At 39.3% G+C, this 50,435-nt stretch carries 41 protein-coding genes and 2 pseudogenes; 26 read left to right on the plus strand and 17 right to left on the minus strand.

Annotated elements, in window-relative coordinates; all coding sequences use genetic code 11:
* Positions 1–245: 245 nt before the first annotated feature.
* The 9 genes from rapA to pntB all read left to right on the plus strand — a co-directional run bounded on the left by rapA (position 246) and on the right by pntB (position 14,248).
* Positions 246–3,164: an RNA polymerase-associated protein RapA gene (rapA, locus tag CXF74_RS10555; protein WP_101082412.1), complete on the plus strand. Its 2,919-nt coding sequence runs from the start codon at positions 246–248 to the stop codon at positions 3,162–3,164.
* Between the two features lie 78 nt (positions 3,165–3,242).
* Positions 3,243–3,920, plus strand: coding sequence for an RluA family pseudouridine synthase (locus CXF74_RS10560; protein ID WP_101082413.1), 678 nt, complete (start codon positions 3,243–3,245; stop codon positions 3,918–3,920).
* A 305-nt stretch (positions 3,921–4,225) separates the two neighbouring features.
* On the plus strand, positions 4,226–6,319 hold the full coding sequence (locus tag CXF74_RS10565) for a TonB-dependent siderophore receptor (RefSeq protein ID WP_101082414.1): 2,094 nt from the start codon (positions 4,226–4,228) through the stop codon (positions 6,317–6,319).
* Between the two features lie 63 nt (positions 6,320–6,382).
* A complete protein-coding gene (locus CXF74_RS10570; RefSeq protein WP_157822379.1) occupies positions 6,383–7,174 on the plus strand; it encodes a siderophore ferric iron reductase in 792 nt (263 codons plus the stop codon).
* The gene (locus CXF74_RS10575; RefSeq protein WP_101082416.1) at positions 7,167–7,931 is read left to right on the plus strand and encodes an ABC transporter ATP-binding protein; all 765 of its coding nucleotides are present in this window, start codon (positions 7,167–7,169) and stop codon (positions 7,929–7,931) included. Before CXF74_RS10570 ends, CXF74_RS10575 begins: the two co-directional genes overlap by 8 nt.
* Positions 7,932–7,943: 12 nt before the next feature.
* Positions 7,944–8,930, plus strand: coding sequence for an iron-siderophore ABC transporter substrate-binding protein (locus CXF74_RS10580; RefSeq protein WP_101082417.1), 987 nt, complete (start codon positions 7,944–7,946; stop codon positions 8,928–8,930).
* Positions 8,923–10,899 (plus strand): Fe(3+)-hydroxamate ABC transporter permease FhuB, encoded by a 1,977-nt coding sequence (gene fhuB / locus CXF74_RS10585; RefSeq protein WP_101082418.1) that lies wholly within the window; start codon positions 8,923–8,925, stop codon positions 10,897–10,899. The genes CXF74_RS10580 and fhuB overlap by 8 nt, the downstream gene beginning before the upstream one ends.
* A 434-nt stretch (positions 10,900–11,333) precedes the next feature.
* Complete coding sequence (locus CXF74_RS10590) at positions 11,334–12,869, plus strand: Re/Si-specific NAD(P)(+) transhydrogenase subunit alpha (protein ID WP_101082419.1); 1,536 nt, start codon at positions 11,334–11,336, stop codon at positions 12,867–12,869.
* Positions 12,870–12,874: 5 nt separating this feature from the next.
* Positions 12,875–14,248: a Re/Si-specific NAD(P)(+) transhydrogenase subunit beta gene (pntB, locus tag CXF74_RS10595; protein WP_101082420.1), complete on the plus strand. Its 1,374-nt coding sequence runs from the start codon at positions 12,875–12,877 to the stop codon at positions 14,246–14,248.
* Positions 14,249–15,093: 845 nt separating this feature from the next.
* Here the strand turns inward: pntB and CXF74_RS10600 are convergent.
* Positions 15,094–15,939 (minus strand): class I SAM-dependent methyltransferase, encoded by an 846-nt coding sequence (locus CXF74_RS10600; protein ID WP_101082421.1) that lies wholly within the window; start codon positions 15,937–15,939, stop codon positions 15,094–15,096.
* A 245-nt stretch (positions 15,940–16,184) separates the two neighbouring features.
* On the opposite strand from CXF74_RS10600, the gene CXF74_RS10605 reads away from it, so the two are divergent.
* Positions 16,185–17,174, plus strand: a complete 990-nt coding sequence (locus CXF74_RS10605; protein ID WP_101082422.1) for a carbohydrate kinase family protein — start codon at positions 16,185–16,187, stop codon at positions 17,172–17,174.
* A gap of 2 nt (positions 17,175–17,176) precedes the next feature.
* Positions 17,177–18,378, plus strand: a pseudogene (locus tag CXF74_RS22505) (AGE family epimerase/isomerase).
* Between the two features lie 133 nt (positions 18,379–18,511).
* Here the strand turns inward: CXF74_RS22505 and chrA are convergent.
* Complete coding sequence (gene chrA / locus CXF74_RS10615) at positions 18,512–19,702, minus strand: chromate efflux transporter (RefSeq protein WP_101082423.1); 1,191 nt, start codon at positions 19,700–19,702, stop codon at positions 18,512–18,514.
* A gap of 561 nt (positions 19,703–20,263) precedes the next feature.
* Between chrA and CXF74_RS21945 the strand changes: the two genes are divergently transcribed.
* Positions 20,264–20,434, plus strand: coding sequence for a hypothetical protein (locus CXF74_RS21945; RefSeq protein ID WP_157822380.1), 171 nt, complete (start codon positions 20,264–20,266; stop codon positions 20,432–20,434).
* A 91-nt stretch (positions 20,435–20,525) separates the two neighbouring features.
* Here CXF74_RS21945 and CXF74_RS10625 read toward each other — a convergent pair whose 3' ends face one another.
* Positions 20,526–21,686, minus strand: coding sequence for an FAD-dependent monooxygenase (locus tag CXF74_RS10625; RefSeq protein ID WP_232772498.1), 1,161 nt, complete (start codon positions 21,684–21,686; stop codon positions 20,526–20,528).
* A 160-nt stretch (positions 21,687–21,846) separates the two neighbouring features.
* Here CXF74_RS10625 and miaB point away from each other — a divergent pair, with 160 nt between their 5' ends.
* The 9 genes from miaB (at position 21,847) to CXF74_RS10670 (ending at position 31,974) form a co-directional block, all read left to right on the plus strand.
* The gene (miaB, locus tag CXF74_RS10630; RefSeq protein WP_101082425.1) at positions 21,847–23,268 is read left to right on the plus strand and encodes a tRNA (N6-isopentenyl adenosine(37)-C2)-methylthiotransferase MiaB; all 1,422 of its coding nucleotides are present in this window, start codon (positions 21,847–21,849) and stop codon (positions 23,266–23,268) included.
* A gap of 18 nt (positions 23,269–23,286) precedes the next feature.
* The gene (locus tag CXF74_RS10635) at positions 23,287–24,309 is read left to right on the plus strand and encodes a PhoH family protein (RefSeq protein ID WP_101082426.1); all 1,023 of its coding nucleotides are present in this window, start codon (positions 23,287–23,289) and stop codon (positions 24,307–24,309) included.
* Positions 24,309–24,782, plus strand: a complete 474-nt coding sequence (ybeY, locus tag CXF74_RS10640; protein WP_101082427.1) for an rRNA maturation RNase YbeY — start codon at positions 24,309–24,311, stop codon at positions 24,780–24,782. The genes CXF74_RS10635 and ybeY overlap by 1 nt, the downstream gene beginning before the upstream one ends.
* A gap of 9 nt (positions 24,783–24,791) precedes the next feature.
* Positions 24,792–25,655: a CNNM family magnesium/cobalt transport protein CorC gene (gene corC, locus CXF74_RS10645; protein WP_101082428.1), complete on the plus strand. Its 864-nt coding sequence runs from the start codon at positions 24,792–24,794 to the stop codon at positions 25,653–25,655.
* Positions 25,645–27,210 carry an apolipoprotein N-acyltransferase gene (gene lnt / locus CXF74_RS10650; RefSeq protein ID WP_101082429.1) on the plus strand — a complete coding sequence of 522 codons (1,566 nt, stop codon included), beginning with the start codon at positions 25,645–25,647 and terminating at the stop codon, positions 27,208–27,210. Before corC ends, lnt begins: the two co-directional genes overlap by 11 nt.
* Before the next feature lie 6 nt (positions 27,211–27,216).
* Positions 27,217–28,587: an MATE family efflux transporter gene (locus CXF74_RS10655; RefSeq protein ID WP_101082430.1), complete on the plus strand. Its 1,371-nt coding sequence runs from the start codon at positions 27,217–27,219 to the stop codon at positions 28,585–28,587.
* A gap of 110 nt (positions 28,588–28,697) precedes the next feature.
* A complete protein-coding gene (locus CXF74_RS10660; protein ID WP_101082431.1) occupies positions 28,698–29,459 on the plus strand; it encodes an ATP-dependent zinc protease family protein in 762 nt (253 codons plus the stop codon).
* 16 nt (positions 29,460–29,475) lie between these two features.
* On the plus strand, positions 29,476–31,002 hold the full coding sequence (locus CXF74_RS10665) for an inactive transglutaminase family protein (RefSeq protein WP_101082432.1): 1,527 nt from the start codon (positions 29,476–29,478) through the stop codon (positions 31,000–31,002).
* A gap of 3 nt (positions 31,003–31,005) precedes the next feature.
* Positions 31,006–31,974 (plus strand): alpha-L-glutamate ligase-like protein, encoded by a 969-nt coding sequence (locus CXF74_RS10670; RefSeq protein WP_101082433.1) that lies wholly within the window; start codon positions 31,006–31,008, stop codon positions 31,972–31,974.
* Between the two features lie 151 nt (positions 31,975–32,125).
* Here the strand turns inward: CXF74_RS10670 and CXF74_RS10675 are convergent, their stop codons facing one another.
* The 10 genes from CXF74_RS10675 to zapE all read right to left on the minus strand — a co-directional run bounded on the left by CXF74_RS10675 (position 32,126) and on the right by zapE (position 39,528).
* Complete coding sequence (locus tag CXF74_RS10675; RefSeq protein WP_101082434.1) at positions 32,126–32,551, minus strand: ClpXP protease specificity-enhancing factor; 426 nt, start codon at positions 32,549–32,551, stop codon at positions 32,126–32,128.
* A gap of 11 nt (positions 32,552–32,562) precedes the next feature.
* The gene (sspA, locus tag CXF74_RS10680; RefSeq protein ID WP_101082435.1) at positions 32,563–33,195 is read right to left on the minus strand and encodes a stringent starvation protein SspA; all 633 of its coding nucleotides are present in this window, start codon (positions 33,193–33,195) and stop codon (positions 32,563–32,565) included.
* A 131-nt stretch (positions 33,196–33,326) separates the two neighbouring features.
* Positions 33,327–34,073, minus strand: coding sequence for a cytochrome c1 (locus CXF74_RS10685; protein ID WP_101082436.1), 747 nt, complete (start codon positions 34,071–34,073; stop codon positions 33,327–33,329).
* Entirely contained in the window at positions 34,073–35,350 is a 1,278-nt protein-coding gene (locus CXF74_RS10690) for a cytochrome b (RefSeq protein WP_101082437.1), read from the minus strand. Before CXF74_RS10690 ends, CXF74_RS10685 begins: the two co-directional genes overlap by 1 nt.
* On the minus strand, positions 35,350–35,940 hold the full coding sequence (gene petA / locus CXF74_RS10695) for a ubiquinol-cytochrome c reductase iron-sulfur subunit (protein ID WP_101082438.1): 591 nt from the start codon (positions 35,938–35,940) through the stop codon (positions 35,350–35,352). Before petA ends, CXF74_RS10690 begins: the two co-directional genes overlap by 1 nt.
* A 233-nt stretch (positions 35,941–36,173) precedes the next feature.
* Entirely contained in the window at positions 36,174–36,698 is a 525-nt protein-coding gene (ftnA, locus tag CXF74_RS10700; RefSeq protein WP_101082439.1) for a non-heme ferritin, read from the minus strand.
* 90 nt (positions 36,699–36,788) lie between these two features.
* Positions 36,789–36,995, minus strand: coding sequence for a DUF3565 domain-containing protein (locus CXF74_RS10705; RefSeq protein WP_101082440.1), 207 nt, complete (start codon positions 36,993–36,995; stop codon positions 36,789–36,791).
* Positions 36,996–37,342: 347 nt separating this feature from the next.
* On the minus strand, positions 37,343–37,732 hold the full coding sequence (rpsI, locus tag CXF74_RS10710) for a 30S ribosomal protein S9 (RefSeq protein ID WP_101082441.1): 390 nt from the start codon (positions 37,730–37,732) through the stop codon (positions 37,343–37,345).
* A 15-nt stretch (positions 37,733–37,747) separates the two neighbouring features.
* Positions 37,748–38,176 carry a 50S ribosomal protein L13 gene (gene rplM / locus CXF74_RS10715; RefSeq protein WP_101082442.1) on the minus strand — a complete coding sequence of 143 codons (429 nt, stop codon included), beginning with the start codon at positions 38,174–38,176 and terminating at the stop codon, positions 37,748–37,750.
* 242 nt (positions 38,177–38,418) lie between these two features.
* Positions 38,419–39,528 (minus strand): cell division protein ZapE, encoded by a 1,110-nt coding sequence (gene zapE / locus CXF74_RS10720; RefSeq protein ID WP_101082443.1) that lies wholly within the window; start codon positions 39,526–39,528, stop codon positions 38,419–38,421.
* A gap of 169 nt (positions 39,529–39,697) precedes the next feature.
* Here zapE and CXF74_RS10725 point away from each other — a divergent pair, with 169 nt between their 5' ends.
* The 5 genes from CXF74_RS10725 to rraB all read left to right on the plus strand — a co-directional run bounded on the left by CXF74_RS10725 (position 39,698) and on the right by rraB (position 46,286).
* Positions 39,698–41,056, plus strand: coding sequence for a DegQ family serine endoprotease (locus CXF74_RS10725; RefSeq protein WP_101082444.1), 1,359 nt, complete (start codon positions 39,698–39,700; stop codon positions 41,054–41,056).
* Positions 41,057–41,257: 201 nt separating this feature from the next.
* Positions 41,258–42,667, plus strand: a complete 1,410-nt coding sequence (gene pykF / locus CXF74_RS10730; protein ID WP_101082445.1) for a pyruvate kinase PykF — start codon at positions 41,258–41,260, stop codon at positions 42,665–42,667.
* Between the two features lie 178 nt (positions 42,668–42,845).
* The gene (gene parC, locus CXF74_RS10735; protein WP_101082446.1) at positions 42,846–45,116 is read left to right on the plus strand and encodes a DNA topoisomerase IV subunit A; all 2,271 of its coding nucleotides are present in this window, start codon (positions 42,846–42,848) and stop codon (positions 45,114–45,116) included.
* Positions 45,117–45,118: 2 nt separating this feature from the next.
* Positions 45,119–45,862 (plus strand): 1-acylglycerol-3-phosphate O-acyltransferase, encoded by a 744-nt coding sequence (locus CXF74_RS10740; RefSeq protein WP_101082447.1) that lies wholly within the window; start codon positions 45,119–45,121, stop codon positions 45,860–45,862.
* Positions 45,863–45,872: 10 nt separating this feature from the next.
* Positions 45,873–46,286, plus strand: a complete 414-nt coding sequence (gene rraB / locus CXF74_RS10745; protein WP_101082448.1) for a ribonuclease E inhibitor RraB — start codon at positions 45,873–45,875, stop codon at positions 46,284–46,286.
* Between the two features lie 233 nt (positions 46,287–46,519).
* Here the strand turns inward: rraB and CXF74_RS10755 are convergent, their stop codons facing one another.
* The 4 genes and pseudogenes from CXF74_RS10755 to CXF74_RS23085 form a co-directional block, all read right to left on the minus strand.
* A complete protein-coding gene (locus CXF74_RS10755; protein WP_101082449.1) occupies positions 46,520–46,912 on the minus strand; it encodes a DUF2750 domain-containing protein in 393 nt (130 codons plus the stop codon).
* 1 nt (position 46,913) lies between these two features.
* Entirely contained in the window at positions 46,914–47,195 is a 282-nt protein-coding gene (ubiK, locus tag CXF74_RS10760; protein ID WP_101082450.1) for a ubiquinone biosynthesis accessory factor UbiK, read from the minus strand.
* 105 nt (positions 47,196–47,300) lie between these two features.
* Positions 47,301–49,412 (minus strand): bifunctional diguanylate cyclase/phosphodiesterase, encoded by a 2,112-nt coding sequence (locus CXF74_RS10765; RefSeq protein ID WP_198552833.1) that lies wholly within the window; start codon positions 49,410–49,412, stop codon positions 47,301–47,303.
* A 64-nt stretch (positions 49,413–49,476) separates the two neighbouring features.
* Positions 49,477–50,282, minus strand: a pseudogene (locus tag CXF74_RS23085) (phosphate/phosphite/phosphonate ABC transporter substrate-binding protein).
* Positions 50,283–50,435 lie beyond the last annotated feature (153 nt).

Here is a 50,435-nt window from a genome sequence, read left to right on the forward strand (position 1 = left end):
TAATTAACTTTCGTTAGTTGCCTTGTCTATGGGGTCGCATTATAGGGATCTGAATCACGTTGGCAACACTTTATTTACATATAAAGTCTGTTCGCTCACTTTATGAACAAACGTTATTTTCCTTCATTTATATGCTAGTTTTATTGAAACTTAAATATATAGTTTTATGATTAGCATAGTGTGCATAGATTTAGGTAATATATGCGCCTTTATTATTTTCCCGTTTTATTTTTGAGTGGTATTTTATGACATTTTCGTTAGGTCAACGTTGGATTAGTGATGCAGAGTCTGAATTAGGGCTAGGCACAATCGTCGCAATTGATGGACGCATGTTGACACTATTGTTTGCAGCCTCTGGTGAGCAACGCCTTTATTCTATTACAGACACCCCTATTACTCGTGTACGCTTTAATACCGGTGATGAAATCATCAGTCACGATGATTCGAAGATACTAGTCACAGAGGTTGATGAAGATGAAGATACTGAGCTTCTTACCTATATAGGTACTTCTGTTGCTACAGGTGAAGCCGTTAGGTTAAAAGAAACGTTTCTTAACAACTTTATTAAATTCAATAAACCACAAGATAAGCTGTTCGCTGGCCAAATCGATAAATTTGATCGTTTTGTTTTACGTTATAAAGCGTTGCTTAACCAACATACACAACAAAAATCTAACCTACGTGGATTATTAGGTCCACGTGTTGATCTTATTCCTCACCAATTTTATATTGCAGAGGAAGTCGGTAAGCGTCATGCGCCACGTATTTTATTAGCCGATGAAGTGGGTCTAGGTAAAACCATTGAAGCAGGATTGATTATCCACCAGCAGATCATTACCGGTCGTGCTAAACGTGTATTGATTGTATTACCAGAAAATCTACAGCATCAATGGTTAGTTGAAATGATGCGTCGCTTTAATCTGCATTTCAGTATTTTCGATGATAGTCGTTGTAGCGAAGCTTACGCTGATGAAGTTAATCCTTTTGAAACAGAGCAGTTAGTATTATGTAGCATTAATCTACTGCGTAAGAAAATCCATTTCGAACATGCTTTAGAAGCTGAATGGGATCTATTAATTGTTGATGAAGCACACCACCTTATCTGGGATAAAGAAAAACCTAGCCGTGAATACCAAGTCATTGAAGCACTTTCTAAAGAAACACCAGGAGTGTTGTTACTGACTGCAACACCAGACCAATTAGGTCATGAAAGTCATTTTGCACGTTTACGCCTATTAGACCCAGATCGTTTCTACGATTACCAAAAGTTTGTTGAAGAGGAAGCTGGTTACAAACCCGTTGTTGATGCGGTAAACCTGTTACTTGATAACCAACCATTATCCGATGACGCACAAAACAGTATTACTGATTTATTGAGCGAGCAAGATGTTCAACCATTACTAAAAGTGATTAACGATCTTCCTCCTGCTGACGAAGAACGTACACAAGCGGAACGTGAATTAATTAGTAACTTATTAGATAGACATGGCACAGGTCGTTTATTATTCCGTAATACACGTTCTGCTATTAAAGGTTTTCCAAAACGACTATTAAAATCAGTGGGTTTGCCTTTACCTGAGCAATACAAAACAGCGATGAAAGTTTCTAAAATGCTACCTTCTGGTACGTTACAAGAGCAAGCATTCAGCGCGTTATACCCTGAGCAGATGTATCAAAAATTTGAAGGTAGTACGACTAATTCATGGTGTGCTTTTGACCCACGTATTAGTTGGTTAATCGAGCTTGTTCAGCAGTTTAAAAATGAAAAAATCTTAATTATCGCTGCACAAGCAGAAACGGCATTAGCACTTGAAGAAGCGCTACGTACTCGCGAAGCAATTAAAGCAGCAGTTTTCCATGAAGGTTTATCACTGATTGAACGTGATAAAGCAGCGGCTTACTTTGCACAAGTTGAAGATGGCGCACAAGTGATGATCTGTTCTGAAATCGGTTCAGAAGGTCGTAACTTCCAATTTGCACATCACTTAGTATTATTTGATCTGCCAATTAACCCAGATTTATTAGAGCAACGTATTGGTCGTTTGGATCGCATCGGACAACGCTGTGATATTCAAATTTACACGCCTTACCTAAAAGATACTGCACAAGAGCATCTACAACAGTGGTATGAAAAGGGCTTAACTGCCTTTACGCAAACAACACCAACGGGTCACACTATTTACGAACAGGTTAAAGATCAATTAATTGAACTGCTCGCAACCGGTGAAAATAGTAACGGTGAGTTTGATAAACTGATTAGCATCACACGTAATGAAAACGAGAAGCTAAAAGCACAGCTTGAGCAGGGACGAGATCGTCTACTTGAGATTAACTCTAGTGGTATCTTGCACCCAAGTGATTTATTAGACGATATTACTGAAGTGGATCAACTGCCTGATTTCACAACGTTTGCACTACAGCTTTTTGATGTAGTTGGTGTACAGCAGGAAGATCAAAACGAGCATTGTTTAGTATTACGTCCAACAAATCATATGTTAACCAGTGACTTCCCAGGTTTACCTGAAGAGGGAGCAACCGTTACCTTTAATCGTCAAACTGCATTAAGCCGTGATGATGTGCATTATTTAAGTTGGGAACATCCAATGATCTTGGGTGGTATGGAAATGATATTAACCAGTGATACCGGAACAACGGCTGTCGCGATCCTTAAAAATAGCTCATTACCACCCGCCTCTACTTTCTTAGAGTTAATCTATGTCGTTGAAGCAATTAATACCGATAACGCACAGTTAAGCCGTTTCTTACCTACCACTCCAATTCGTTTATTATTGGATAAAAACGGTAAAAACTTAGGTGGAAGCGTAACGTTTGATAGTTTTGATCGTCAGTTAACACCTATTAATCGTCATATCAGCCGTAAAATAGCCAATACGTCACAGCCGTTAATTCATCAGTTAATTAAAGGTTCAGTACCAACAGCACAACTGCTAATGGCTGATATTTTATTGGACGCAAAAACTGATATGCAGCAAACATTGCAAGGCGAGCGTGACAGATTGCAAGCACTGCAAGCGGTTAACCCTAATATCCGTGAAGATGAGATCCAGTTTATTCGCGATCAACAAACAAACTTCGAACAGATATTAGATCAGACTCAATTAAAACTAGATGCGATTCGTTTTATTGTTTCTACGCCATCTTAAAATAAAGCTGTAAGCTGACAGCTATCTGCTGTCAGCTTTTATAACCTCTCAGTCTTCTAGCCTAAAGCGATAATTATCATGCCTCATTTTGTTTATAACCCACCGATGAAACCTTACTTAGATATTCTTTATCAAGACGACGATATCGTGGTATTAAATAAACCAGCGGGATTATTAAGTGTGCCGGGTCGAGAGAAAAAACATTCAGATAGTTTAGCACTGCGTATTTTACGTATTTGGCCAAACGCTTGTGTGGTACACCGATTAGATTTAGCAACCTCGGGTATTATTGTATTAGCGATGCGTAAATCAGCGCAAAGTCATATGGGTCGTCAATTTCAACAAAAAGTGATCGATAAAACCTACTACGCACGTGTTGAAGGCATTATTGAAAAAGACAGCGGATTAGTCGATTTGCCTATTCGATGTGATTGGGAAAATCGTCCCCGTCAGATTGTTGATTTTGAGCAAGGCAAAAGCTCGCAGACCGAGTGGAAAGTATTAAAGCGTGAGCAGCATACGACCTTAGTGGAACTCACACCTTTAACCGGCCGTACTCATCAATTACGTGTACATATGCAACAAATTGGTCATGCCATTGTGGGTGATGAATTTTATGCGACAACATTTGGTAAAAAATCATCTCCGCAACGCCTCGCATTACACGCAGGCAGTATTACATTAACCCATCCTACGACAGAAGAACGTATCAGTTTTAGCTGCTCACCAGATTTTGCTGATATTGCTAATAGTTAATTAATCATCAATATTGCTTTAACCGTTAGTGCACAAACTTAATGATGAATAATCCATATAACCACTCTATGGATTATTCCCCAGCCCTACTCGTTCGATAAAATCTCACCTTTAAAATCTCACTTTTAAAATCTCACCTTTAAAATCGATATCTAAGAATTCGCCTTAATCCCTGTTTCACTCTTCATTTTACTCTTCTGTTAAATGCAAAAAATTGATTTGTAAATAACATTTAAAAACAACTTGCCAATGATAATATATATCATTAACATCCTTTCTGTTGATACTTATTATAAATGGACTAGATGATGAAACGAACTTACCTCTCTCTTTTTGTTGGCGCCACATTAGCGGCTCAGACTTTTGTCGCGTTTGCTGAAGAAGTCATAAAAGAAAGCAATGAATCGGTTGAGAACATAACCGTATCCGGTAAAAGTCAGCATATTAATACGCTCGCTTCAGCCAGTAAAATGAATGTTGAGACAACAGAGTTACCTTTCGCTGTTTCCATTATCGATAAAGAGTTCATTCGTGATACAGGTTCAAAAAACATACAAGACGCATTACTTTACACATCTGGTGTACACAGTGGCGCGTTCGGTTTAGATGCACGTGCAGATTGGTCTTTAATCCGCGCTGTAGAGCCCACCAATTATTTAGATGGCATGAAGTATAACTTCGCGAATTATAATAATACCCGCACCGACCCTTACACATTAGAGCAAATCGAAGTATTAAAAGGTCCCTCTTCAGTGTTGTTTGGTCAAGGCTCTACGGGTGGCATTATTAATATGGTCACCAAAAAACCTCAGCAACAAGCTGCTCATGAAATTTGGGTACAAGGGGGATCTAATAATCGTAAACAAATTGCAGTGGATTCAACGGGTCAAATTGCTGAAAGTGCCTTTTTATATCGTGTTGTTGCCCTTGCTAAAGATGCTGAAACACAAGTAGACCACACGGTTGATAAACGCATTCTTATAAATCCTTCTTTAACCTGGATGATTCAGCCAGAAACCAATTTAACGCTGATGGCAAATTACCAACAAGATACAAGCAACAGTAACTTACAGTTCTTCCCTGCGGAAGGCACACTTGAAGATGGCCCTAATGGCCAAGGTAAAATTCCAACTAATCGTTTCTTCAGCGAACAAGATTGGGATAAACACGATACAGAGCAGTTCGCTTTCAGTGGTTTCTTTGATCACCGTGTAAATTCAATCTGGAGCATTGATGCTAATGCACGTTACACCAGTAGTAACGCGCAAACTAATTCTATGTATTCAAAACCGATTGGCAAGGATGCCGACGGTAAACCGATCATGTATAACCCAGATGGCACCGTTAACCGTGTTGCAAGTGCAGCTGAGCGTTACAGTAAAATTTGGGCTGGTGACATTCGTAATAACTTTATTTTTGATACCGGTGCAGTGGACCATCAAGCTTTATTAGGTTTCGATGTACAAAAAGCCATCACACGTGATGATACATGGTACGGAGATGGTGGTTCGCTTGATCCTTACAACCCAGTTTATAAAGGTGCGCCAACAGGTTATGAACTATCTGAAGGTAAAGAGGTTACCTCTTCACAGTTTGGACTTTACTTAAATGATCAAATTGATATTAACCAAGTCACCATTACAGCCGGCCTTCGCTACGATATTTCTGAAATTAAAACCGAAGGTGTCGATGAAAAACGTGAAGACGATGCTGTAACAGGACGAATTGGTGGTATGTATCATTTTGATAACGGACTATCGCCTTATTTAAGTTACTCACAATCCTTTGAACCACAAAGTCCTGTTACCGATTCGCTAAGTGGCGAACTCATTGACCGCTCACCATTACGTGGTGAGCAGTATGAGTTAGGCCTTAAGTATCAAAGTGATGAACATAATATTTTAGCAACGGCCTCTGTTTATCAAATAGCACAAAAGAACCGTACTCAGCAAAGCCCAGTCAGTGGCCTGGAAAAATTAGGCGATGTTGAAATTGAAGGTTTCGAACTTGAAGTGATCAAAAAATGGGATCAAATAGATTTGATTGCGAATTTAACATTACAAAGAACGGAAGATACTGAAACAGGAAAACAACTTGATTACACACCAGAAACGATGGCGTCAGTATGGTCTAAATATAACTTTGAGGGCACTCTTTCTGGATTAAATATTGGACTGGGTGGTCGATTTACTGGCGAAACAGTCGCAGGCGATATTTACGAAACGCCTTCAACCACACTGTTTGATGCCATGGTGAGTTATGACCTAGGCAATTGGCGTTTAAGCGCCGATGCTAAGAACTTATTTGATAAAACCACTGTTTCCTACTGCTCAACATATGGAACCTGTGGTTATGGCGAACGTTTAAATGTAACAGCTAACGCTAGTTACGCGTTCTAATTTGTTAATAAAGCGGTGCAGTGTTTTCTACTGCACCACTTTAACCAGATGAATCATTCCACCATGCAACCATTTGAACATGTGTTAACTCACTTGCAAACCACGCAGTCTTTAGCCAGTTTGTCAGCCCAATTCCATGCAAATTTAGCCTCAAGTCCGAGCACATTATCGACATGTTCGATAAATGCCAACTCACTCGATAACATCAGCCTTCTTTATGATTTTTGGAAAACTAACTCCCCCGAAGCAGGCTCGCAATATTGGGCCGTTCGCACTTGGACCATGCTTACTTGGCAACCCGTTTGTCTGGCACTTATTGGCGCTTATGCGAGTAACGAACATATTAATTTTGATGGTTTTCAACAACATCAAAATGCAGGCATTACTAGCGGTTACCAATTTTTACAGAGTCACGTTATTAGACCTAAAAATAGTGCCAATGAGGTATGTAAAAGTTTAAATCGATTATTAGCCGGTTATCTTAATAGCTTACAAAAAATAGTCCCTTTGCAGGAGAGCATTGCGCATCGCTTAGTGCGCGATCAATTGGCAAAATTTATTTTACAGATGAGTGAACTGATGCCTGTTGATCATATTGGACTTGCTCGATATGTATTTCAGAAATGGAGCGAGCAACTTTCCTTTAACGATAAAGATCCTTATTTAGCGATTGATATTAATACAGAAACGACTAAATGGTTATTAAAACGCAGTGCTTGTTGCCAACACTTTAAACGTCATGATGGCGGTTATTGTGTTACTTGCCCCAAACAAAATAAACAACAAAAAAACGCCGCTCTTGAACGTTATAAACAAAAACAACTGCAACAAATTATTGGATCTAAACATGCTTGAACTCACTGATATTAAAGTCTACCACCAGCAAAAATGTACCTTAGATATTGAACACTTAACCATTCAAGAAAATCAGCTAACGGTGATTCTTGGTCATAATGGTTCGGGAAAATCTACCTTAATGAAACTACTCGCAAGGGAGATCGTAGCGAAGCAAGGCGATGTAAAACTTAACAATAAAAATGTGAATAATTATTCGCATCGAGACTTTGCAAAACAGGTCGCTTATTTACCACAACGTTTACCACAAGTCGCCGGATTGACGGTTTCTGAATTAGTCCGTTTAGGGCGGTTTCCTTGGCGAGGCATATTAGGCCGTTGGCAAGCAGAAGATAAACACATCATCGAACAAGCGATGCAACAAACCGACGTATTACATTACGCCAGCCACTTTGCCGATAGTTTATCTGGCGGTGAACGCCAACGTGCTTGGATTGCCATGTTATTAGCACAACAATCACCGATATTTTTATTAGATGAACCGACTTCAGCACTGGATTTAGCACATCAATACGAGTTAATGCAGTTACTTACCGAGTTAAATGAAAACGGCAAAGGCATTGTTATTATCTTGCATGATATCAATCTAGCTTGCCGATTTGCACAGCGTATTATCGCCTTAAAAGAGGGCCAAATATGTTTCGATGGTCCGCCAAAAAACCTATTAAACACTCAGACTTTAACGGCTTTATATGGGTTACCAATTGAGTTATTAAACAGTCCAAATCAACCTCACCCTATTGCAAGCATCGCATAATTGGAGCCCTCTATGTCATTGAAAAAAGAGCTATTTAAAAAAGTGCCATTTAAAAAACACGCATTATTAACGCAATTCTCGTTAACCTTAACCTTGCTCATGTTGTTAGTTAACCAAAGCGTATTAGCAAGTACTACCATTAGCGATGACTTACAAACACACCATTTTGAGACCCCCCCTACGCGTATTATTGCCATTAATTGGTCAATGGCAGAAAACTTGCTGGAGTTAGGTATTACACCCATTGCGATCACTGATATCAAAGGTTATAGACAGTGGGTTGTTAATCCCCCAATACCCGATAGTGTGCTCGATATTGGCACCCGTTCGGAGCCAAATTTAGAACGTATTAAAGAGTTAAATCCTGATTTAATTTTATCGTCAGCATTGCAAAAAGGCTTAGTGCCTCAATTGCAAAAAATAGCCCCGACACTTTATTACGATAGTTTTCGAGAAGATCATAATAACGCAGAAAAAGCACAACAGATTTTTACTCAAATAGCCTTAGTTACCGGTAAACAAAAACAAGCACAACAGCGTTTACAGCAACAGCAGGACCAGATAAAAAAACTAAAAGAACAGCTCATAACACATTTTAATGGGCAATTACCCAAGGTCTCTTTGATTCGGTTTGCAAATCCTACAGCCGTTATTATTTATGGCGATAATTCACTTTCATCAGCAGCGTTAGACAAACTAGGTATACAAAGTGCGTTGACGATGCCAAAAACTAAATGGGGATTTAAGCAGTTCCCTACCAGTGAGCTTGCGAAAATAAAAGAAGGCGTTGTATTGCATATAGAGCCCTTTGAACATCAACCACTATTAGATAAATCGCCACTATGGAATATTTTACCCTTTGTGAAAAACAAACAGTTTTCTACTATTGATTCCACTTGGAGTTATGGCGGTATTAATGCAGTGGGTTATACAGCCCAAGCAGTGACTAAAAGCTTATTAGCCTTTCCAATTCCAGCGCCCTCTTTAAATAATGAATAATTACTTATTTTATCGTTATAGCATCAGTTTATTGTTGTTAGTCGCCGTGGCGATTTGTTTATTACAAATCGCCAGCCCCTTGTCTTTATCTGCACAATGGCAATTAGTGACCGAGATGCAAATACAAGATGTTGATCAGGTGCTTTACCTTTACGGGTATTTGCCACGTATTGTGATGGCGTTCATGGTCGGTGGCGCATTAGCGTTGGTAGGTAGTTTGTTGCAACAACTCACCCAAAACTACTTACTCTCTCCGATGACATTAGGCCTTTCTTCGGGTGCTTGGTTGGCATTAGTGAGTTTAAGTATCTGGGCGCCAAGTTTAGTGGCAACACATGGTCACTGGTTTGCCATGTTAGGCGCGACACTGTCTACCTTGTTAGTGATGTTAATCGCCGGCCGACAAGGATTAGGCGGATTGCCCGTTGTATTAGCGGGTATGGCGATCAATATATTACTCGCCTCTATCGCGAATGCGCTGTTATTAACACACGACCAATATGCGAAGAACCTGTTCATTTGGGGGGCAGGCGATCTCAGTCAAAACGATTGGAGTAATGTTTTAAATTTAGCGCCTGCGATGCTGATTGTGCCAATTTTACTGTTGTTATCTCCACGTATCTTAACGCTTCTAAAAATAGGAGAAGGTATTGCTTCTGGCAGAGGTTTGAACCTGCTTCCGGTTATGATTGGTTTATTATCTCTGTCGATATATTTGGTCGCACATGCAGTTACACTGGTTGGCGTATTAGGCTTTGTAGGATTAATCGCACCAAACATCGCACGTTACTTAGGCGCGAGAAAAGCATTAGACCAACTCTGTTATAGCTTTTTAATGGGAGCGTTAGTCTTAATGGGAGCAGACATGATTGCGCTTTATGCGGGGCAATTGATGCAGGTTTTAGTACCCACAGGTACCACAGTGGCAATTCTAGGCGCACCGCTATTAATCTATTTAAGTCGTAAAAAATTCACCGCGAACGATCAACAAAGTCTTAGTATTCCATTAGGCATTAAACAGTTATCCCCTTTTATCTGGCTAAGCTTATTACTGTTAACGGGACTATTACTGTTAATATCCCTGACATTATCGCCCTCTTTACAAGGTTGGCAGTTTACTATTCCCGATGCGCTCACTTGGAGCTTTCGCTGGCCTCGCGTTTTTACGTCTTTGTTTGCCGGCGCCGCGATGGCGTTATCAGGGATGATTTTACAACGCTTAATTGCGAATCCACTCGCCAGCCCAGATATTTTAGGAATTTCAGCCGGTGCTACGTTTGCGTTAGTTAGCGTAACCCTCATTACCGGTATTTCAATATTTGAAGTTGGCGCACTGACCGCGTTTATTGGCAGTATGATCACCTTAGCTATCTTAATTCTATTATCAAAAAAGCAACGTTTTGCGCCGTCTGTGGTCATTATGATTGGTATTTCTCTGGGCGCGTTGATAGATGCACTCGTCGCTTTTAGCTTAATAAGTGGCAGTGATGATATCTACCCCGTACTTGGATGGTTATCAGGTTCAACTTACCGCGTATCGAGCGAGAAAACCTGGTTATTGATAATTCTATTTTGTGTACTGTTTACAGCCTGCTTAGCACTGCAACGTAGCTTAACGTTATTATCGGCAGGGGATGATATTGCTCAAGCGCGTGGCTTAGCAACCAATAAAGCACGACTTATTTTACTCTCTTTAGCAGCTCTTTTATGCGCCTCCGTCACTGCGGTATTAGGGCCATTAGCCTTTATTGGTTTATTAGCGCCACATATGGCAGTAATGTTAGGCGCGCGCAAAGTCGTTAATCAGTTAGTTTTATGTTGTTTGATTGGCGGCGCACTGATGGTGTTGGCTGATTGGTTAGGTCGTGTCACTTTTTATCCGATGCAATTACCCGCAGGTACTGTTGCCTCTGTATTAGGGGGGAGCTACTTTGTGTTTTTGTTGTTAAAAGGACGTTTAAGCAATTAAATAAACCTAGCGGCTTTAATAATAAAGAGGCAATAAAGCACAAGAATTTTGCCTGATATAAATGTTAATAGAAAATAGCTATCAAGCACATCGAAACAAACAGCGGTAATTACTGTAAATTTATTACCAAACAGGTGCAATTTTACATATGATTAACACGATATAGCGTTTTCTTATATAAAGTAACGTTATCGTTGTTAAAACAAGCACTTTTAAAATTTAAAAAGCTAGCCTAAATCACATTTTTTAACTAATATTTAACGCTTGAATAAATGTTGTAATAAAACAACGAAATCGAGCAAAAGGTATTCAGAATTTACGTAATGGTTATAAATACAAGATGAAAATGATCCAGATCTATTCCATCTTGTAAATTGTACGTAAAATCAACCAACCATCATGAATTATAATTATAAGCGATCACGGACCTTACTATGCAAATAGGTATACCTAGAGAGATCCAAGATAATGAAAACCGCGTAGCAGCGACACCGAATACGGTTGAGTTGTTAATCAAGCAAGGTTTTGAGTTTCTTGTAGAAAATAACGCCGGAGCAGCAGCTAGCTTTTCCGATCAAGCTTACACAGATGCGGGCGCAGTTATTGGCACCGATACTGTAGCGATATGGCAGTCTGACATTATCTTCAAAGTTAATGCTCCAACAGATGCTGAAATTGAATTAATTAAAGAGGGTGCAACCCTCGTTAGTTTTATCTGGCCTGCACAAAATCCAGAATTACTTAAAAAGCTTGAAGCGAAGAACGTTAGTGTAATCGCAATGGACAGTGTACCTCGTACATCTCGTGCACAAGCATTAGACGCATTAAGCTCTATGGCAAACATTGCAGGTTATCGTGCAGTGATTGAAGCCGCTAACCAGTTTGGTCGTTTCTTTACCGGTCAAATTACAGCTGCAGGTAAAGTTCCACCTGCTAAAGTATTAATCGTTGGTGCTGGTGTTGCTGGTCTTGCTGCATTAGGCGCAGCCGGTAGCTTAGGCGCAATCGTGCGTGCATTCGATACTCGCCCTGAAGTAAAAGAGCAAATCGAAAGTATGGGCGCTGAATTCCTTGAAGTAAATTACGTTGAGGAAACAGAAGTAAGCACCACAGGTTACGCAAAAACAATGAGTGCGGGTTACCAACAAGCACAAGCAGACATGATGGCTGAACAAGCTAAAGATGTTGATATCATCATCACTACTGCGCTTATTCCTGGTAAACCTGCTCCAAAAATCATTACAGAAGCAATGATTGCCTCAATGAAATCAGGCAGTGTCATTGTCGATTTAGCAGCCGCGGCTGGCGGTAATGCGGCATTAACAGTTAAAGACGAAGTCTTTACCACTGACAATGGCGTTAAGATCATTGGTTACACTGACTTACCAAGTCGTTTACCAACACAATCAAGCCAACTGTATTCAACAAACTTAGTTAACTTAATGAAGCTACTTTGTAAAAACAAAGATGGCCAAATTGATATCGACTTTGAAGATGAAGTGATTCGTGGTGCAACTGTTGTTAAAGAAGGTGAAATTTCTTGGCCTGCACCTGCAATCAATGTAAGTGCAGCACCAGCGCCTAAAGCTGAAGAGAAAGTTGCAGTTGTTGAAGAAAAAGCACCCAACAAATGGATAAAACCTGTTTCAGCACTTGTTGCTGTCGGTCTATTCGGTTGGCTTGCAAGTGTTGCTCCTGCTGATTTCCTAGCACATTTCACAGTATTTATGCTGGCTTGTGTTGTAGGTTACGGTGTTGTTTGGAATGTTGCACATTCACTGCACACACCATTGATGAGTGTAACAAATGCAATCAGTGGCATCATTATTATCGGGGCTCTACTACAAGTAGGCAGTGATAGTACCGTGGTAACTGTGTTATCAACAATCGCAATATTGATTGCAACTATCAACATAGTGGGTGGTTTCACCGTAACACACCGTATGTTGAAAATGTTCCAGAAGGATTAAGAAATATGTCTCAAGGATTAATTACTGCTGCATACATTATTGCTGCGATATTATTTATCGCCAGCCTTAATGGTTTAAGCAGCCAAGAAAGTGCTCGAAAAGGTAACCTCTTCGGCATACTGGGTATGATCATTGCTGTTATAGCAACAATCGCAAGCTCGCAAGTATCAGGTCTAGGTTACATCACTGTAGCAATGGCTATTGGTGCAGGTATCGGTGTTCGTTTAGCATTAAAAGTTGAAATGACTTCAATGCCAGAACTTATCGCTATCTTACATAGCTTTGTAGGTCTAGCGGCTGCCTTTATCGGTTTCAACTCATACTTAGATCACGGTATCTTATTAGGTGCTGCAAAAACAATTCATGATGTTGAAGTGTTCCTAGGTATCTTTATCGGTGCGGTAACCTTTACCGGTTCAATCGTTGCCTTTGGTAAACTAAGCGGAAAAGTAAACAGTTCTGCACTTAGCTTACCGGGTAAAAACTGGATCAACTTAGCGGTTGTTGCTTCAACGGCTTTCTTACTCGTTGGTTTTGTAAGTGGCGATATGGGCATAACAGCACTTATCATCATGACAGTGATTGCATTAGCATTCGGTTGGCATTTAGTTGCATCAATCGGTGGTGCAGATATGCCAGTTGTTGTTTCAATGCTGAACTCATACTCAGGTTGGGCAGCTGCAGCAACAGGTTTCATGCTAGCAAATGACTTACTTATCATTACTGGTGCGTTAGTAGGTTCAAGTGGTGCGATTCTTTCTTACATTATGTGTAAAGCAATGAACCGCTCATTTGTCAGCGTTATTCTTGGTGGTTTTGGTAACGAAGCAGTAACACAAACTGGCGACCAAGATTACGGTTCACATTACGAAACAAATGCTAAAGAAGTAGCAGACGCATTAAACGCGGCAAAAAACGTAGTGATTGTACCGGGTTACGGTATGGCAGTAGCACAAGCACAGTATCCTGTTGCTGAAATTACTAAACGTCTACGTGCTAAAGGTAAAAACGTACGTTTTGGTATTCACCCAGTTGCGGGTCGTCTACCAGGTCACATGAACGTTTTACTTGCAGAAGCTAAAGTACCTTACGACATCGTATTAGAGATGGACGAGATCAACGATGATCTTAAAGATACTGATGTTGTATTAGTAATTGGCGCAAATGATACGGTTAATCCTGCAGCTAACGAACCAGGTACGCCGATCTCAGGCATGCCAGTATTAAGTGTTTGGGAAGCTGAAAAAGTTGTTGTATTTAAACGCTCAATGGGCGCTGGTTATGCTGGTGTACAAAACCCACTGTTCTTTAACGACAACTCTGAAATGTTATTAGGTGACGCAAAAGCATCGGTTGATGCGATTTTACAAAACATGTAATTACGCTTTAACTTAGATAACTATTTAGATAATAAAAGGCCCTAATCATGTAATGTGATTAGGGCCTTTTTAGTTTAGAACATAAAACTGGAACACTTAAAACGCTAACGCTTATTGATGTAAGCTCTAATCCTAAATTACAGTGGTTTCGCCTGAGGCGAGTTACTCTTTTCTGACGAGCAGAAAAGAGCTCTCTCGATTATTGCCTTATCTTGACTGAAAGATTGTTTGATACGCACCTATAACTATAACAAGGCTTACGGAACATCCATGTTATGTAAGCACTTAACACTGACCTCCTGTCAGCGTTTGCTAAAACAATATTTCAATCAAGGGCAATACAACGGGAGTCGTGAAGCCTGCATTATGCTCAGACTCCAATTTTATTTTTATCAATGTGGTTGCCTTCTATTTCTACTTTCGGAGTGAAATCAATGCGTACACGACAAGCTTCCGTTTCATTTTTCTGCTGGAAAGTATTACTTTAGCAAAGGAAATCAGGATGATTTCATTAGTAGTTGCATGCACAGGGATGTGCATTCAACTGCGGTGCGTTAAGAAGTAATGCTTTTTAGCAGATTAAAAAATACTTCGGAACGGCACTTTTTGGTTACTTTTTCTTGCTGTTGAGAAAAAGTGACTCGCCAGAGTGCGAAACTACTGTATCGATAGTTAAAATACAGACTGGATGAGCTTGACGAACTGACATCAAAACAAAAATCAGAAACACCTAAAGTGCGTGATCGAACTTCAACTGAGATAACAAAAAACCCGAATCATATTATCTGATTCGGGCTTTTTTGATTAGGGAATTAGTTACATAATTAAGTCATATTTGTTTATTATTACTTAACTTCTGCTAACACAGTATGTTCTGTCACTAAGCAACTCAAGGCACGCTCGCTAGGCTCGATATAACGTTTTTTGAACGCTTGTGCATCTAAGTCTTCAACAAGTTGTAGTGCATTAGCCGATAAAAAGCTTTTTACTTTTTTAGGCTCAAGGCCAAACTGCCATTTAACCAAATCACCATCAATCTCTTCTTGTGAATAAGCTGGAATCACATCCTTTAAAAGATAAGAAAAAACAACCTGACTGCCTTTAGCAAACGTAGCGATAGTGGCTAATATAGACTCGACTTGTTTCTTAGCAAAATACTGTGTTTGCCCTTCCCAAATAAACAGCGTCGCTAAAGTATTATCACATCCAGCATCCGCTAAGTTTTGTTGCAGAGATTCTGTTTTTAAATTAGAGACGAGATAAGTCACGTGCTGATTTTCACCAATCAATGGCTTGATGTTGGTTTGCTTGTAGTCACTCATGGTTGCACTATCGAGCTCAAAGACATTAAGGCTATCAATACCTTCAATGCGAAAAGCACGCATATCCATACCGGCACCAATAATCACAACATTTTTGAATCCGTTGTTGATCGCTTCTTTGAGTTTTTCATCAATATAACGCGTTCGGCAGATCAGATTGCCATAAACACCGGGAATGGATTTTTCATAACGTTTAACGATTTTATTTCTAAAATAACGAAATTTAGTGAGGCCAGAAACAAGTTTAAATGCCGTACCGGGGATCAGTTTTAATGCATAGTTATCTTCAAAAAACTGCACATCCTGATGGAATGATGACTCTACGCCACGTAAAAAAGCTAACCCCATCGCATTTCTGTCTAATTTCATCTTCTACCTATATATATCACGCTTAATTTTCATCATCATACGTACCTAAAATATTATTACGATAGAAGTCTTTAAACAATGCAAACTAGCACATAGAATTTTTTACACTTCATTACAAAATTCAAATATGGCTTTTAATCCAGTGTTGCTACTATCGCTAAAGTACCAATAATAATTTTCTCTTAGTTATCTGATTTTGATGGACCAGATTCATTGTTAACACTTATCTTAATTAAAGGTGAATAATGCAAAAAATCCTCTGTTTTGGTGAATTATTAATTGATTGGATCCCACACGGCTTTCAAAGTGTTGGTGAATTACAAATTCCACTTTATGCACAATTCCCCGGTGGCGCTCCCGCCAATGTTGCTGTTGCATGTCGACGTTTAGGTGCACAAAGTGCCTTTGCGGGACAAATAGGCAGCGATGCAATCGGACGTTATTTAAAAGATTGTTTAAGTAAATACCATGTTGATACGCAATATCTACTGCAATCTGACCACCCTACCGCTATGGCCTTTGTACATTTAGATACCAAGGGTGATCGATCATTCACATTTCAGCGCAACAATACCGCCGACTTAAACTACCTATCGGAAAATATTAATAGCGCGATGTTTAAAGACGTGGGCATTTTCCATATCTGCTCAAATACGTTAACCGACCAAGCAATTAACGACTGTACCCTACACGCAATGAAAATGGCGCAGTCCGAAGAAGTACTCACTAGCTTCGATGTAAACCTACGTTTGATGCTCTGGGATGACTTAAAATTAGTTAAACCGCGTGTTATGCAAATAATGCAGTTTACTGATCTCGCCAAACTCAGTATTGAAGAGGTAGATTATTTACGTGGTGCACAGAGTGAAACTGAATTCTTAACGGAGTTATTTAACTATGGTGTGAAGGTTATTTTGATCACCGATGGTAAAGAGCCCGTACGATTGTATAACCAAGAGCATCATCAATCATTTATGACACCGAGTGTTGAAATGGTGGATAGCACTGGTGCGGGTGATGCATTTAGCGGCGGTTGGATTTTTGCTTTAGTTGAGCAAGGTATTCATAACCCAAGCCAATTAAAAAATGCCTGTAAAAAAATAACGCCATTGATCGATGCCGTTAATATCGCTATGTGCTGTGGCGCTTATGCCGTGACGCAAAAGGGAGCCTGGAGCGCCCTACCGACTCGTAGTGATATCAGCACACTCTTAGCGACTATCGAAAAGGTATAATGATGACAATATTGATTAACAATCCTGATTTTAAAAATCCTGACTTTATTCGCGCTCATATTAAAACACTCACAGAGTTTTATGCACAACACGCCATTGATACAGAACACGGCGGTTATTATCAGACACTTACTGCTAATGGTGAGCACACTCAAGCGTCAATTAAACAGCTTGTCAGCTCAACACGCCTGACTTATGTCTTTGCCTCTGTTGGTAAACTACTCGGCCGAGACGACCTTTTAAACCATGCAAAACATGGTTACGATTATGTTTGCACAAAACACCATGATGTAACACGCAACGCATACAATTGGGTGATGGATGGTGATAAAGGTATTGACCAAGATAACTACTGCTATGGATTAGCCTTTGTTTTGTTAATGTATTCTGCGAGTAAAAAGCAGGCCTTGAAGGCGCAAGAGAAGGCATCGAAGATACCTTTCAATTAATGGAGAATCGTTTTTGGCAACCTGAGTTTGGCTTATACGTAGATCAAATTAATGCCGATTGGTCGATCATTGATAGTTACCGTGGCCAGAATGCCAATATGCATAGCTGTGAAGCGATGATTGCAGCCTTTGAAGCCACACAAGATAAGAAGTACTTACAGCGTGCATTACTGATTGCTGAGAATATCTGTTTACATCAAACCAAAGATACCGACGGATTGATTTGGGAACATTATCATCAGGATTGGTCCATTGATTGGGATTATAATAAAGATGATCCACGCAATTTATACAAACCTTGGGGTTATCAACCAGGGCACTTAATTGAGTGGACTAAATTATTATTAATGATTAACCGTCATCAACAAGTGGATTGGTTAGTCCCACAAGCAGAAAAGCTATTTAATGCCGGTATGAAACATGCTTGGGATAAAACACATGGAGGTTTACTCTATGGCTTTGCACCTGACGGGTCGATTTGTGATGATGAAAAATACTTTTGGGTACATGCAGAAGCATTAGCTGCAGCTGCGTTACTTGCTAAAGCCACTAATAACCAACGCTATTGGGATGATTACCAGCGTTTATGGCAATACAGCTGGCCTGCTTTTTGTGAAAATGAACACAAACCTTGGTGGCGTTTATTGAGCAGAGAAGGCGAGGTATTAGATAAGCACATTGCCAGCCCTGGCGCTAAAATTGATTATCATACAATTGGTGCCTGTTTAGAGATTTTAAACATACTCTCTGAGTAATTTGAAAACTCAACCAGGTTAATTAGAAGAACAGCCACAGTAATTAACCACGAAGATACAGAGTAAAAGCAAGATCGAAAGATCTTGCTAACTCGACAGTCAAAGACGGTCTTCATGGCCTCTGCATCCCTCTTTAAAGCAATATAATTCCCATCGCGATATACAAGAAAACAATCGCCACAATCGGCAGTTTAATTCCTTTTAATAAATAGATGCCTAATACAACCAGCCCCATGTCTAGTGCATTATGCACGGCACTTTGAAAAATGGGCTGATATAAAGCAGCTAATAACAAACCAACCACAGCAGCATTCACACCTTTTAATGCAGCTGAAATACTAGGGTTCATTGCTAAACGAGTCCAGTTTTTAAGTACCACAATGATTAATAAAAACCCCGGTAAAAACACGGCGATCGTGGCAATAAGAGCGCCCAATACAGGTGAGTTTGCATGAAGCTCAAAACCCAAAAAAGTGGCTAACGTAAACATGGGTCCAGGTACAGCTTGGGCCGTTGCATAACCAGTTAAAAAAGCATCTTGGCTAATCTGTTCACCCAATATATTTTGCAATAAAGGTAAAACAACATGCCCGCCGCCAAAGACTAAACTACCCGCTTGGAAGAAATCACTAAACAAGTTTAGCTCTGATGATAAAACAGAAGAGAACTCAGCTAAAAAGGGTAATAACAATAATAACGCGAGATAAATGACTAAAAAAGGCCAATTAAACAGTTTTGATAAAGGTAATTTATCCTGTTCCAATGGTGGATTATCACCTAATGCTTTTTCTGTTAAGCTATTTTCTGTTAAATAAAGCTTCCCTAATAAGGCAGCAAACGACAGTGCGAATATTTGTGTCCAAATAGACGGGAAAATCAATAACAGTAATGCGGTAAATACGGCTAAGAATAGGGTTAATCTACCTTTACAAAAGCTGTTAAACATTCCCCAAGTGGCATCAGCAACAACAATCACCGCTAATATTTTTAACCCTGCGACAGCGCCCTGCCAAAAAGTATGTTCCGTTAATGCACTGCTCATGCTTGCAATCACTAACATTAAAATAATAGAAGGTAAGGTAAATCCTAAAAATGCAGCAATACCACCACCTAATCCCGCGCGTTGATAACCAATCGAAAAACCCACTTGGCTTGAACCCGGCCCAGGCAAAAATTGGCTTAATGCAACAAATTGTGTGTATTGTTGATCACTTAACCAATTCTCTTTTTCAACAAAAGCCTTACGGAAATAACCAATGTGAGCCGCTGGTCCACCAAAACTAACCCAACCTAAAGCAAAGAATTTCATAAAAATTAATAGCATAAATAACTCTTAAAACAAAAAACAGCACCATAACAAACAAATGCGGCAAATTTATGACAAGCCATGCAATAAATTAAGGTAACAAAAGAAAGAGATAAAAGCAGGTAATTTGTGTGGCGCGATTAGTCCATAGAAATTATTTTAGAAGCACTTTGAATCACCCACTAACCACTTTAATAAGTTTCATGTAATTAAAGTCAAAGTGACTACCTGAAAGAGTGCATGACTGAGTGCATAAAACCGACTTGGGTAGCTAACTTTCGACTTGAAAAACCTTTATTTGACTTTAAAAGGCAATATCTATGCTAAAAAAAGGATCCGTTCGTGATTTTTGTGACTTTTTTTATACGTATGCTTTTATGCTTACAAAAAATAGTAAAACATACAAATCAACTACTTAAGACACACAAACAAAAAACTTACATCAAATACATATATTCAATGGTAAATAAAGGTATCAATTCAAGCAACAACCAGTGCAGAACTACCCTGGCGGGTAGTTCTTTTTTCTTTAAAGCTAGCCTATCATTCACTTCATCAACATACATGAGGTTACAAAAAATGAAATTATTTATCTTAGCGCAATACTTCACGGTCACTATGGTACTAACAATCACCATTGGTTTATTTGCTTTAAAACCTGTTGTAAATCACGGCCTAGTGACAACAGCACAAGTTGCAACTGCCACTACAAATAAACAGGAGATGTTTGTTAATGAAAAATTTAAATAGTGAACTCACTCTGTAGCAAATGGATTTGCTCCACTATTTAACTGCCCGCTTAACTTACCCGCTAAATACAATTTAAAAACAACAACCTTCGTTATAATCCCATTGCATACTTCATCACTTTATTCTTTAATTGCCCGCTATGTTCAGCACCAAACAAAACCGCTTTACGCAACATACGCACGACACCCAATTTACTTTTACTACTCTTATAAAAAATGTCCATTGCACTTTGCATCAATAGATTATGTGGCTTACGTGACATTTCATAGCGCTTTAATAACTTATTCATTGGTAAATCACTGCTATGTACAAGCAGATCAAGCAAACATTGCACGTCTTTAAAGCCAAGATTAACCCCCTGACCCGCTAATGGGTTAATGGTATGTGCAGCATCCCCTAATAAAACCGCACGGCCTTTGAAATACTGTTGCGCATGACGGCGAGTTAACGGGAAAGCGCCTTTGTCAATAACGTCAAAATTAAAGGATAACTTAGGGAATTCAAGTAGTAACTGATTTTTCAATTGAATATTATTCAATGACTGTAACTGTTTTATTTTTTCCGGGCTGTGGTACCACACTAAACTGGCATTATTATCCGCGAGCGGTAAAAAGGCACAAGGACCCGTTTCACGAAATTCTTGCCAAGTAATATTCTGCTCAGCGCAATCTGTTTTTATGTTAATCAGCATGCACTGTTGGCGGTAATCCCACGCCGTGATACCGATATCTAATAACTGTCGCGTTGCTGAATTTGCACCATCACAGGCAATTAATAACTCAGCCTCAATCACTTGTTGGTTATCTAACTGCACCGTCACTGCATTATCGCTTTGTTCGATACTCAGTAATTCTCTATTTTCATGCAGCGTTACATTATCTTGACGCTCAAGCGCTTGCCATAAAACCGCTTGTATCCAACGATTTTCAGCAATATAACCTAATGTTTCCATACCTAATTCAGTGCTGTCAAATATCAGCTTATTACTGCCGACTTCCCAGGTTTGTAAACCTTGGTATGCACAGAGTCTATTTTCAGGGATATCTTTCCACACGCCAGCTTGCTCAAGCAGATTTTTACTTTGCACGCTAAAGGCAGAAACTCTCAGATCAAAAGGGGAATCAATCAGTGGTGATTTTGCAGGATTTTTTTCAATGACATGAATTACAAAACCTTGTTTTGCCAGTAGCAAAGCAGTCAGTGCCCCGACCATGCCACCTCCGACTACAATAATCTCTCTGTTTTTCATCATATTATCTCCAGTTATCAATCATTCGCATTGTACTGAATTCAACTACAAACAAACAGTAGCAAGTTAGCGATGATGTGCGTAAAATGTGCGCTCTTTTATTTATATACACATGTTGCTTCGTTCGATATGTGTATTTAGCACTACAGATGAGTTGCAGATTATGAGTTTAAAATTACACGTCAAAACTTGGGGTTGTCAGATGAATGAGTATGATTCATCGAAGATGGCTGACCTATTAAATTCGACTAATGGTTATATTGCCATTGATAACGCAGAAAATGCCGACGTAATTTTACTAAATACCTGCTCAATTCGAGAAAAAGCACAAGAGAAAGTATTTCACCAATTAGGCCGTTGGAAACAACTTAAACAAATTAATCCTAATCTTATTATCGGTGTTGGTGGCTGTGTTGCTTCTCAAGAAGGTGATGCGATTCGTAAACGCGCACCTTACGTGGATATCGTATTTGGACCACAAACATTACACCGTTTACCTGAAATGATTAAACAGGTTAAATCGAATGAAGGCTCAGTGGTTGATGTTAGTTTCCCTGAAATTGAAAAATTTGATTCATTACCAGAGCCTAAAGCAGACGGCGCAACAGCGTTTGTTTCTATCATGGAAGGCTGTTCTAAATATTGTACATTCTGTGTTGTACCTTACACACGTGGTGAAGAAGTAAGTCGACCACTTGATGATATCTTATTAGAAGTTGCGCAACTTGCAGAGCAAGGCGTACGTGAAATCAACTTGTTAGGCCAAAACGTTAACTCGTATATTGGTGATACTTTTGATGGTGAGAAATGTAGCTTCCCAGAATTGTTACGTTATGTGGCTTCAATCGATGGTATTGACCGTCTACGTTACACCACCAGTAACCCTATCGATTTTGATGAAGATATTATTGATGTTTACCGTGATACGCCTGAACTTGTCGATTTTTTACATCTTCCAGTACAAGCCGGTGCAGATAGAATATTAAACCTGATGAAACGTGGTCATAATATTGCACAATATAAACAAAAAATTGCAGCGCTGAAGGAAGTACGTCCTGAATTAACCATCAGCTCTGACTTTATTGTTGGTTTTCCTAATGAAACAGATGAAGATTTCCAACAAACAATGGATCTAATCAACTATATTGGTTTTGATACAAGTTATAGTTTTGTTTATAGCCAGCGACCAGGTACACCTGCTGCCGATATGCCAGATGATGTGACCTTAGAAACGAAGAAGCAACGCTTAGCGATTCTGCAAGATCGTATTACTCAGAATGCACAGTTAATTGGTCGCCGTATGGTTGGCTCAGTACAACGTATTCTTGTTGAAGGTCCATCACGTAAAAACATCATGGAACTTTGTGGCCGTACTGAAAATAACCGTATTGTAAACTTTGAAGGTGATCACCGTTCAATTGGTGGATTCGTTGATGTTGAGATAACTGAAGTACATAAAAACTCGATTCGTGGTAAATTTATTCGAGGCGAAAGTGAGATGAACCTGCGTGAATCCATTCGTCCTAGCGATATCGTAAACAAAAAGGCAGAAAACTTAGGTGTACAATCGTACACACCAGCATAACAATAAGGCTTAACGACGTTGACAAAACAAGTAAACACAGTGCATCTCGATTTAGTGCCTCAAGATAACGACCGCTTAGCTATTTTATGTGGTCCTTTTGATGACAATATTAAACAGATAGAGCGTCGTTTAGGCCTTCAAATTGCTTATAAAGACACACATTTCCAAATTACCGGTGAGCATCGTTATGCACAAGCTTGTAATGACCTTTTAAAAGAGTTGTATATCGAAACACAACCGATAAAAGGCAAAACAGCGACATTAACGGATGCTGATGTACACCTTGCTTTGCAAGACCTGATTTTGAACCACAGGTTACTTGAAGTGCGTGCAGAAGAAGCTAAAAAAGGCACACAAAGCCTGACCATTAAAACCAAACGTGGTGTTATTAAGCCACGTGGTGAAAATCAAACACAATACGTTAGTAATATCTTAAGCAATGATATTAGCTTTGGTGTTGGCCCAGCCGGAACCGGTAAAACGTATTTAGCCGTTGCCTGTGCTGTTGAAGCATTAGAGCGTCAAGAAGTGCGTCGAATCTTATTAACTCGTCCAGCGGTTGAAGCAGGTGAAAAACTGGGTTTCTTACCGGGTGACCTTTCACAAAAAGTCGATCCTTACTTACGTCCTTTATATGACGCTTTATTTGAAATGTTAGGTTTTGAGAAAGTAGAAAAGCTCATTGAAAAAAATATCATTGAAATTGCACCACTAGCGTACATGCGTGGACGTACCTTAAATGATGCGTTTATCATCTTAGATGAAAGCCAAAATACCACTGTTGAACAAATGAAGATGTTTCTGACACGTATTGGTTTTAACTCTACCGCGGTTATCACCGGTGATATCACCCAAATTGATTTACCTCGTCATCAAAAATCAGGCCTTCGCCATGTTATCGAAGTACTTGAAGACGTTGAAGAGATAAGCTTTAGCTTCTTTGATGCCGATGATATCGTGCGTCACCCTGTTGTTGCGCGCATCGTAAAAGCTTATGAAGCGTTTGATCGTAAAATGGACAATGAGTCGGGTAAATCATAATGGAATTATTTGTAGATTTACAAATCGCAACGCACGATGAAACATCATTACCGCAGTTAGATGATATTGAAAAATGGATATCATCTGCTATTAAAGCGGGCTCAGAAACGCAACGTGATGAAGCAGAGTTAACGGTACGTATTGTTGAAAGTGATGAAAGTCAGCAACTCAATAATGATTACCGGGGCAAAGAAAAACCAACCAACGTGTTGTCATTTCCTTTTCAAAATCCGCCAGGGATCACATTACCGTTACTCGGTGATCTGGTAATCTGCAAACAGGTGGTTGAACAAGAAGCGGCAGAGCAAAATAAAAGTTTAAATGCGCATTGGGCACATATGTTAATTCATGGTACCTTGCACCTTCTTGGTTACGACCATATTATTGAAACCGAAGCCGTTGAGATGGAAAGTTTAGAGACGAAGTTAGTCGTCGAACTCGGTTTCCCCGCGCCTTATAACGAACAAGAGTAAAAAACAGTAATGTCAGAAGCACATTCTACCAACGAGCAAACAAAACCTGGTTTGCTCGATAAAATCGGCAACCTATTTCAAGCTGAACCGAAAAACCAAGGCGAATTATTAGAACTTATCAATGGGGCTAAAGATCGCGAATTAATCGATCAAAAAACCAAAGAGATGATCAAAGGCGTATTAGATGTATCGAAACTACGTGTTCGTGACATCATGATCCCGCGCTCACAAATGGTCACGCTCGGATTGCAACAAAGTGTGCAAGAATTTCTGCCTATTCTCATAGACTCTGCTCACTCACGATTCCCAGTGATCACAGAAGATAAAGACCATATCGTCGGGCTACTCTTAGCAAAAGATCTGATTAAATATGGCTTTAGTAGCCAAGCAAACGGATTTAAAATTGAAGACGTTTTACGTGAAGCCGTGGTTGTTCCGGAAAGTAAACGCTTAGACACACTACTTAAAGAATTTCGTAGCCAACGCTATCATATGGCGATTGTTGTTGATGAATACGGTGGTGTTTCAGGCTTAGTGACCATTGAAGATATCTTAGAAGTGATCGTCGGTGAGATTGAAGATGAATTCGATGATGTTGATGTCGCAGAGATTCGTAAGATTGGTAAACGTACCTATGCCGTTAATGCATTAACTACGCTTGCTGATTTTAACGATTATTTTGGCACTACCTATAATCTTGAAGAGCAAGATACTATTGGTGGTTTAATGATTCATGGTTTAGGTCATTTGCCAGGCCGAGGCGAAAGTCTCAGCATTGCAGATTATAAATACAAAGTAATCAATGCCGATAACCGTCGTTTAATTCAACTACAAGTACGTATCCCTAAAGAGCTAAAAGATATTGAAGAATAGTCTTTTCTCCTTTTTTGATCGATTAACCCAAAATTTAACAGGGCAACTTTTTGTTGCTCTGCTATTGGGCGCTATTCAAGTCTTTTCATTTGCTCCCTTTTCACATTGGTGGACGCTTTACCCCTCTTTTATCGGTTTATTTTTACTGCTTCAACAGGTAAATAAAACCAATAAAAAATTCTTCATCGTCGGTTATGCCTTCAATCTTGCGATGTTCCTTGCCACCGTGCATTGGATTTATGTCAGCATGGATCTTTTTGGTGGTATGCCAACCATTGTTAGCATATTCCTGATCGGTTTATTTTGTGCTTACCTGGCTATTTTCCCAACGCTAGCAATATGGGCAAGTGCTCGGCTTCCGTTGATATCAACCACGCAGCGTTATTTGCTTGTTTTTCCGGTATTTTGGTTATTGATGGATTGGGTTCGAGGTTGGTTCTTAACTGGCTTCCCTTGGGCATATCTCGGTTATAGCCATGCCGATACTCCCTTAGTCGGTTTTGCTCCAATCTTAGGTGTGCAAGGGTTAACCCTGGCCATTTTACTCATTTGTGCCTCTTTAACATTAATCCTTCAAAAACAGAAAATAGTGGCCAATGTTGCACTCATTTCCCTTTTACTAGTCAGTGGTTACTTTTTACAGAAAGTCCGTTACACAGAACTGCAACCCGCGATTAAAGTCGCATTGGTGCAGGGTAATATTGACCAAAATGACAAATGGGAAACAACGCAGTTATACCCTTCTTTGTTCAAATATTTAGACTTAAGTGAAGCGGGTGATAATAACGACCGTGAAAATGAACTTATAATTTGGCCTGAGTCAGCCATTGCGGCACTTGAAATAGATATGCAAAACTTTTTACAGCCCCTCTCTCAAGAACTTGAGAAGCAAGGTAAAACGTTAATGACAGGCATTATAGAATACGATATCAACAAAGATGAATATCGCAATGCAATCATCATGTTAGGAAAGCTTCCTTTAGGCCAAGGTTATGCGCAAACAAGCACTAACCGCTACCAAAAACATCATTTATTACCGATTGGTGAATTTGTTCCTTTTGAAGATTTATTACGTCCAATCGCGCCCTATTTTAACCTGCCTATGTCTAGTTTTCAGCGTGGCACTGAAATCCAAAATAATTTACAAACAGGTTTAACAACGTTAGCCCCCGCCTTATGTTACGAGGTCGCGTTTCCAGAACTATTAAGAAAAAATGTATCCGCAGAAACAGGTATGTTGTTAACGCTGAGTAACGATGCGTGGTTTGGTAACTCTATTGGCCCTGACCAACACCTTGAAATTGCCCGTATGCGTGCCATCGAATTTGCAAGACCCATATTACGTAGTACCAATAATGGCATTACCGCTATTATTGATGATCAAGGGCATGAGATAGGACGCTTAGCCTCAAATACAGAAGGTGTTTTACGCAAAGAGGTACAACCTGCATTTGGTTTAACTCCTTACCAGCGTATGGGTTCATTACCACTTTATTTGTATTGTTTACTCATTTTAATAGGGACATTCTTTTTCCATTTAAAACGATATAAATAGGCTTTAATGAAAAACAAAATTGCGACTTTTCGTGCCCCTGATTTCCAAAATAAACTCTGGCAACTTGCCCTACCTATCACCTTCCAATCATTACTTTATTCATTTCTTGGTTTAGTTGACATATTAATGGTCAGCCAGCTAGGCGAAAGTGAAATTGCAGCCGTCGGTTTAGGTAATAAAATTTTCTTTTTTAACTTACTGATCATGGTGGGTATAAGCCACGCGGGTGGAGTATTAGCAGCACAGTATTTTGGTGCCAACGATCTTTCCGGGCTGCGTAGAAGTTTAGTGCTCTCATTACTGTTTAGTATTGTTAGTGTTATCCCTTTTATTGCTTTATATGTATTGATGCCCGAAACCATTACAGGCCTCGCTACTGATGATTTAAATTTGTTAGCACTCGCTAACGATTACCTTATTATCACCGCTTATAGTTTCATTTTCACCGCCGTCGTTTTACCTTTGGAAACAGCACTGCGTTCAGCTGGTGATACCAAAACAGCAATGAATATCAGCATTTTAGTGTTACCAATTAATGCGTTACTTAATTATATCTTCATTTTTGGCCACTTGGGATTCCCTGAAATGGGTGTTGCCGGAAGCGCATGGGGCACATTAATCGCACGTTTCATTCAAATGTTATTAATGATTGTTTTTGTTATCAAAAAGCGCCCCTTTATTATTGCCAAGCTAGCAGAAGCAAAACAAGCCCTTAGCTATTTTGAGATAAAACGTTATACCAAACTGGCGTTGCCAATGGTATTGCACGATGGAGGCTGGGCGTTAGGCGTTTTAGTCTACACACTTATTTTTGCCATGATAGGTATGCAAGAACTTGCGGTTATGAGTATGGTTTCAACCATAGAACAAACTATTTTTGCGCTATTTATTGGTATTGCGATAGCCAGTGGCACGATGATCGGCCATCAGTTAGGTGCAAAAGCCTTTGATGAAGCATGGCAACAAGCCTGGACCTTTATCCTCTTTGTACCGATATTAGCTTTTATCTTTACACCCATCATTATCATTTTACGCGAGCCCATTTTATCGCTCTTTCCAAGTCTTTCGCTTGAAGCCATGAGTAGCGCATCACAGGTATTATTAGTACTCGCATTAGTCCTGTTTGTTCGCGTGATTAATTTCATTGGCATTATTGGTGTTTTACGCAGTGGTGGTGATGTTAATTACAGTACTTTTATCGATATTTTTTGTATGTGGTGTGTCGGCATACCGTTGACCTTTATTGCTGTCAAATATTACCATTTCACGCTTGTTGAAGCTTATATTGTCATGCTCTCGGAAGAGTTGATCAAAGTATTATTAGTCATTCATCGGGTGCACAAAAAACACTGGTTGCGTAACATGCTAAATAACTGATCAAAATAACAAAGATCAAATAAAACCGTGAGGTTTTTCCTGATATTTGACTAACAAACTGCTAACATTCTTTCAATTCATATTTATTTTTATCTCATTAAGGGAAATTCATGTTGTTAAACAAGAAAACACTACTCACGGCATTTACTTTGTTTGCTATTACAGGTTGTGTGAGCACTGATAACACAGAGCAACAGGCTAAAATCACTAATCTACAAGACTCGCTAAGCACTTCACAAGCAGAAGCAAAAATCATATTATCAGAGTTAAATAGTGTTAATAGCGCATTAAAAACAAGCGAAGACGAAGTAAAATCACTCACAGTTGCACTTGAAAAAAGTAAAAATAAAGCAGAAAAAACAAAACCTGCGAAACAAGTTAAAGCACAATCGACTAAACAAGTAAAACCACAGCCAGTGACACACGTAGACGATAAATCGATTCTTGGTCAATCTGAGTGGGTTTATGTTTCAACAGTAAAAGAAAACTTTAAAGGTCGTATTGATACCGGCGCAGCAACCTCTTCTCTAAATGCGGTTGATGTCGAACGCTTTGAGCGTGATGGTAAAAAGTGGGTACGTTTTAATATTACTCATGAAAAAGGCGCCAAAGCAAAGATGATTGAAGCTAAAATTGTGCGTATTGCTAAAATACTACAATCAAGCAAATCAGGTGTTGGAACAGAACGTCCTGTTGTTCAACTACATGTACGTATCGGTGATGTGGTTCATCTAACAGAGTTTACGTTAACCAACCGTTTACACATGGAATACCCTGTGTTAATCGGTCGTACGTTTATGCAAGATGTTATCTTAGTAGATGTAAGCAAAGAGTACATCTTTCCAAAATACCAAGCACCAACTAAAAAATAAAGAGTAGGGATTACTTATGAACGCACGTACATTTTTCTTTGTTCTAGTGGCCGGTTTACTGACCCTAGGCATATTCCAGACAGTGCAACGACACGTTGCTTTTGACATTCCATGGCTTCCAGGCGAAACACGTACGATTTGGAATATTGATGCAAAAATAGATTTTGACGCTAATAATGGTGCCGTTTCTGCTTCATTAACCACACCTGAGCGCCAAGCAGGTTATACAAAAATCAGCCAAAATGCAGCATCACCGGGTTATGGGTTATCGTTTTTAGATGACGGTAAAACACAAAAAGCTGAATGGACTATCCGCGAAGCAACGGGTAAACAAACGCTTTATTACAACATTCAAGTGCTTGAAGATCCTAAAAGTTTAGATCAACAAATCCTTGAAATGCCAGCCTTGTTTGAAGAACAGTATGAAGCAGCAGGTCTTGCCGCTGGTACTGTCATTATTAAAGATGCAATGAAAACCAGTGCTGATGCCTTTAGTTTTACACGTGAAGTGTTAAAACAACTTAATGCTGAGTCGCCAAATCAAAATGTAGCACTCATTTTAACCGGTAAAACGAACAAAACAGATGTGTTAATCGCGTTATTAAACGGCGCTAAAATTTCAACTAAAAAAGTAGGTGCTTTATTATTAGAAGATGGCCGTCGTCGCCAACATCTAACACCGTTAGTTGAAGTTTTCCAAGAAAAAGATGGCGTTATCAGCTCTCAATTATTTGATGCAACATCAATTAATTCAGTAGATCGCAATAACTTATTGTTATGGGATCAAAGTGGTAAATCATTACTTGAATTAACCGGCGGTAGCGACTCTAAAGTTAGCTTCTCAATGATTCAGCAAGAACAACCAGCTCTTTCAGCCTTGTTACAAAAAAATGAAAATGAGCATCTGTTTAACTTTTCAATCCATAGTTTACCGATTGAAGATCAATCATTGTTTAAAGGTATCTTAATGATTCCATTAGGCGTAATGATTGTAGTGATGATGCGCGTGTTGATCGGCCTTAAAACATCGGGTACGTTTATGCCGGTATTGATTGCCATGGCATTTATTCAAACAAGTCTAGTTACTGGTTTAGTGGGTTTTGTATTACTGGTTGCTATCGGCCTATTCATTCGTTCGTATTTATCACATCTTAACCTGCTCTTAGTCTCGCGAATATCCACGGTTATTATCATGGTTATTCTACTGATTGCCTTATTCGGTGTACTTTCTTACAAACTAGGTTTGACTGAAGGTCTGAAAATCACTTTCTTCCCTATGATCATCCTTTCTTGGACGATTGAACGTATGTCTGTGTTATGGGAAGAAGAAGGCGCAAAAGAAGTATTTTCACAGGGTGGCGGTAGTTTATTAGTTGCTGTATTAGCTTACTTTGTAATGAGCAACGATGTAACACGTCACTTAATGTTTAACTTCATTGGTTTGCAGTTTGTTGTAATGGCATTAGTGTTATTGCTAGGAAGCTACACAGGTTACCGTTTATTAGAATTACGCCGCTTTAAGCCTTTGGCAGATAAGGAATAAACTATGTTTTTTTCGAGTCCTTTTAAATTAAGAGACAAAGGTATAATGGGCATGAACCAACGTAACAGTGGTTACATTGGTCGTTATAACCCACGTAAACTCTACCCTTTGGTAGATAATAAGCTAAAAACTAAAATCATCGCCCGTGAAGCGAATGTGACGACGCCTGCCCTGCTTGGTGTTATCACTATTCAAGCAGAGGTCGAAGGCGTTGAGCAATACATAAAAGAAACACCGGGGTTTGTAATCAAACCCGCAAAAGGCAGTGGTGGTAAAGGTATTTTAGTGATCACTAAAGTCGAAAATGGGCGTTATTACAAACCCAACGGCAGTGAAGAAAGCCTTTCTGAAATTAAACGTCATGTGACCGATATTTTAGCTGGCCTATTTAGTTTAGGTGGCAGTGCAGATGTTGCCGTGGTTGAAGGTTTGATTCAGTTTGATAATGCTTTTGATGGATTCAGCTTTGAAGGTGTGCCAGATGTGCGTGTTATCGTCTTTAAAGGTTTCCCTGTGATGGCTATGATGCGCCTTTCAACAGCGGCATCAGACGGTAAAGCTAATTTGCACCAAGGTGCGGTTGGGGTCGGCGTTGATATCACCACAGGGGCGGCTATTAACGCGGTACAGTTTGATAAACCCGTTAAGTACCATCCTGATACCAATAAAGAACTTGCGCTGTTACAAGTGCCTAAATGGGAGCGTTTAATCTATTTAGCATCAAGCTGTTACGAGATGTCTGGAATGGGTTACTTAGGCACTGATATGGTACTTGACCGTGATTTAGGGCCGATGTTATTGGAACTCAATGCACGCCCAGGTTTGGCGATTCAAATAGCCAATGGCCAAGGTATTTTACCGCGCCTTAAACTGATTGAAAGCTTAGGTGACGATCATGGTATGACCGTTGAACAGCGTATCGACTTTTGTAAGAAACATTTCTCACAAAATAGTCCCAAGCTAAAAATCTAAAGGCTTGAGGCTGATAGCTGATAGCTGATAGCTGATAGCTGATAGCTGATAGCTGATAGCTGAAATACAGACATAAAAAAACCTAGCTTAGCTAGGTTTTTTTATGTCTGTTAAAGCCTTTAGCTTTCTAGCCTTTGTGCCTTACAGATTTTTACTTAACGATCTTTAAACCCGCTCTATTGGGTTTAACTTGCTTCTCTGCCACAGCGGGCTTAACGTCCAGCTCAGGCTTAGTCGCTTTATCTAACGCTTTATATGCTGGCTCTTCAGCAAACATAGTACCCGCACCATTTTCGCGCGCATAGATGCCTTCAATAGCATATAGCGGTACGTAAATCTGTGTGGGTACGCCAGAGAATCGCGCATTAAATGCAACAGCGTCATCATCCATTGAAAACTGCACAACTGATTGCGGTGCAATATTCAAGACTATTTTACCATCTTCAACAAACTGATGAGGTACTTCAACACAAGCTTGCGTTGCATCTACGATAATGTGTGGCGTGCACTCACTATCTACAATCCAATTATAAAATGCTTTAAGAAGATAAGGGCGTTGCACTAACATGCTATTCATAAATGGCTCCGTTATAGACCGACGCGAATTTCACGTTCAGTTTCAGTCATTGATGCTTGGAACGATTCACGTTCAAACACTTTAACCATGTAACTCTTAATACCAAGAAGATCCATATCAAGCTCAATTTTAAGCTCAGGTAGACGCCATAATAGCGGTGCCATGTAGCAATCTACTAATGTGAACTCTTCAGACATAAAGTAACCAAAATGATCAAAGATTGGTGCAACTTCGATGATTTTATTACGTAGAATTCTACGTGCAATGGCTGCTTTCTCAGTGTCTTTAGACATAATAACGCCAACAAGTGGGTACCATTCTGTTTCAATGCGTTGCATTAATAAACGGCTTTTAGCACGTTCTACAGGGTAAACAGGCATTAATGGCGGATGAGGGAAACGCTCATCTAAATATTCCATAATAATACGTGAGTTATAAAGGACTAGTTCACGATCAACTAATGTTGGTAATTCGCTTTTAGGTGTTAACTCTGCAAGCTCAACAGAAGGGTTATCATCATCAACAAAAGTGATTTCAACGTTAACGCCTTTTTCTGCTAATACGATACGTGTTTGATGGCTATATAGATCCGATGCGCCTGAAAAAAGCGTCATCACAGATCGTTTATTTGCTGCTACTGCCATTGGTTATCCCCTAGTTAATAGATAATATATTAAATATAAAATTATAATTCTTTAATAAGCACAAAAGGCAATGGTGATTATTCACCATTGCCTATGTAGTCAAATTGAATTAAGTTGTTAAATAAGTGCGATTAATGAATATCGCGCCAGTACTCTTTCTTCAATAAGTAGCTAACAATAAACAGAACAAATAAGAAAGCTAAAACCCAAACTCCCATACCCTGACGTTCTAATTTATTTGGTTCACCTGCATATACCAGGAAGTTTACCAGATTTAGTACCGCTTCGTCATACTCATCCGATGACATCTCACCAGACTCATCACTTGTTAACGAAACAACTTTCTTATGCTCAACACCATTTTTATCAGTAGTCACTTCAAAAGTTGGTGTAGAGATACCTTGTAACTCTTCTAATACGTGTGGCATACCCACTTCTGGGAAGACCGTATTATTAACACCAAATGGACGACTCTCATCTGCGTAGAAAGAACGCAGGTAAGTGTAAATCCAATCGGCACCACGTACACGGGCAACTAACGTTAGGTCTGGTGGCGGAGCACCAAACCATTGAGCAGCCTCTTTTTTATTCATGCTGTTATGCATTAAGTCGCCGATTTTACTGTCTGTAAAAATCAGGTTCTCTTTCATCAACTGCTCAGGAATATCAAGGTCCGTTGCAACTCGTCCATAACGCTGATATCCCGTTGAGTGACAAGCGATACAGTAGTTCATGAACAATTTAGCGCCACTTTGCAGTGATGCTTTATCCGAAAGGTCATAGTTTGCTTTATCAAGGTGAACGTTGCCACCCGCTGCCACAGCAAACATTGGTAGTATTGAAAACGCAGCCACTAAGGCTATCATTAATTTTTTCATTAGTGTGTCAACCTCGTTGGTAACGGCTTAGTTTTCTCATTTTTACTGTAAACCCACAGAGCAATAAAGAATCCGAAATAACCGACCGATGCAACTTGTGCAACCGTTGTTAATAGTGGTGTTGCAGGTAACGCACCTAATACACCTAACACGATGAAACAAATGATGAACTGTGTAATGTTCAATTTATGTTTCCAGCTACGGTAACGAATAGATTTAACGTTACAGCGGTCAAGCCAAGGTAATAAGAACAAGATAGCAATCGAACCACCAAAGAACACAACACCAATTAATTTATCTGGAATCGCACGTAAAATCGCGTAATACGGCGTGTAATACCAAACTGGCGCAATGTGATCAGGTGTTTTCAAACCGTTTGCAGCTTCAAAGTTAGGCGCTTCAAGGAGGTAACCACCACCCTCTGGCATAAAGAAGATAACCGCAGCAAAACAGAATAAGAAGAACGAAACACCCATGATGTCTTTCACCGTAAAGTACGGATGGAACGGGATGGCATCGATAATATCTTTCTTACCACTGTATTGTTCATGGAAGACAAATTTACCTTTTGCTTCTTCCGATGCAGTGCCTTTCTTCTGTTTAATCTCAACACCATCTGGGTTATTTGAGCCAACTTCATGAAGAGCAATAATATGTAGGAAAACAAGTCCTACTAATGCAAGCGGTAATGCAACAACGTGTAATGCAAAGAAACGGTTTAGCGTTGCGCCCGAGATAACATAGTCACCACGAATCCACAGCGTTAAATCATCACCCACAATTGGAATTGCACCAAATAATGAGATGATTACCTGTGCGCCCCAGAAAGACATTTGTCCCCAAGGTAATAAGTAACCCATGAATGCTTCAGCCATCAACACAAGGAAGATTAACATACCGAAGATCCAGATAAGCTCACGCGGTTTCTGGTAAGAGCCGTAAATAAGACCACGGAACATATGCAGGTAGATAACCACAAAGAATGCAGAAGCACCCGTTGAGTGCATGTAACGTAATAACCAACCATAAGGTACATCACGCATGATGTATTCAATAGAAGCAAACGCGCCTTCTGCTGATGGGTTGTAATGCATGGTTAACCAGATACCGGTTAAAATTTGATTAACTAGCACTAACATGGCTAATGAACCAAAGAAGTACCAAAAGTTAAAGTTAACTGGCGTCGGGTATTGTGCTAGATGTTTATTCCACGTGTCCGTCATCGGAATACGTGCATCTACCCAGTCAATACCGTCTAACACTAATTTCTTAAGCATTAGGCATCTCCCTTGTCTTGGCCAATAAGAATCTGTGTATCACTGATGTAATAATGTGGCGGAATCACTAGATTTAAAGGTGCAGGTACGTTTTGGAATACACGTCCAGCCATATCAAATTTAGAACCATGGCATGGACAGAAGAATCCAGACTCTACGCCTTCAACTTGCTCAGAAAATGAATCAGGTAAGTATGTTGGAGAACAACCAAGATGAGTACAGATACCAACCGCAAGGAAAATCTCTGATTTCAACGAGCGTAATGCATTGGTTGCATAGTCAGGTTGCTGTGCTTCGGCAGATGCAGGATCACGTAATTTGCTATCAAGCGTCGCTAATTCATCCAGTACTTTTTGAGTACGAGAAACAACCCAAACAGGTTTACCACGCCATTCAACACGAATTAGCTGACCAGGTTGAATTTTACTAATATCAACCGAAACAGGGGCTCCAGCCGCTTTGGCTTTTTCACTTGGGCTCCAAGATTTCACGAAAGGAACTGCAACCGCAGCAGCCCCAACCGCACCAACAACACCCGTTGTTAGTGTTAGAAACTTGCGGCGACCAGAATTATCAGGCGCATTGCTCATTTAACCATCTCCATTGGGAGTTACCAAAAGTAACCCGTTTAAACATAAAACTATTAAAGTGTGATATCCAGATAATCAGACTAGATCGTCAGGCACACAAAATCTGGCTGAATTCTAAAGAAATCGCCCTATATTTACAAGCTATTAACATTACTTTTACGATGGAGATGGAAGAAAAGCATGGCTAAATTGACCATGCTCTCATTAAGGAGTAATTTCGAGGCGTTAAAAAACTAAGCAGGTACGTCCATAATCGAAGTTGAGCCAGTTTTCGCTATTTCAGCCAGGTCTTTATCTACCCAGAATAATGCTTTACCGTCTTCACCCACTAATTCAATTTTGTCTAAAATACCTTTGAATAGTTTCTCTTCTTCGTGCTGCTCTGCAACATACCACTGTAAGAAGTTAAACGTTGAGTAATCGTGTGTTGTAAAAGCAACATGTGTTAATTCATTGATAGCTTTAGTGATTAAGCATTCATGTTTGTAGGTTTCAGTGAATATCTCTTTCAAAGACTTAAACTCATGCGGTGGCGCATCAATGCTACCTAAAATTGGTAATGCACCGGTTTCGCTTACATAAGTGAACAAACGATTCATGTGTGTCATTTCTTCAGAAGCATGCTCACGCAACATTGCAGCAGCTCCTTCAAAACCACGATCTTCACACCATGCGCTCATCTGCAGGTATAAATTAGAAGAATAGAATTCAAGATTAATTTGTTCGTTTAGTTTTTCTACCATCGTTGGTGCTAACATTTTTCTCTCCATTAAATATTTTCCTAACCATAAACGGAAATGAGGTTATAAGCAAAAAAGTTATGATATAAACAATCACTTATAAAACATTTAATATGAATCCTTAGGCGCGCCTAAATCACATTTTTTACATTCTAATGTGAAACCTAACATCAACAAGCGCCCTGCTTCTTCAATAACCCAAGGTCGATTAATAAAAGGGGGATTATGCCTAACATGTTGAAAGTGGCCACAGTGTAACTGTGCAACCCAATCATTCTCATCATCTTTGTGGTAACCAATAATCGCTTGTTTCATGAATGTCTCATCGCTATTTTAAACACGCTTTCGTCTTTGTTCTCTTTTTCATCACTAGACATAATACCATCGCGCTTAATTAAACGACCTAAAATCATGCAGTAAAAATGGATAAGAACGAAGTATTTGAGCGAATAATAGCTGGCTACTGTGATTGAAAGCAACGATGTTATCATCGATTTTAATCAGTAAAATAGATCAGCTATTTATTCCGATTACTATAAGGACGATCGTTAGAGGGTGTGCGTAGGGGATTAGTTCGCTTCAAAAAGAAGGGAATAGGCAAAAAAAAGGATAAAAAAAAGCCCAGATAAACTGGGCCTTTTTGCAATTCGAAAAACGTAATATTAACGTTTTGAGAACTGTGGACGTTTACGAGCTTTATGTAAACCAACTTTCTTACGTTCCACTTTACGTGAATCGCGTGTAACAAAGCCAGCTGTACGTAGTTCACCACGTAAAGTTTCGTCAAATGTCATTAACGCACGAGTGATACCTAAACGGATAGCACCAGATTGACCAGTAGTACCACCACCTTTAACAGTGATGTTAAGGTCGAATTTTTCAGCAGCGTTAACTAGTTCTAATGGTTGACGAACAACCATTACAGCAGTTTCACGACCGAAGTATTCTTCGATATTGCGTTTGTTGATAGTGATTTGACCACTACCAGCTTTCATAAATACACGAGCTACAGAGCTCTTGCGACGACCAGTGCCGTAATATTGATTTGCCATTGTTTTATATTCCTATTAGATGTCTAAAACTTGTGGTTGCTGTGCAGAATGTTGATGCTCAGTACCAGCATAAACTTTCAACTTACGGTACATTGCGCGTCCAAGAGGACCTTTTGGCAGCATACCTTTAACAGCTTTCTCAATAACACGCTCTGGAGCACGTTGGATAAGATCTTCAAAGTTAATCGCTTTGATTCCACCGATGAAACCTGTGTGGTGGTAGTAGATTTTACCTTTCGCTTTATTACCTGTAACAGTAATTTTCTCAGCATTTACAACGATGATGTAATCACCAGTGTCAACATGAGGAGTGTATTCTACTTTGTGTTTGCCACGTAGGCGAAGTGCGATTTCAGTAGCTAGACGGCCTAAAGTTTTACCTTCAGCATCAACTACAAACCATTCGCGTTTTACGTCAGCTGGTTTAGCAACAAATGTTTTCATTAAGTTATACCCAAATTAATGATTTAAAAAAATATGATAAGCAAATTGCTCATCAAAAATGTGTTTTTGCCTTTTGTATCCCTTCGAATACGTCAAGCGTAATCAAATCCACCATATAAATTTTGGGGTGTGGATAAGGTGGGCGGCGAGATTATACAGAAAATAGAGGTATAGATCACCTCTTTCTTACAAATAAATGTAAATATTTTTCATCGCCACTGTTATTTCCCCGTTTTTAAAGTTTAAGCCTCAACATGGTGTGCATTTTGTAAGTATTCTTTGCTCTGCATTTCTAACAATCGAGATATACAGCGTTGAAACTCAAACGCTAATTGGTGGCCTGAATATAAACTATAAACATCCACTTCAGCGGAGATAATAACCACCACATGGTGATTATAAAACTCATCGATCATGGCAATAAAGCGTCTTGCCATATCATTTTTTTGCACACTCATTTGTGGTACATCGGTTAAAATAATAGTCCGATAAACAATCGCCAACTCAATATAATCGGCAACTGCACGTGGCCCATCACATAAACTTGCACAGCTAATTAACAGGGTATCCACACTATAAGCCGTGGTTTGGATTTCGCGGCCGTTAACATTTAAGGGCTTATTATAGGTTTTATCCGCACAAGCCAAACTCTCAAACGTATGACTAACCAAGGTTTTTGCCTCGTCATCAAGTGGGAAATGATAGATTTCTGTTTCAATCAGTCTGTCTAAACGGTAATCCTTACCACCATCTAAATTGTAAACTTCACAGTTTGATTCAATTAAATCAATGGCAGGTAAGAAACGTGCACGTTGCAAACCATTTTTATACAGATCCGAGGGCTGGATATTTGAGGTCGCGACTAAAATAACCCCTTCAGCAAACAGCGCTTCAAACATACCCGCAAGAATCATGGCATCGGTAATATCATCAACAAAAAATTCATCGAAGCAGATAATGTCAGATTCACTGGCAAATTTTTTTGCAATTTTAACCAAGGGATTTTTTTGCCCTGAAAGTAAACCTAACTCTTTATGAACACGTAACATAAAATGGTGGAAATGCAGACGAGATTTTCTTTCTGTATCAAGGCTATGGAAAAACAGATCCATCAAATAGGTTTTTCCTCGGCCAACACCACCGTAAAAATAAAGCCCTTTAATATCTGCCGTTTTGGCTTGCTCACGTTTAAAAAGGCGTGACATTAACCCCGTTTTGGGTTTTGCTGTGGCACACTTTGTTTGTAAATCGTCGTACAAACGTTGCAAGTATTGAATAGCTTGTGCTTGAGAATCATCAGCAAAGAAGTTTGGTTTTTGTAGATCGGCTTGATACAGAGATAAAGGGGTCACAGGTCGTATCGCTCGTTAGAAATAAAGCGCTATTTTGAAAGGATTTAACGCTAACTGCAAACTATTCGTTAACCTTTTGTTAACAAGTGAGCGCGATCACTATTTTAGAGAACTTTTAGCAACGGTTTCGGTCAATACTACTTAGGTGCTATCTATTAAGGAAGAAGCTATGAAAAAAACACTGACTCATCTGGTACTGCTATTAAGCGTATTAAGCTTTCAACAAACGGCATCAGCGGCCTTGCCCTTTTTCTCTGATGATAAACCTACCCTTGCCCCTTTGATTGAAAAGGTGAGCCCTGCCGTGGTTAATATTTCAGTTTCGGGTAATCAGCATGATCAGTCATCGATGGATGACCTGTTTGAATTTTTTAAACAGCAACGCCCTGACTTACCAGAGCAAAACTTTGTTGGTTTAGGCTCGGGTGTCATCATTGATGCTAAAAATGGCTATATCATCACCAATCACCATGTCATTGATAACGCCGATGAGATAAAAGTAGAACTCAAATCCGGTAAGATTTTAAACGCGACTATTATCGGACAAGATAAACAAAGTGATATTGCGCTATTAAAAGTAGATACCAGCAGCAACAAAAAAGTTAAATTGACCGAAATCGACTTTGCAGATTCAGACAAGTTACGTGTGGGTGATTTTGCCATCGCCATTGGCAATCCCTTTGGATTAGGCCAAACAGTGACATCGGGCATTGTCAGCGCGCTCGGACGCAGTGGCCTCAACCTTGAAAACCTCGAAAACTTCATTCAAACCGATGCTGCGATTAACAGCGGTAACTCCGGTGGCGCACTGGTTAATTTAGAGGGCCAGTTAATTGGTATTAATACCGCTATTCTTGGTCCTAATGGTGGCAGTATCGGCATTGGTTTTGCCATTCCTGCAAATATGATTAAAAACTTAGTTGAACAGTTAATTGAGCACGGTGAAGTTCGCCGTGGCGTTTTAGGCGTACGTGGGGGAGAAATAACACCCGAATTAGCCACCAACTTTGATTTAGATTCACAGCACGGCGCCTTTGTTTATCAGGTTAATACTGGCTCAGCGGCCGAAGAGGCAGGCATTAAAGCAGGCGATGTTATCGTTGCGGTTAATAATAAAAAAATTAAAAGTTTTGCTGAGTTGCGCGCTAAAGTTGGCACGTTAGGCAGTGGTAAAAAAATGAAACTGACGATTATTCGAGATGGCAAACAATTAACACGCACCGCAGTGCTAAAAGCCCCGAAGCAAAATGCGCAAAAAAAGTTGCCACAAACGACCACTCTACACCCTGCATTATCAGGTGCAGAATTAACCAATACGCCAAATAACAAAGGTGTCAACATAACGCATATAAAAGCAAATTCAATGGCAGAACGTTATGGATTACAACGCGCTGATATTATTATTGGTATCAATAAAACCGACATTAAAAACCTTGATGAACTACAGAAAAAGCTAACTTCCCCCCCTTCTATGATCGCTTTAAATATCAAACGAGGCGATCAAACCTTATATCTCATCTTAGAGTAAGATGTTATTTAATCTTATATGCCTGAAAAGGTAATGAATTTTCAATAATAAATGGAAAAAGCGAAGAAAAATGATCATAAATCATTTTTTCTTCCTATTTTTCTTGTAAAATGTGCGCCATTGAATATGGATATCAAAAAGATTTAAAATTTTTTTATAAACTTGTAAGAAAACAACATAATCACTCTTGGAGAAAAGACGGTGAGAAAAACTAAAATAGTATGTACGATTGGTCCGAAATCAGAATCTAAAGAAATGTTAACTAAACTAGTTGAGAACGGCATGAATGTAATGCGTCTTAACTTCTCACACGGTGATTTTGCTGAGCACGGCGGCCGTATTAATACTATTCGTGAAATTTGTGCTGAAACTGGCAAAAACGTAGCAATATTATTAGATACTAAAGGTCCAGAAATCCGTACTGTTAAATTAACAAACGGTGATGACGTATTATTAACTGCTGGTCAAGAATTTACTCTTTCTACTGATCAAACTATCGTTGGTGATAACACTATCGTTGCAGTAACTTACGAAAACCTAACAAACGACCTATCTGTTGGTAACACTGTTTTATTAGACGATGGTCTAATCGAAATGACAGTGAAAAGCATCACTGATACAAACGTTGTTTGTGAAGTAATGAATACTGGTGAACTTGGCGAAAACAAAGGTGTTAACTTACCAGGTGTTAAAGTTCAACTTCCAGCTCTATCTCCTAAAGATAAAGGCGACCTTAAGTTTGGTTGTGAGCAACAAGTTGATTTCATCGCTGCATCATTCATTCGTAAGAAAGAAGACGTATTAGAAATCCGTGAGCTATTAAAAGCAAACGGCGGCGAAAAGATCCAAATCATCTCTAAAATCGAAAACCAAGAAGGCGTTGATAATTTCGACGAAATCTTAGCTGTTTCTGACGCTATCATGGTTGCTCGTGGTGACTTAGGTGTTGAAATCGCTGTTGAAGAAGTAATCTTCGCACAGAAAATGATGATCGAAAAAGCTAACGCAGCGCGTAAGCCAGTAATCACAGCAACACAAATGCTTGATTCAATGATCAAAAACCCACGCCCTACACGTGCTGAAGCTGGTGATGTTGCAAACGCAATCATCGACGGAACAGACGCAGTAATGCTTTCTGGTGAATCAGCTAAAGGTAAATACCCTGCAGAAGCTGTTGAAATCATGGCAACTATCTGTAAACGTACTGACCGTACTATCGCATCAAAAACTGATGAGAAAGAAACGAACCTACGTATTACTGAGGCTGTATGTAGCGGCGCAGTAAACAACGCTGAACAACTTGATGCTAAATTAATCATCGTAGCAACAGGTGAAGGTAAGTCTGCACGTTCTTTACGTAAATACTTCCCATCAGCTCAAATTTTAGCACTTACAAGTAACCCTAAGACTCGCCAACAGTTAGCATTAACTAAAGGTGTTTCAGCTAAAGTTGTTGAACAGCAAGATTCTATCGAAGCGTTCTACAAATTAGGTATGGATTTTGCTAAAGAGCAAGGTTTAGTAGTAGCTGGCGACAAAGTTGTTATCGTTTCTGGTGCACTAGTTACATCTGGTACTACAAACACTTCTTCTGTACACGTTATTGCTTAATAACTTTTAGCGCATAGCTAATCGGTTATTATAAGCACTGCTTCGGCGGTGCTTTTTTTTGTTTAAAATTTACGCTTCTCACTTTCGTTTTCACAAATCCTATCGAAACATCAGTCACTAATAGCCTTATTGCGCTATACTCCTCCTTTTCTTTTTTCGATTGATAGGGCCATAAAAGATGAGTGAATCCTTAGATTTAAGCTTACAAGGTATCGAACAATTACCGCTGGCTAAATTTACTGAAGATGCCTACCTAAACTACTCCATGTACGTCATCATGGACAGGGCATTACCACATATTGGCGATGGCTTAAAACCGGTACAACGTCGTATTATTTTTGCGATGTCTGAGCTAGGTTTATCGGCTACTTCTAAACATAAAAAATCAGCGCGTACCGTCGGTGACGTACTGGGTAAATACCATCCACATGGCGACAGTGCATGTTACGAAGCGATGGTATTAATGGCACAGCCCTTCTCATACCGTTACCCTTTGATTGATGGTCAAGGTAACTGGGGTGCGCCGGACGATCCAAAATCATTTGCTGCTATGCGTTATACCGAGTCGCGTTTATCTGCATTCTCTGAAGTATTACTCTCTGAAATTGGCCAAGGCACAACTGATTGGAAACCCAATTTCGATGGCACAATGAACGAGCCAGAGCTATTGCCTGCCCGTCTTCCACATATACTATTAAATGGTATTACCGGCATTGCCGTGGGTATGGCAACGGATGTTCCCCCGCATAATGCGCGTGAAGTCGCAAACGCTTGTCTGCACTTAATTGATAACCCTAAAGCCGATTTAGATCAAATCCTCGATATTGTTCAAGGCCCAGATTACCCAACAGAAGCTGAGATCATCACACCAAGACGTGAAATTAAAAAGATCTACGAAACCGGTCGAGGCAGTTTTAAAAGTCGTGCGGTTTACACCATAGAGCAAGGTGAAATCGTCATCAGCGATTTACCACATCGTGTTTCTGGCGGTAAAATATTAAAAGAAATTGCGCGTCAGATGATCGACAAAAAGCTACCTATGGTGGCTGACCTACGCGATGAATCAGACCGAGAAAACCCAACACGTTTAGTGATTGTGCCACGCTCTAATCGTGTCGACATGGAAGCCTTGATGCATCATTTATTTGCATCCACTGATTTAGAGGTTAACCACAAAGTTAACCTTAATATGATCGGGCTTGATAAACGTCCGCAGGTAAAAGGCTTAGTTAAAATCCTCACTGAATGGCTTGTTTATCGTAAACAAACCGTGCGTCGCCGTTTACAGTTTCGCCTCGATAAAATTGAAACACGCTTACATCTATTAGAAGGTTTATTAATCGCTTATCTAAATATCGATGAAGTGATTGAAATAATTCGTACTTTTGATGATGCTAAAGCAGAGTTAATCTCTCGCTTTAACCTTTCTGAACGTCAAGCACATGCGATTTTAGAGATTAAACTACGCCAACTTGCCAAATTAGAAGAGATTCAAATTCGTGGTGAAATGGCAGAACTCAGCGAAGAACAGAAAAAGTTACTGCTTTTACTGGGCTCAGATCAACGTCTTAATACACTTATCAAGAAAGAGATTAAAGCCGACGCGCTGAAATACGGCGATGATAGACGTTCGCCATTAATAGAGCGCCTTGAAGCTAAAGCACTGACTGAAAAAGAATTAATGCCAAGTGAGTCTGTCACTATTGTGCTTTCTACACAGGGCTGGGTACGTTCAGCTAAAGGCCATGATGTTGATGCACAAGCGTTAAGTTATAAAGCCGGTGACGAATTTTTATGCCAAGCGATCGGTAAAAGTAACCAAAGCTGTATCTTTATCGATGCAACGGGCCGAGCTTACTCTCTGGATGCACATTCACTACCCTCTGCACGTTCGCAAGGCGAGCCATTAACAGGGCGCTTTAATCAAAATGATAACGTCTCCTTTGTTAATATATTGATGGGTGAAGAAGACGATCGTTACATTATTAGTAGCGACCATGGTTACGGTTTTGTGGCAAAATTCAGCGATATCAATAGTCGTAATAAAAATGGTAAAGCGCTGATCAACCTCAGTGAAAATGCATTATTAATGCCGGCACAAAAACTGACTACTAATGAAAACGATTTCTGTTTAAGCATTAGTAATGAAGGTCGTATGCTGGTTTTCCCTGTTAATAGCCTGCCTAACCTAAGTAAAGGTAAAGGCAATAAAATGATTAACATCATGGCAGCAAAAGCGACTAAGCGTGAAGAGTTTGTTACTATATTGAAAATCATCCCAGAAGATGGTGCTGTCACACTACATGCAGGTAAGCGTAAACTAACACTGAAACCTGCTGATTTAGTGCCATATCAAGGTGAACGTGGCCGCCGTGGTAGCAAATTACCACGTGGATTACAGCGTGTTGATAAAGTTGAAGTCGTTACTGTTCCAGAAGAAGAGAATTAAAAATGTTATTTATTATCCGTTCTATATTATTAACTTTTGCCGTTATATTAATGACGATTTACTCATTACTGTATTGTGCATTCAGCCCAAGAAATCCTAAAAACAATTATCACTTTGCGATTCTATTCAGCAAGATGGCATGTATTGTGGGTTTAAAAGTAACTTATCGTATTCCAGAAAGTGCTAAAAAAAATGGCTCTTGTGTTTACATTGCTAACCACCAAAACAATTACGATATGGTTACTACAACGGGCAGTGTACAACCCGGCACCGTTACCATTGGTAAAAAAAGCTTAGTGTGGATACCTTTCTTTGGCATAATCTATTGGTTAACGGGTAACATAATGATTAACCGTGAAGATAAAAAAAGCGCTAAAGAAACCATTAAAGATGTGGTTGATCAGATGAGTGAAAAAGACTTGTCGGTGATGATATTTCCAGAAGGTACACGTAGCCGAGGCCGTGGTTTAATGGACTTTAAAATGGGTGCTTTCCATACTGCGTTACAAGCTGGCGTAAACGTGGTGCCAACCATTGTTTCTAATACCCATGAACAGGTTAACTTGAACCGCTGGGATAATGGTGAAGTCATCGTTGAAGTATTAGAGCCTATTGATATCAGCCAATACAAAAAACGAGAAATTCGCCGTTTAATGAATGATGCACATGCGATCATGCTTGCTAAATATATACAACTCAATGACGAAGTGAAACGTCCAGATAATAATACAGACTGTTGCGGTTAAGGAACTAAACATGACTGAAGAAAATGTAAACCCAGAAGAATTAAACGAAGAAGCATTAAGCCAAGAAGAGCCAACTCAAGCTGAGCTACTTCAAGAACTTGCTGATGAAACACAGGATATTGTTGAAGCTATTTTAGAAGATGGCAGTAATCCTGATGCCATTTATATGATTGAACATCACATCTCATGTACTGACTTTGACCTATTAGAAAAAGCAGCGGTTGCTTGTTTTAAAAAAGGTTATGAAGTAACGGATCCTGAAGAGCTTGAACTAGAAGATGGTTCAATCATTTTAGCTTTTGACGTGGTGATTGAAATGAACCTTGATGAGCAGGCTATTTTTGAAGATGTTGAAAAGTTATTTGTATTAACACAATCATTTGGTATTGATTACGATGGTTGGGGTACTTACCCAGAACAATAGAGAGCGACGAGCTATCAGCTATCAGCTATCAGCTATCAGCTAGAAGCTATCAGCTAGAAGCTACGAGCTACGAGCTACGAGCTACGAGCTACGAGCTATCAGCTACGAGCTATCAGCTACGAGCTATCAGCTACGAACTATCAGCTACGAGCTATCAGCTACGAGCTAGAAACTAAAAGGCCCGATTAAGATAACTTAATCGGGCCTTTTTCAATTCTATGCAGATGTTTTAATTAGTGAACAACTTCATCATCGTTTTGGCTAACGGTTTGTGTTTTTTCTAACAATGAATTTTTTAATACCATCGCTTCAATTTCAAGACCATATAGCTCTTCATCCCAGTTCACACCGGCAAATACTTTTTGAGATTGCATGCCATCAAGCCATGAGTCTAAAAACACACCTAATTCGATTGGCGTTACTTTGTAACTTGCCCATTCAGAATTTTGTAATTTTTTAGCTGCTTTTTCATCTGACCAAAAAAGGTAAACGGCTTCAGCATCACTATTGTCGTGTGCATGGCAATTTGCCCAACCTTCTGTTTCATCAAATAAACCAAATAAGACAAGGCTTTCACACACATCATCAACAAATTTTTCAGAGTTCTTTAAGTATTGTTCTTTCATGTTATTTATCTGCTTCTTGTTTATCTAACGTTTCTGGTGATGATAATTTTTTTTCAAACTCAGCGAATTTCGCTTCCATCTCAGCGAGTTTTTCGCGAGTGCGTAATAACACATGTGTTTGCACATCAAACTCTTCACGGCTAACCATATCAAGTTTACCTAATTGAGCTTGCAATACCTGTTTGATTTTACGATCAACATCTTCGCCAAAACTTTTTACACCAGCGGGCATTACATCGCTGACCTGTTTTGCAATCTCTTCTAATTTTTTAGGGTTAAACATCATATGCTCCTTAAGTTTGAGGCCCTATTGTAAACGCACTCTTTGCTTATTTCTATGTTTTCACAGAAAAGAGTACTTAACCCTGTTATTTCACAAGTAAGCTCTTTATGACTCGGGTATGTATACCCATTGACGAGCGTCTTGCCACAATAAGGGTTTAGAAAGGTGATAACCTTGAATCATGCCACAGCCACTTTTTCTACACAGCGCTAACTGCTCAGCGGTTTCAACACCTTCAATAATTATCCGTAAATCAAGCGCATAACAAAGGGCCACAATAGAATCAAAATAACGACTGTTCTCTAACACACCTTGCACTAAGTCTTTATCCAATTTGACGACATCGATCGGGAGTTTTTGCAAATAGCTCAAAGAAGAATAACCAGAGCCAAAATCATCAAGGTAGATCATAAAGCCCGCTTTCTTAAAGCGTATAATACCTTCTATTGCTTGCTCAAAGCTTTTGACCATCGATGTCTCTGTTACCTCTAGCGCTATCCGTGTGCAATCAATTTTGTAGTGTTCAAGAATACTGATCACGCGTAAATAAAAATCTGAACGATCAATTAATTGCCCTGAAATGTTGATTGAAACGCGCTTATCGAAACTTTTACAACTGGCTAAATCTTGGCAGACTTTTTCAATCACAAAATAGGTAATCTGATCAATACAATGCATCTCCTCAGCCAGCGGAATAAAATCAGCCGGAGAGATAAACTTATCATCTACTTTCAAACGAATTAACGCTTCATAGGTGATCACACTTTGATTATCTAAACATACGATAGGTTGATAGTTTAAGAAGAAGAGTGACTGATCAATCGCAGTATATAAGCTTTCTAATAGTTGGCTCTTGTTGTTCACACTGTCCATCAATTCCGTTTGAAACAAACAAACTTTCGTTTGCGTAGATAGTTTTGCTTCTTTTAAAGCAAGCTCCGCGCAGGTTATTATTTGTGAGCTACTGATATCCTTATCTGAAAAAGAAAAAATGCCTAAATGGATATCTAAAGAGAGTTTATAACCATTAATATATAAGTCGGTGTAATGCTGATTCAGTTTATCAGCCAGCGCCGATGCACTATCAACATCACACTGCACTATAATATCAAACTCATCTGAGCCTGATCGATACATCTTATAATCAATGTCGCTATCGATCATCACTTCACAGACACGGTTAAATAACTGACTGGCTTTAATAAGAAAGAGATCACCAACGCGGTTACCATATTGCTTATTGATACGACCAAAGCTATCAATATCTATTTTTAATAAGCAACCTTGCTGTTTTTTCTTTATTAGCGCATTAAGATCTTGCACTAATAGTTTTCGATTGGGCAGTTTTGTCAGTTCATCTAAAAACGCAAAAAACTTTATTTTTTCTACTTGAGAATCCAGGCTACAGCACATATTTTCCAGACTAACAGAAAGATCTGCCAACTCACCGCGTTGATTAATTTTATCTATTTTTACTTTATAGTTACCCTGCTCAATCTGCTTTGTTGCTAGCGAAAGGCTAACAATTGGTTTTGACATACGTCGACCAATGAGCACTGATACAACAATACTGAGCAACGCAAAGATAAAAAACAAGGTCAGGTTTTCTTTTCTAAACTGGGCAATAATTTTAGATTGGTTGTTATCCATTGTTTCATTAAAGCGCTCAATACCTTGTTCAATAAGCGGGAAATGGATACTGAATCGCACGCCCCCCAGTAACAACTTTTCACCTTGATAATCGCCATAAATAGGCATCGCGATATGCACAGAGTTATCTTTGAGTATGCTAGAGAGTTTAAAGTGTTTTTGTTTCTTTAAAAAATCAGGTAAATAGAGGTTAATGCTTTGATTAAAGGGTTTAACTAAACTGCTGCCATCATGCAGAATATTGCCTTCTTTATCGTAAATATAGATATAGGAAGTCTGTTCTAAATTTAGATTTTTAGAAATTATTTTTTTTATTTTAGAGTAGTGAGCATAAGCAATCGCATTCGGTAATTGTGACACTAAATTTTGCGCTATTAAACGTGCATTTTGCTCAAGCTGAGTTTGTAAACTCTCTTCCAACAACAAATCAAACGCTTTTGATAGCTTTTCATTTTCTATTGCCTGTTGCTTTGAATGTAAATAACTCAGAGAAAAACCAATCAGACTCAACAGTAAAAATAAAATGCCACCATATTGTAAGCTTAATCCAAACTTTCTATTCTTCACTGAGCCCATCCTTAACTTGCACTATCGCATTACTTAACCACTTTTCTTGATCCGGCCCTAACAACTAAAATTGTGTTGTTTTTCCGTATTTTTTTAAAATAGCAGGTGCTTTTTTTACCATCTCAAGCTGTATAATTTTAATTTTTTCAACCACAGAGAGGGGAATTTGATTGGAAGCGATTTCAAATGCACGAGGGATATCTTCACTACGTTGCAAGATTCGAAACTGCCCACGATAATAGTCATCATAACGTTCTTTTTTTTCCCAATCTGTTGAGCTAGTCGCAATAGCCTCAACTAAGCCTTTATCTAGCCAAAAAACACTGTCTTCTTCATCTTCAAAAATCGCGCTATTAATCGCACCAGGCAAAGGTTTATTATTTAATCGTTCAAGCATATTAACCTTAAGGTTATGCTCTTTAAACAGAATCATAGGCATGAAATAACCGCTTGTTGAGGAAACATCTTCTAGTCCTACTTTTTGCCCTACAAGATCGCTAATTGTTTGATAAGGGGTCTCTTTTTTACCAATAACAACGACTGATAAGAAGCATGGCCTTTTTTCCATTTAACTAACACTGCACGCGCTAAGCCATCATTCTCCAATCGAGCAGCCACTAATCCCGTATCAGTGACCCAATCAATTCTGCCACTACGAATACCTTCTTTAAGTTCAGCATAATTTTTAATTATTATCACCTTGCCAGAAGTATAACCCTCACTCTTGAGTTGATTAGCAATGTACTCAGCCATTCCCTGTAGCTGCAAGGTTAATTTTATCGGGTTACTACCAATGCGACCAATCACAAAAGGTTTACTAAAAAGCGCAGGTCTTAAAAAGAGAAGTAATAATAAGATGTATTTATACATAAAAAACCTGTTAAAAAGATGAGTAATTGTTGCAAAAAGAGGCGCCCCGAAATTATAGATGCGATAAGGTTAATTACGCGTAAAAGGCTGAAGATTATCGAATAAAAATAATGTCGAACTTAATGCATGAATAATCTGGCTAGCCATTAAATC

The sequence above is a fragment of the Psychromonas sp. Urea-02u-13 genome, from assembly GCF_002835995.1.
GTDB lineage: Bacteria > Pseudomonadota > Gammaproteobacteria > Enterobacterales > Psychromonadaceae > Psychromonas.

Coding starts and splice junctions, on each gene's coding strand:
- rapA (WP_101082412.1), top strand. CDS start 246: ATGACATTTTCGTTAGGTCAACGTTGGATTAGTGATGCAGAGTCTGAA.
- CXF74_RS10560 (WP_101082413.1), top strand. CDS start 3,243: ATGCCTCATTTTGTTTATAACCCACCGATGAAACCTTACTTAGATATT.
- CXF74_RS10565 (WP_101082414.1), top strand. CDS start 4,226: ATGATGAAACGAACTTACCTCTCTCTTTTTGTTGGCGCCACATTAGCG.
- CXF74_RS10570 (WP_157822379.1), top strand. CDS start 6,383: ATGCAACCATTTGAACATGTGTTAACTCACTTGCAAACCACGCAGTCT.
- CXF74_RS10575 (WP_101082416.1), top strand. CDS start 7,167: ATGCTTGAACTCACTGATATTAAAGTCTACCACCAGCAAAAATGTACC.
- CXF74_RS10580 (WP_101082417.1), top strand. CDS start 7,944: ATGTCATTGAAAAAAGAGCTATTTAAAAAAGTGCCATTTAAAAAACAC.
- fhuB (WP_101082418.1), top strand. CDS start 8,923: ATGAATAATTACTTATTTTATCGTTATAGCATCAGTTTATTGTTGTTA.
- CXF74_RS10590 (WP_101082419.1), top strand. CDS start 11,334: ATGCAAATAGGTATACCTAGAGAGATCCAAGATAATGAAAACCGCGTA.
- pntB (WP_101082420.1), top strand. CDS start 12,875: ATGTCTCAAGGATTAATTACTGCTGCATACATTATTGCTGCGATATTA.
- CXF74_RS10600 (WP_101082421.1), bottom strand. CDS start 15,939: ATGAAATTAGACAGAAATGCGATGGGGTTAGCTTTTTTACGTGGCGTA.
- CXF74_RS10605 (WP_101082422.1), top strand. CDS start 16,185: ATGCAAAAAATCCTCTGTTTTGGTGAATTATTAATTGATTGGATCCCA.
- chrA (WP_101082423.1), bottom strand. CDS start 19,702: ATGCTATTAATTTTTATGAAATTCTTTGCTTTAGGTTGGGTTAGTTTT.
- CXF74_RS21945 (WP_157822380.1), top strand. CDS start 20,264: ATGAAATTATTTATCTTAGCGCAATACTTCACGGTCACTATGGTACTA.
- CXF74_RS10625 (WP_232772498.1), bottom strand. CDS start 21,686: ATGATGAAAAACAGAGAGATTATTGTAGTCGGAGGTGGCATGGTCGGG.
- miaB (WP_101082425.1), top strand. CDS start 21,847: ATGAGTTTAAAATTACACGTCAAAACTTGGGGTTGTCAGATGAATGAG.
- ybeY (WP_101082427.1), top strand. CDS start 24,309: ATGGAATTATTTGTAGATTTACAAATCGCAACGCACGATGAAACATCA.
- corC (WP_101082428.1), top strand. CDS start 24,792: ATGTCAGAAGCACATTCTACCAACGAGCAAACAAAACCTGGTTTGCTC.
- CXF74_RS10655 (WP_101082430.1), top strand. CDS start 27,217: ATGAAAAACAAAATTGCGACTTTTCGTGCCCCTGATTTCCAAAATAAA.
- CXF74_RS10660 (WP_101082431.1), top strand. CDS start 28,698: ATGTTGTTAAACAAGAAAACACTACTCACGGCATTTACTTTGTTTGCT.
- CXF74_RS10665 (WP_101082432.1), top strand. CDS start 29,476: ATGAACGCACGTACATTTTTCTTTGTTCTAGTGGCCGGTTTACTGACC.
- CXF74_RS10670 (WP_101082433.1), top strand. CDS start 31,006: ATGTTTTTTTCGAGTCCTTTTAAATTAAGAGACAAAGGTATAATGGGC.
- CXF74_RS10675 (WP_101082434.1), bottom strand. CDS start 32,551: ATGAATAGCATGTTAGTGCAACGCCCTTATCTTCTTAAAGCATTTTAT.
- sspA (WP_101082435.1), bottom strand. CDS start 33,195: ATGGCAGTAGCAGCAAATAAACGATCTGTGATGACGCTTTTTTCAGGC.
- CXF74_RS10685 (WP_101082436.1), bottom strand. CDS start 34,073: ATGAAAAAATTAATGATAGCCTTAGTGGCTGCGTTTTCAATACTACCA.
- CXF74_RS10690 (WP_101082437.1), bottom strand. CDS start 35,350: ATGCTTAAGAAATTAGTGTTAGACGGTATTGACTGGGTAGATGCACGT.
- petA (WP_101082438.1), bottom strand. CDS start 35,940: ATGAGCAATGCGCCTGATAATTCTGGTCGCCGCAAGTTTCTAACACTA.
- ftnA (WP_101082439.1), bottom strand. CDS start 36,698: ATGTTAGCACCAACGATGGTAGAAAAACTAAACGAACAAATTAATCTT.
- CXF74_RS10705 (WP_101082440.1), bottom strand. CDS start 36,995: ATGAAACAAGCGATTATTGGTTACCACAAAGATGATGAGAATGATTGG.
- rpsI (WP_101082441.1), bottom strand. CDS start 37,732: ATGGCAAATCAATATTACGGCACTGGTCGTCGCAAGAGCTCTGTAGCT.
- rplM (WP_101082442.1), bottom strand. CDS start 38,176: ATGAAAACATTTGTTGCTAAACCAGCTGACGTAAAACGCGAATGGTTT.
- CXF74_RS10725 (WP_101082444.1), top strand. CDS start 39,698: ATGAAAAAAACACTGACTCATCTGGTACTGCTATTAAGCGTATTAAGC.
- parC (WP_101082446.1), top strand. CDS start 42,846: ATGAGTGAATCCTTAGATTTAAGCTTACAAGGTATCGAACAATTACCG.
- CXF74_RS10740 (WP_101082447.1), top strand. CDS start 45,119: ATGTTATTTATTATCCGTTCTATATTATTAACTTTTGCCGTTATATTA.
- rraB (WP_101082448.1), top strand. CDS start 45,873: ATGACTGAAGAAAATGTAAACCCAGAAGAATTAAACGAAGAAGCATTA.
- CXF74_RS10755 (WP_101082449.1), bottom strand. CDS start 46,912: ATGAAAGAACAATACTTAAAGAACTCTGAAAAATTTGTTGATGATGTG.
- ubiK (WP_101082450.1), bottom strand. CDS start 47,195: ATGTTTAACCCTAAAAAATTAGAAGAGATTGCAAAACAGGTCAGCGAT.